The sequence below is a fragment of the Nesterenkonia natronophila genome, from assembly GCF_003595215.1.
In the GTDB taxonomy this organism is placed as follows: Bacteria; Actinomycetota; Actinomycetes; order Actinomycetales; family Micrococcaceae; genus Nesterenkonia; species Nesterenkonia natronophila.
In genome coordinates this window covers 458,620-516,290 of sequence record NZ_QYZP01000002.1, presented here as the reverse complement: position 1 = coordinate 516,290, position 57,671 = coordinate 458,620, and the positions used below count along the sequence as shown (strand labels likewise).

At 63.1% G+C, this 57,671-nt stretch carries 49 protein-coding genes and 1 riboswitch (2 of these 50 only partly in view); of the genes, 20 read left to right on the top strand and 29 right to left on the bottom strand.

Annotated features, from left to right (window positions below; genetic code table 11):
* From D3250_RS07510 to D3250_RS07475, 8 genes are all read left to right on the top strand, one after another.
* On the top strand, nucleotides 1-158 hold the final stretch of the coding sequence (locus D3250_RS07510) for an NADPH-dependent F420 reductase (protein ID WP_119902736.1). It extends 514 nt beyond the left edge of the window; the window shows 158 of its 672 coding nt (coding positions 515-672); its start codon lies beyond the left edge, outside the window; its stop codon occupies nucleotides 156-158.
* Between the two features lie 44 nt (nucleotides 159-202).
* A complete protein-coding gene (locus D3250_RS07505) occupies nucleotides 203-4,813 on the top strand; it encodes an ATP-dependent helicase (protein WP_119902735.1) in 4,611 nt (1,536 codons plus the stop codon).
* An 86-nt stretch (nucleotides 4,814-4,899) separates the two neighbouring features.
* Nucleotides 4,900-5,460: a VOC family protein gene (locus D3250_RS07500; protein WP_158583098.1), complete on the top strand. Its 561-nt coding sequence runs from the start codon at nucleotides 4,900-4,902 to the stop codon at nucleotides 5,458-5,460.
* On the top strand, nucleotides 5,426-6,517 hold the full coding sequence (locus D3250_RS07495; RefSeq protein ID WP_119902733.1) for a pseudouridine synthase: 1,092 nt from the start codon (nucleotides 5,426-5,428) through the stop codon (nucleotides 6,515-6,517). The genes D3250_RS07500 and D3250_RS07495 overlap by 35 nt, the downstream gene beginning before the upstream one ends.
* Before the next feature lie 18 nt (nucleotides 6,518-6,535).
* On the top strand, nucleotides 6,536-7,138 hold the full coding sequence (locus D3250_RS07490; RefSeq protein WP_119902732.1) for a DedA family protein: 603 nt from the start codon (nucleotides 6,536-6,538) through the stop codon (nucleotides 7,136-7,138).
* Nucleotides 7,139-7,211: 73 nt separating this feature from the next.
* Nucleotides 7,212-8,969, top strand: a complete 1,758-nt coding sequence (locus D3250_RS07485) for a TspO-related membrane protein (protein ID WP_119902731.1) — start codon at nucleotides 7,212-7,214, stop codon at nucleotides 8,967-8,969.
* A 32-nt stretch (nucleotides 8,970-9,001) separates the two neighbouring features.
* A complete protein-coding gene (locus D3250_RS07480) occupies nucleotides 9,002-9,541 on the top strand; it encodes an NUDIX hydrolase family protein (protein ID WP_119902730.1) in 540 nt (179 codons plus the stop codon).
* A 55-nt stretch (nucleotides 9,542-9,596) separates the two neighbouring features.
* Nucleotides 9,597-10,079, top strand: coding sequence for a hypothetical protein (locus tag D3250_RS07475; protein WP_119903040.1), 483 nt, complete (start codon nucleotides 9,597-9,599; stop codon nucleotides 10,077-10,079).
* Nucleotides 10,080-10,278: 199 nt separating this feature from the next.
* Here the strand turns inward: D3250_RS07475 and D3250_RS07470 are convergent, their stop codons facing one another.
* Nucleotides 10,279-11,499 carry a sensor histidine kinase gene (locus D3250_RS07470; protein WP_119902729.1) on the bottom strand — a complete coding sequence of 407 codons (1,221 nt, stop codon included), beginning with the start codon at nucleotides 11,497-11,499 and terminating at the stop codon, nucleotides 10,279-10,281.
* 92 nt (nucleotides 11,500-11,591) lie between these two features.
* Here D3250_RS07470 and D3250_RS07465 point away from each other — a divergent pair, with 92 nt between their 5' ends.
* A complete protein-coding gene (locus tag D3250_RS07465; RefSeq protein WP_119902728.1) occupies nucleotides 11,592-12,323 on the top strand; it encodes a response regulator transcription factor in 732 nt (243 codons plus the stop codon).
* Nucleotides 12,324-12,361: 38 nt separating this feature from the next.
* Nucleotides 12,362-13,600 (top strand): acyl-CoA dehydrogenase family protein, encoded by a 1,239-nt coding sequence (locus D3250_RS07460; RefSeq protein ID WP_119902727.1) that lies wholly within the window; start codon nucleotides 12,362-12,364, stop codon nucleotides 13,598-13,600.
* 8 nt (nucleotides 13,601-13,608) lie between these two features.
* On the opposite strand, the gene gcvT is transcribed toward D3250_RS07460, so the two are convergent.
* On the bottom strand, nucleotides 13,609-14,742 hold the full coding sequence (gene gcvT / locus D3250_RS07455) for a glycine cleavage system aminomethyltransferase GcvT (protein WP_119902726.1): 1,134 nt from the start codon (nucleotides 14,740-14,742) through the stop codon (nucleotides 13,609-13,611).
* Nucleotides 14,742-17,612, bottom strand: coding sequence for an aminomethyl-transferring glycine dehydrogenase (gcvP, locus tag D3250_RS07450; RefSeq protein ID WP_119902725.1), 2,871 nt, complete (start codon nucleotides 17,610-17,612; stop codon nucleotides 14,742-14,744). The genes gcvT and gcvP overlap by 1 nt, the downstream gene beginning before the upstream one ends.
* Before the next feature lie 137 nt (nucleotides 17,613-17,749).
* Nucleotides 17,750-17,855: riboswitch (glycine riboswitch) on the bottom strand.
* Nucleotides 17,856-18,130: 275 nt separating this feature from the next.
* On the opposite strand from gcvP, the gene D3250_RS07445 reads away from it, so the two are divergent.
* Entirely contained in the window at nucleotides 18,131-18,361 is a 231-nt protein-coding gene (locus D3250_RS07445) for a PLD nuclease N-terminal domain-containing protein (protein ID WP_225973208.1), read from the top strand.
* Between the two features lie 26 nt (nucleotides 18,362-18,387).
* Here D3250_RS07445 and D3250_RS07440 read toward each other — a convergent pair whose 3' ends face one another.
* The 11 genes from D3250_RS07440 to D3250_RS07390 form a co-directional block, all read right to left on the bottom strand.
* Nucleotides 18,388-20,268 carry a serine hydrolase gene (locus D3250_RS07440; RefSeq protein WP_119902724.1) on the bottom strand — a complete coding sequence of 627 codons (1,881 nt, stop codon included), beginning with the start codon at nucleotides 20,266-20,268 and terminating at the stop codon, nucleotides 18,388-18,390.
* The gene (locus D3250_RS07435; RefSeq protein WP_119902723.1) at nucleotides 20,265-20,666 is read right to left on the bottom strand and encodes a cupin domain-containing protein; all 402 of its coding nucleotides are present in this window, start codon (nucleotides 20,664-20,666) and stop codon (nucleotides 20,265-20,267) included. Before D3250_RS07435 ends, D3250_RS07440 begins: the two co-directional genes overlap by 4 nt.
* 22 nt (nucleotides 20,667-20,688) lie before the next feature.
* A complete protein-coding gene (locus D3250_RS07430; protein ID WP_119902722.1) occupies nucleotides 20,689-20,967 on the bottom strand; it encodes a metal-sensitive transcriptional regulator in 279 nt (92 codons plus the stop codon).
* Nucleotides 20,960-21,877, bottom strand: a complete 918-nt coding sequence (locus D3250_RS07425; RefSeq protein WP_119902721.1) for a sulfite exporter TauE/SafE family protein — start codon at nucleotides 21,875-21,877, stop codon at nucleotides 20,960-20,962. Before D3250_RS07425 ends, D3250_RS07430 begins: the two co-directional genes overlap by 8 nt.
* Nucleotides 21,874-22,506, bottom strand: a complete 633-nt coding sequence (locus D3250_RS07420; protein ID WP_119902720.1) for a rhodanese-like domain-containing protein — start codon at nucleotides 22,504-22,506, stop codon at nucleotides 21,874-21,876. Before D3250_RS07420 ends, D3250_RS07425 begins: the two co-directional genes overlap by 4 nt.
* A gap of 76 nt (nucleotides 22,507-22,582) precedes the next feature.
* On the bottom strand, nucleotides 22,583-23,974 hold the full coding sequence (locus tag D3250_RS07415) for an MBL fold metallo-hydrolase (protein ID WP_119902719.1): 1,392 nt from the start codon (nucleotides 23,972-23,974) through the stop codon (nucleotides 22,583-22,585).
* 186 nt (nucleotides 23,975-24,160) lie between these two features.
* Nucleotides 24,161-26,419: a polyribonucleotide nucleotidyltransferase gene (locus D3250_RS07410; protein ID WP_119902718.1), complete on the bottom strand. Its 2,259-nt coding sequence runs from the start codon at nucleotides 26,417-26,419 to the stop codon at nucleotides 24,161-24,163.
* Between the two features lie 322 nt (nucleotides 26,420-26,741).
* Nucleotides 26,742-27,008 (bottom strand): 30S ribosomal protein S15, encoded by a 267-nt coding sequence (gene rpsO / locus D3250_RS07405; RefSeq protein WP_119902717.1) that lies wholly within the window; start codon nucleotides 27,006-27,008, stop codon nucleotides 26,742-26,744.
* A gap of 172 nt (nucleotides 27,009-27,180) precedes the next feature.
* Nucleotides 27,181-30,714, bottom strand: coding sequence for a 2Fe-2S iron-sulfur cluster-binding protein (locus tag D3250_RS12105; RefSeq protein WP_119902716.1), 3,534 nt, complete (start codon nucleotides 30,712-30,714; stop codon nucleotides 27,181-27,183).
* Complete coding sequence (locus tag D3250_RS07395; protein ID WP_225973207.1) at nucleotides 30,711-30,962, bottom strand: sarcosine oxidase subunit delta; 252 nt, start codon at nucleotides 30,960-30,962, stop codon at nucleotides 30,711-30,713. The genes D3250_RS12105 and D3250_RS07395 overlap by 4 nt, the downstream gene beginning before the upstream one ends.
* A gap of 58 nt (nucleotides 30,963-31,020) precedes the next feature.
* The gene (locus D3250_RS07390; RefSeq protein ID WP_119902714.1) at nucleotides 31,021-32,355 is read right to left on the bottom strand and encodes an FAD-dependent oxidoreductase; all 1,335 of its coding nucleotides are present in this window, start codon (nucleotides 32,353-32,355) and stop codon (nucleotides 31,021-31,023) included.
* A 490-nt stretch (nucleotides 32,356-32,845) separates the two neighbouring features.
* On the opposite strand from D3250_RS07390, the gene glnT reads away from it, so the two are divergent.
* From glnT to D3250_RS07365, 5 genes are read left to right on the top strand one after another with little or no spacing between them, the layout of a single operon-like run.
* Entirely contained in the window at nucleotides 32,846-34,243 is a 1,398-nt protein-coding gene (gene glnT, locus D3250_RS07385; RefSeq protein WP_119902713.1) for a type III glutamate--ammonia ligase, read from the top strand.
* Between the two features lie 45 nt (nucleotides 34,244-34,288).
* On the top strand, nucleotides 34,289-35,434 hold the full coding sequence (locus D3250_RS07380) for an ammonium transporter family protein (protein WP_119902712.1): 1,146 nt from the start codon (nucleotides 34,289-34,291) through the stop codon (nucleotides 35,432-35,434).
* Between the two features lie 53 nt (nucleotides 35,435-35,487).
* A complete protein-coding gene (locus D3250_RS07375) occupies nucleotides 35,488-36,381 on the top strand; it encodes a class II glutamine amidotransferase domain-containing protein (RefSeq protein WP_119902711.1) in 894 nt (297 codons plus the stop codon).
* Nucleotides 36,369-37,079, top strand: a complete 711-nt coding sequence (locus tag D3250_RS07370) for a glutamate synthase (protein ID WP_119902710.1) — start codon at nucleotides 36,369-36,371, stop codon at nucleotides 37,077-37,079. Before D3250_RS07375 ends, D3250_RS07370 begins: the two co-directional genes overlap by 13 nt.
* Complete coding sequence (locus tag D3250_RS07365; protein ID WP_192892574.1) at nucleotides 37,079-38,413, top strand: FMN-binding glutamate synthase family protein; 1,335 nt, start codon at nucleotides 37,079-37,081, stop codon at nucleotides 38,411-38,413. The genes D3250_RS07370 and D3250_RS07365 overlap by 1 nt, the downstream gene beginning before the upstream one ends.
* A gap of 11 nt (nucleotides 38,414-38,424) precedes the next feature.
* Here D3250_RS07365 and D3250_RS07360 read toward each other — a convergent pair whose 3' ends face one another.
* From D3250_RS07360 to rimP, 10 genes are all read right to left on the bottom strand, one after another.
* The gene (locus D3250_RS07360; protein WP_119902708.1) at nucleotides 38,425-39,288 is read right to left on the bottom strand and encodes a class I SAM-dependent methyltransferase; all 864 of its coding nucleotides are present in this window, start codon (nucleotides 39,286-39,288) and stop codon (nucleotides 38,425-38,427) included.
* On the bottom strand, nucleotides 39,285-40,292 hold the full coding sequence (locus D3250_RS07355) for a bifunctional riboflavin kinase/FAD synthetase (RefSeq protein WP_225973206.1): 1,008 nt from the start codon (nucleotides 40,290-40,292) through the stop codon (nucleotides 39,285-39,287). Before D3250_RS07355 ends, D3250_RS07360 begins: the two co-directional genes overlap by 4 nt.
* Before the next feature lie 10 nt (nucleotides 40,293-40,302).
* Nucleotides 40,303-40,761: a hypothetical protein gene (locus D3250_RS07350; RefSeq protein ID WP_192892573.1), complete on the bottom strand. Its 459-nt coding sequence runs from the start codon at nucleotides 40,759-40,761 to the stop codon at nucleotides 40,303-40,305.
* Nucleotides 40,743-41,099, bottom strand: a complete 357-nt coding sequence (locus D3250_RS07345; RefSeq protein WP_119902706.1) for a hypothetical protein — start codon at nucleotides 41,097-41,099, stop codon at nucleotides 40,743-40,745. Before D3250_RS07345 ends, D3250_RS07350 begins: the two co-directional genes overlap by 19 nt.
* Nucleotides 41,100-41,104: 5 nt before the next feature.
* Nucleotides 41,105-42,073, bottom strand: a complete 969-nt coding sequence (truB, locus tag D3250_RS07340) for a tRNA pseudouridine(55) synthase TruB (protein WP_119902705.1) — start codon at nucleotides 42,071-42,073, stop codon at nucleotides 41,105-41,107.
* A 17-nt stretch (nucleotides 42,074-42,090) separates the two neighbouring features.
* Complete coding sequence (rbfA, locus tag D3250_RS07335) at nucleotides 42,091-42,561, bottom strand: 30S ribosome-binding factor RbfA (RefSeq protein WP_119902704.1); 471 nt, start codon at nucleotides 42,559-42,561, stop codon at nucleotides 42,091-42,093.
* A gap of 92 nt (nucleotides 42,562-42,653) precedes the next feature.
* The gene (gene infB / locus D3250_RS07330; protein ID WP_119902703.1) at nucleotides 42,654-45,428 is read right to left on the bottom strand and encodes a translation initiation factor IF-2; all 2,775 of its coding nucleotides are present in this window, start codon (nucleotides 45,426-45,428) and stop codon (nucleotides 42,654-42,656) included.
* Nucleotides 45,429-45,567: 139 nt separating this feature from the next.
* Entirely contained in the window at nucleotides 45,568-45,855 is a 288-nt protein-coding gene (locus D3250_RS07325) for a YlxR family protein (RefSeq protein WP_119902702.1), read from the bottom strand.
* A 40-nt stretch (nucleotides 45,856-45,895) separates the two neighbouring features.
* Nucleotides 45,896-46,864, bottom strand: coding sequence for a transcription termination factor NusA (gene nusA / locus D3250_RS07320; RefSeq protein WP_119902701.1), 969 nt, complete (start codon nucleotides 46,862-46,864; stop codon nucleotides 45,896-45,898).
* 22 nt (nucleotides 46,865-46,886) lie between these two features.
* Nucleotides 46,887-47,468, bottom strand: a complete 582-nt coding sequence (gene rimP, locus D3250_RS07315; RefSeq protein ID WP_119902700.1) for a ribosome maturation factor RimP — start codon at nucleotides 47,466-47,468, stop codon at nucleotides 46,887-46,889.
* Between the two features lie 51 nt (nucleotides 47,469-47,519).
* On the opposite strand from rimP, the gene D3250_RS07310 reads away from it, so the two are divergent.
* On the top strand, nucleotides 47,520-49,352 hold the full coding sequence (locus tag D3250_RS07310) for a proline--tRNA ligase (protein ID WP_119902699.1): 1,833 nt from the start codon (nucleotides 47,520-47,522) through the stop codon (nucleotides 49,350-49,352).
* Between the two features lie 259 nt (nucleotides 49,353-49,611).
* Nucleotides 49,612-50,754: a PDDEXK family nuclease gene (locus tag D3250_RS07305; protein ID WP_147383503.1), complete on the top strand. Its 1,143-nt coding sequence runs from the start codon at nucleotides 49,612-49,614 to the stop codon at nucleotides 50,752-50,754.
* A 135-nt stretch (nucleotides 50,755-50,889) separates the two neighbouring features.
* Here the strand turns inward: D3250_RS07305 and D3250_RS07300 are convergent, their stop codons facing one another.
* From D3250_RS07300 to ispG, 3 genes are all read right to left on the bottom strand, one after another.
* The gene (locus tag D3250_RS07300; RefSeq protein ID WP_119902697.1) at nucleotides 50,890-51,768 is read right to left on the bottom strand and encodes a hypothetical protein; all 879 of its coding nucleotides are present in this window, start codon (nucleotides 51,766-51,768) and stop codon (nucleotides 50,890-50,892) included.
* A gap of 66 nt (nucleotides 51,769-51,834) precedes the next feature.
* Nucleotides 51,835-52,746, bottom strand: a complete 912-nt coding sequence (locus D3250_RS07295) for a GNAT family N-acetyltransferase (protein WP_119902696.1) — start codon at nucleotides 52,744-52,746, stop codon at nucleotides 51,835-51,837.
* Nucleotides 52,721-53,875, bottom strand: a complete 1,155-nt coding sequence (ispG, locus tag D3250_RS07290) for a flavodoxin-dependent (E)-4-hydroxy-3-methylbut-2-enyl-diphosphate synthase (RefSeq protein WP_438830140.1) — start codon at nucleotides 53,873-53,875, stop codon at nucleotides 52,721-52,723. The genes D3250_RS07295 and ispG overlap by 26 nt, the downstream gene beginning before the upstream one ends.
* Nucleotides 53,876-54,001: 126 nt before the next feature.
* Here ispG and D3250_RS07285 point away from each other — a divergent pair, with 126 nt between their 5' ends.
* Nucleotides 54,002-54,541, top strand: coding sequence for a gluconokinase (locus D3250_RS07285; protein ID WP_225973205.1), 540 nt, complete (start codon nucleotides 54,002-54,004; stop codon nucleotides 54,539-54,541).
* On the opposite strand, the gene D3250_RS07280 is transcribed toward D3250_RS07285, so the two are convergent.
* The gene (locus tag D3250_RS07280) at nucleotides 54,516-55,997 is read right to left on the bottom strand and encodes a M50 family metallopeptidase (RefSeq protein WP_119902694.1); all 1,482 of its coding nucleotides are present in this window, start codon (nucleotides 55,995-55,997) and stop codon (nucleotides 54,516-54,518) included. The two genes, D3250_RS07285 and D3250_RS07280, sit on opposite strands and share 26 nt — an antisense overlap.
* A complete protein-coding gene (gene dxr, locus D3250_RS07275; protein ID WP_119902693.1) occupies nucleotides 55,994-57,241 on the bottom strand; it encodes a 1-deoxy-D-xylulose-5-phosphate reductoisomerase in 1,248 nt (415 codons plus the stop codon). The genes D3250_RS07280 and dxr overlap by 4 nt, the downstream gene beginning before the upstream one ends.
* A gap of 113 nt (nucleotides 57,242-57,354) precedes the next feature.
* Here dxr and D3250_RS07270 point away from each other — a divergent pair, with 113 nt between their 5' ends.
* On the top strand, nucleotides 57,355-57,671 hold the 5' portion of the coding sequence (locus D3250_RS07270; protein WP_119902692.1) for a GyrI-like domain-containing protein. Its footprint extends 151 nt past the window's final position; the window shows 317 of its 468 coding nt (coding positions 1-317); the start codon lies at nucleotides 57,355-57,357; its stop codon lies off the right edge, out of view.

The window sequence follows — 57,671 nt, the reverse complement described above, 5'->3', positions numbered from 1 at the left end:
ACGCCGACGCCCGTGGTCACGTGATGAGCCTATTGGCGCAAATGGGATTTGACCCAGTCTCATTAGGTGGTTTGGCCGCCGGGCAACCCATAGAACCGGGTGGCCCGCTCTTCGACCGGCCGCTGCGCCGCGAGGAGATCCTCCGCTTTGCCAGGTGAGGCAGCCGCTGGCCGTCTCGGTGGGTGGTTCTAGAGTGGAGCCCATGGCCCTTGACCAGTTCTCGGAGGCAACCCGGACGTGGTTCTCCGCCTCCTTCGGCGCGCCCACTGCGGCACAGGCCGGAGCGTGGGACGCCATCGCCCAAGGCAGGAACGCCTTGGTGGTGGCACCCACGGGTTCGGGGAAGACTCTCTCTGCATTTCTGTGGTCCATCGACCGCCTCATGGGGCAGCCCAGTAACGACGGCGCTGCAGCCTCAACTGCTGGCACCACGGTCCTCTACATCTCCCCGCTGAAGGCGCTGGGTGCCGATATCGAGCGGAATCTGCGCAGCCCACTGGTCGGTATCGGGCACACCGCAAGACGGCTCGGCGCCACCCCCCGTGAGGTCACGGTGGGGGTACGCACCGGAGACACCAGCTCCAAGGAGCGTCGAGATCTGGTGCGGTACCCCCCCGACATCCTGATCACCACCCCTGAATCGCTCTACCTGATGCTGACCTCGCAGGCCCGCCGGACACTGAGTTCGGTGGACACGGTGATTGTGGACGAGATTCACGCGCTGGCCGGCACCAAACGGGGGGCCCATCTTGCCGTGTCCCTCGAGCGGCTCGGTGACCTGCAGGCGGCCGAGAACACTGCCGGCCCAGCCCAACGCATCGGTCTCTCCGCCACCGTGGAGCCCCGGCAGGAGGTCGCCCGCTTCCTGGGCGGACGCCAACCGGTGGAGGTGATCGCTCCGCCCTCGGAGAAGAAGTGGGACATCACCGTCTCGGTCCCAGTGCCCGATATGGCCTCGCCCACTGTTGAGCCTTCCGAGGGCGGCGAAGGCGCCCCGCTGCAGCCCTCCATTTGGCCGCACGTGGAACACCGGGTGGTGGACCTCATCTCATCCAACCGTTCCACGATCGTCTTCGTAAATTCCCGACGCCTGGCGGAGAAGCTCACCGGCCGGGTCAACGAGATCAGTGCAGAGCGCGAACAAGCCGAAGTTCCCGAGGCACAGGCTGAGGAGCAGGCGGAGCCGTCAGCGTTGGCCAAGGCCCACCACGGGTCAGTGTCAAAGGAGCAGCGCAAGCAGATTGAAGACGACCTGAAGTCCGGTCGACTGCGCTGTGTGGTCGCTACCAGCTCCCTGGAACTGGGAATCGACATGGGCGCGGTGGACCTGGTCATTCAGGTGGAGGCCCCCCATGCGGTCTCCTCCGGCCTGCAGCGGCTGGGACGGGCAGGCCACCAGGTCGGTGAAGTCTCCGTGGGGTGGTTCTTTCCCAAGCACCGCGGTGACCTGCTCAGCTCAAGCGTCGTCGTAGAGCGGATGCTCTCTGGCCGGATCGAGGCGCTGAAGATTCCGCGCAGCCCACTCGACATTCTGGCTCAGCAGACAATCGCAGCTGCGGCCATGGACGCTCTGGATGTGGAGAAGTGGTTCGAGGCGGTGCGCAGGTCCGCGCCCTTTGCCTCCCTTCCGCGCTCAGCCTATGAGGCCACGCTAGACCTGTTGGCTGGAAAGTACCCCTCGGACCGGTTCGCTGACCTGCGGCCGCGCATCGTGTGGGATCGCGACGCTGGAACCCTCACCGGCCGTCCCGGCGCACAGCGTCTGGCGGTCACCTCCGGGGGCACCATCCCAGACCGGGGACTGTTTGGGGTGTACCTGGTGGGAGCGGAGAACACTCGCACCGGGGGCCGACGGGTGGGTGAACTCGATGAAGAGATGGTCTACGAATCCCGCATTGGAGACGTATTCGCCCTCGGAGCCACCAGCTGGCGGATCGAGGAGATCACCTTCGACCGGGTCCTGGTGTCCCCGGCATTCGGCCAGCCGGCCAGCCTGCCGTTTTGGCGCGGCGATGGGATAGGCCGGCCCGCCGAGCTCGGTGAGGCCTTGGGTGCGTTCACCCGTGAGATACACGCGGCCACCGCACAGGAAGCCACCGAGCGGCTGACCAGACTCGGCTTGGACCAGTGGGCGCAGGACAATCTGGTGCGCTATTTGGCCGATCAGCATGACGCTGTCGGAACGGTTCCCTCCGACCGCACCCTGGTGCTGGAGCAGACCAAGGATGAGCTCGGTGATTGGCGGATCATCCTGCACTCTCCCTACGGCATGCAGATCCACGCACCCTGGGCGCTGGCGGTCGGTGAGCGGCTGCACGAGCGTTACGGTCTGGACGGCGCGGCCTTCGCCTCGGACGATGGGATCGTGTTGCGGGTCCCCATGATGGACGATGAGCCGCCGGGTGCGGAACTGTTCACCTTTGAGCCCGATGAGCTGGAGGACCTGGTGATCCGCCGGGTCTCCAGCTCCGCACTGTTCGCCGGGCGGTTCCGCGAATCCGCGGCTCGGGCCCTGCTGCTGCCACGCACCCGCCCGGGGCAGCGCACGCCGCTGTGGCAGCAGCGTCAGCGGTCCTCGCAGCTGCTGGAAGTCGCGCACCAGTACTCGGACTTCCCCATGATCATGGAGACCATGCGGGAAGTACTGCAAGACGTCTACGACCTTCCCGCCCTGGATGCGCTCACCCGCAGACTCGCCCAGCGCACCGTGCGAATGGTGGAGGCCACCACTCACACTCCCTCACCGTTCGCCCAGTCCATTGTGTTCGGCTACATCGCCCAATACCTCTATGAGGGTGACTCGCCGCTCGCCGAACGTCGCGCCGCGGCCCTGAGTGTGGATCCCACACTGCTGAATGAGCTGCTGGGCCGGGTGGAGCTCCGGGAGTTCCTTGACGCTGACGTCATCATCCACGCCGAGGCTTACGCCCAGCGGATGACTCCCGAGCGACGTTTGCCGGTCACGAATTCGCGTGGCCCTGAGAGCGTCGCTGATCTGCTGCGGCTGCTCGGTCCCCTAACCGCAGAACACCTGGCGCTGCGGCTGCGGGCCACCGATGACGCCGACGCCGCCAGCGTCACTGCGGCAGAGGCCCGGGAGTATGCTGAGCAGTTGGTCACCTCCCAACGTGCCCTCCCCGTGACGTTTCAGGGCGAACCGCGATTTGCAGCCGTTGAAGACGCCGCCAGGCTGCGCGACGGACTTGGTGTCAATATCCCGCCAGGTGTTCCACAGACATTCCTCGAACCCGTGGGGAATCCACTCGGTGACCTGATCGGGCGGTTCGCGCGCACCCATGGGCCCTTCACGCCGGACCAAGTAAGCCGAGCATTGGGCCTTCCAATCGCGGTAGTGATTGATGTGCTGCGCCGCCTGGTACAGGAGTCCCGGGTAGTCGAGGGTCTGTTCACCCCAGAGGCTGCGGCGGAGGCCGAGTATGTGGACGCGGAGATGCTCCGCCGCATCCGCCGCCGGTCACTGGCGGCTCTGCGGGCCGCAGTGGAGCCCGTTCCTCCCCGGGCCTACGCGCAGCTGCTTGCTGAATGGCAGTTAACCACACCCTCAACCCAGGTCAGGGGCCAGACCGGGTTGGCCGAAGTGCTCGCCCAACTCGCCGGTTTGCCCGCCCCGGCGAGCGCCTGGGAATCCTTCATCCTCCCGGCGCGGGTGAGTGATTACTCCTCCACCATGCTGGACTCGCTTCTAGCCAGTGGGGAGTTCCTCACCAGCGGCCACGGTGCGCTCAGCGGACATGACGGCTGGTTGGCGTTCTATCCCGCCGAGGAGGCCGCCCTGATTGGAGCGGGACGGGAGGTACCTGCCCTCGAAGGGCTCGCAGCTGAGGTCTTCCAGGTGCTGGAGCGCGGAGGCGCGTGGTTTCCTGAAGCTATCGCGGCTCAACTTGAGAACGTCGCTGTGCTGGCTTGTCAGCAGGCGCTCTGGGAGCTGTTCTGGGCCGGGCGCGTCCACCCGGACAGCTACGCGCCGGTGCGCTCCTTCATGGGCGGCGGGTCCACCGCGCACAAGGCCAAACCCTCCACCAAGAGTCGCCGTGTCTCGCGGCGCACTGCGCTGCGCCAGGCTGTCGCCGCTGCACGGGGTCCTGCGCAGACGCCATCCGGGGGCCGTTGGCAGGTGGTCTCCACCACTGCGGTCCCAGCCACGGAGGTCGCCCACGCCCGGGCAGAGATCCTGCTCGACCGCTACGGCGTACTCACAAGGGGATCAGTAATGGCTGAACAGACCCCAGGCGGCTTTGCCGGAGTGTACAAAGTTTTGGCCGCCGCAGAGGAGGCCGGGCGTGTGCGGCGCGGCTACTTCATAGAACATCTGGGGGCAGCGCAGTTCACCGTCAGCTCCACCATCGACCGGCTCAGAGACATCTCCGAGCAGCTCGAACGTGCAGAAGACCCCTACGCGGAACGGACCAGCGCACCGATAGCCCTGGCCGCCACCGACCCAGCCAATCCATTCGGCGCAGCCTTAGACTGGCCTGCCGTCCCCGCAACCGAGGGCGAACCCGCCACCAAGGCTCGTCCGGGGCGGAAAGCCGGTGCCGTCGTCGTGATCACCGGTGGGGAGCTGGTGCTGTACATGGAGCGCGGGGGGCGGACTATGCTGCTCTACACACCGGACCCAGAAGTCAGCGACGCCGCCGCCGGAGCGCTGGTGAAGGCACTGACCCGAGCCAGGTCCTCGAAGCTCGCCGTGGAGCGGATCAACGGTGAACCCGTCCTGCACCACCCATTCGGCCAGTCACTGAGAACCGCCGGGTTCCACTCCACACCATCGGGCCTACGGCTCTCCCCCTGACTCTTCAGGCCCAGCTCCGGGGCCGTGCGGGAAACCTGCATTCAACGCCCATGCTCATGAGCTAACCTGACCCAATGATTCTGTGTATGCCATTCATGATGTTCCAGGGCCGAGCCCAGGAAGCCATCGACCTTTACCTCGCCACGTTTCCCGACGCTCAACTTCTGGAGATCATGCATCATCCGGAAGGCACAGAGATCTTCGATCCAGAAGCCGCCAACGGAGGCGGGACTGGGCCCGGCTCAGCCAACCAGTCACCGGCCGGCGCTCCGGATGACACGGCGGCTATGGAGGCCGTCGTGGACTGGGACAAGACCCTGGTTGCCACCGCACAGCTGCAGGTCGGCGGCCAGATCTTGATGATTCAGGACTCCCTGGTCAAGCACGCTTTCGATTTCACGCCTTCGATGTCTATGGCCGTGGTGGTCGACACCGAAGAGGAGTTTCACCGAATCACCGACTCTCTGGTGAATCAGGGCGAGTACTTGATGGAGCCCGGTGACTACGACTTCGCCCAGAACTTCGCCTGGGTGCAGGATCGTTTCGGGATGACTTGGCAGATCAACCATCCCCGCGGGGCGCCGAACCCTCTCGACTCGGACTCCGCAGCCAATGTGGCCCAGTCCAAAGCTCCTGAGTGGAGCTGACCACCTCCCCGTGCCGCAGAAGTCTCCACTTCCGGTCCGCAACGGCGTCAACGCCACTAGGCTGCGGGTCCCTCCTACGGGGCCATGGACAACAATTCACGCGTATGTGCAGGAGACATTCGGGCATATAGACCCGGCTGGCATCACCGCTCGCTTCCGCGACGGTGAGGTGGTCGACGCCGCGGGTGTGCCCCTGAGCACCGAAAGCCCGCTCGGCGCCGCGGAGTTCATCTGGTACTACCGTTCGCTGCCTGCGGAATCCCCGCTGCCAGTGCAGGAGGAGATCCTCTGCGAGGATGAACACCTGCTGGTGGTGGACAAACCGCACTTTCTGCCGACAACTCCCGCTGGCCGCTACGTTCAGGAATCTCTCCTGGTGAGACTGCGCCACCGGCTGAACATGCCAGATCTGGTGCCTATCCACCGGTTGGACCGTGGGACAGCAGGCGTAGTGATCTTCGCTAAGAATCCGAAGACCCGCGGCGCCTACCAGCTGCTTTTTGAGAACCGCAAGGTGAACAAGACCTACGAATGTGTCAGCGCGCTCAACGACGACCCCAGAGCGCTAGCCGCCCGCTTCCCGCTGACGGTCCGCAACCGGATAGAGAAGATCAAAGGTGTGGTGGTCAGCCAGCTCAACAGCTACGACGCCGCCGACTCCGGGCGACGCCCCCAGGACCACTGGCACCGAGCGAAGGGGCGGCGACGCACCGACCCCGTTCCAGGAGCCAACTCCTCCTCGCGCATCGAACTTCTCCAACACGGCCCCTCGCTGCGGCTCCCCGCGGCACCGCCGGTCGGGCTCTTCCGGCTGACACCCCATACGGGCAAGACCCATCAGCTGCGCATCCATATGGCGATGCTCGGACTCGGCATTCTGCACGACCGGTTCTACCCGGACCTGTGGGACGACGCGCCGGACGACTTCAGCACGCCCCTGCAGCTGCTGGCCCAGAGTCTGAGCTTCACCGACCCACTCTCTGGCGCGCCGCGCCTGTTCACCTCTACCCGTAGACTGGAGTACGCCCCGGTCACAAGGGACTCGGCGGTTTCGTAGGAGCACAAGAGGGGAACGATGGTCGAGTTATTCGACGACTGGGGCGTGTGGCTGTTGCCACTGCAAGCATTCTTTGTGGCATTGACCGCCTTGGTCCCTCTGTTCCCCTCTGAGGTGATGGTGATCGCCTCAGGCGCGATGGCATCAGCAGGGCTCCTACCATTGACTTGGGTCATGATCGCGACAACGCTGGGATGCCTGGCTGGCGACGTAATCCTCTATACGCTATGCCGTTACCAACTCGTTCGACTGCTTTACCGGTGGCGGTGGGGGCGGCGGCTGCATCGGGTCATGGTGCGGGCCTCGATTCGGGCGGGCAGTGCTACCACCTGGACCGGTTTGCTGCTTATTCGTTGGATACCCGGCGGACGCGCCGCATCGATGGCTTCCGCCGGGATGATGCGTCTGCCCTGGCGCCAGGCTGCTGGGCTCGCCCTGCTGGGCTCCGTGATCTGGAGCGGCTGGCTGGTCGGCTTAGGTTACATTACGGGAACAACTACCAACCTACCCACGTGGGCGAGCACCCTGACCGCCATTGGTATCGGTACGCTGGTGGCGCTGATTGTTGCGCTGCGGGTCTCGAGGCGTCATGCTCGCAGCCAGACTTCAGTGAGAGCATAATCAATTGACCAATATCTCCGATGCACGTGGTGTGTACAGAATTCCCCGAGGGAGGCAGCAGTTGTCCGAGCCGATGAGCGCAGACACCTCCGCCCGCCTTGCCGGTGACTCCAGGACTGGCCTGGCGGAGGAGGAGCGGTCAGAGAGACACACCCCTGACCTCGCTGAAAGAGCCGAGGATGAACTGGCACCTGAGGCACCGGCCGCAGAAGAATCTGTGACCCAACATCGGGGGGACCAAGAGCAGCAGAAGCCGACGGAGGAAACCGCCGAGGACACTGCCGAGGACACCGCTGCTGAAAGCTCATCACCAGACGATTCGTCCACAGAGGTTACGCGCGCAGAACCTCCGACGCGCCCTGGTACAGCATCTCAGGTCCCCGTGGCTTCCGGTCCGGATAAGAGCCTCGGCGGGTTCTTCGACACCTTGGACGAGCGCGCCAAGAATTGGTGGTCCACGCGGAAGGTGCGTCTGGCTCGGCGCAAAGCCGAAGCGGCCAAAGCCGCTGAAAACGCACCGGAGGACCAGCCCACAAGCTCAGCTCAGCGCAGCTCAGCTTCGGTAGCGCCCTCAGGGACTGTTGCGCGCAGGGCCCGGCGCAGCGGTGGCCAGCTGCCCACACACACTCCACAGGTGTCCCTGCCCAAACCACCGCCGGCGGAACAACGGCCGGAACCCCAGCTGTTCACCGATGCCATCCCAGTCGTCTCCGCACACCCGGCGGGGGAATCCCAAGAACCACCCCCGCCACCCGCGCGCCGAGAGCTCGACGAACAGCGCCAGCGAACGGTGATTGCTCAGAAAGCCGCGGCTATTGAAAAGGCCACCGGTCAGGAATCGTCAGGACCCTACGGCGGGTCGGGACACATTGGGAGCCAGTACCGCAAGAATTCGGCGCAGTTCGCCGATGATGAGGAAGACCTCTACACATACATACCCCCGTACAATCTGCCTTCCCGCAGCCCGGACCCGGAGCCCACGCATTGGGATCTGGCGCGGCGCATCTTCGTCAGTCTCGGGGCGCTGACGGCCGTGCTCTCCACGCTCTGGATGTTCGGCTGGCTCGGCTACAACGAGGAAGATCCCGCCATCCTGGGACAGGGCGGCCTGGAAGAGAGCCTCGCTGGAGGCTGGTTCTCCGGCGAGCACGCGCTGCTCTCACCGGACTACAACTGGTATTGGATCTGGCCGGTCATCACTGTGGGTCTCATCATCCACGCCTGTTATCAGTGGACTCCAGCCCAGCATTCCACCCCGCGGCAGCAACGTTCGGGATGGTTGGTAGGCATCGCCGCGTTTCTGATGTTGGGGGTCACTACCTCGCTCTACGCTGGCTTGTTCACCCTGACCCTCCTCAGCTCAGTGGTCATCGCTGGGGTGCTCACCGAGGCCGTGCGGCAGTTCAATCTCTACACCGCACGCACCGACTCCGAACGTCAGCTCACTGATGACATTGTGGGGCTGTTCTACGGATTCGCACTGATCCAAGTCATGAGTGCACTCTCGGTGTGGCTCACCCAACAGGGGTGGCACATCCCTGGCATCCCGGCGCTGCTGTGGGCCTGGATAGGCCTGCTGCTGTGCGTGTGGACCGCAGCGTTCTATTCCATGACTGAACGCGGTCGCATCACGATCGCGCTGGCCCTGGCCTGGGGGCTGTTCTGGCTGATATTCCCGCGCATCCTGGGCGAAGTGACCAGTGTGTGGGTAGCGCTGGGAGCTGCGATGGGCGCATTCATCGTGATCCTGGCAACTCAGTCCCGCCGTTACCGGATCAACCACGCGGAACGCCGGGCCGCAATGGGGCGTCCCCTCGAGGACATCATCTGATCACCCCGGCGAGCTCGTGAGAACATAGTCCCATGTCTGTCCGCACTCCCGACCCGCACCCTGGCTGGCTCAATGAAGAGGACCTCTACGAGGCTCGACGCCGCCTCCCTATGGTCTACGTTGAGGCCATCCCCGTCCGGCTCGACTCATTGGGCTACGTCACCGAGGTCGGCCTGCTCTACACCGCAGACGACGACGGCCGGGTCTACAGAACGGTTGTCTCCGGGAGGGTGCTCTACCGTGAGACCCTCCGGGCCGCACTAATCAGGCATATCGGGAAGGATCTCGGCCCCATGGCCAGACCCCAGCTGCCGGTGTCCCCCACACCGCTGACCGTCGCTGAGTACTTCCCCTATCCCTCCGAAACGGGCCTGGTGGATGACCGTCAGCACGCGGTATCGATGGCGTACATCGTTCCCGTCAACGGTGAGTGCTCAGCTCGCGAGGACGCCCTCGAGCTGTCCTGGCTCACCCCTGAACAGGCGATGAGCTCCGATGTACAGGCGGAATTCATCGGCGGGCGGGAGAAGCTCATCCGGCAAGCTCTGGCCCATGTGGGCCACACCCCGTGAACTGCGCCCAAGCAACCACCCCACCGCCACCGCCCGGGGAAAGCGAGGACACGCTATGACCACACCGGCTCCGGAAAAAGCCGCCGGAAGGCGCCGCAGGAGCGGCTACGCTGCAGGAGCATCCCGCCCCCGACTCCGGTTGGGCGCCGTGGGGTGGACCGTATCGTGGCTTATTCCCACCGCACTGATGGGCGCGATCCTGCTGGGCCTCTCTTTCCTACCCGGTCTGGATGGTGAGGGATACCTCACCCCGCTCATTCCGCTCCTCGCTGCTGCTGCGGTGGTTGTGGGCATCCCGGGTACCCTGCTGGTCAATTGGCTCCTTCGCCACCACCTGAACCCCGTAGCGCATGTGCTGGGCTATGTACTGGTGGGCCTGCTCTACGGTCCGGTGGTCCTCTTCGCCGGTGCGGGCGGACTGGTCCCTATGCTGATCCCAATTGTTGGCTTCCCGGCTGGCGTGCTGCTGGGGCTCGGTCGATGGATCGCCCAATCACTTGCCAGTGTGGAACCACCTGCGGAGCAGACTTCCGAGTGATTGAGGGCTCGGGCGGTGCCGTTCTCACCGCCCGAGCCACAGGTCGGATGAGCCGGTTCTGGAGCCGTTGCACCACCACTCCAGGTGCTCGAATCCCACCTGATGTGGGCGCACCTGGAGTGCACCGCACCCATAGATTGTGGTGTGCGGAAGCCCTTGGTGACTAGTCTACTTTCGTCTAGAGATGCGGACCGGGCATTCACGACTTCTTCATGCCCGTCACACTGACCTGCCAGCGCCCTGCGTCGTCGTACCCGGTCTCGGTGACACCGCCGAAGGCTGCAGCGCGGTCCTGGACGCCCACCAGCCCGGCTCTGGAGGCTTCCAAGCCGGGCCCGCTGGCCTCAGAGCTCCGAACAGTGTTCTTGACAGACATACTGACATTCTCATCGCCGACCTCAACCTCGATCCAACACTCGGCCCCGCGCCCGGCAAACTTCGCCACGTTCGTGGTGCACTCCTGCAGCATGCGGTACAGAGCCGAACTGACAGACCGCGAGAGCGAACCAAGATCCCCCTCGATCCGCCGGTGGACCGTCATCCCGAGACTCTCCAACTGTTCAGCGAACACCTCCAGACCCAGCCGGACATCGAGTGCACTGGCCGAGGCCAACCGCCCCCCTGCGTCTTCAGCATCAACGAGGTTCTCGTCCTGAAGGACCGCCAGAACCCTGCGCAGGTCATTGAGCGCCATACGAGAGGAATCGCTAATGACCTTGACCGCCTCCCGGTACGCACTCTCCGTGTCCTTCATCTGCGCCGCACGGGACTGCATCGCAATGATGGTGATGTCGTGTGCCACGATGTCGTGCAGATCACGGGCGATCGAACGTCTTTCCGCAGCCTTGGCCGATTCATGGCGTTCCTCCGCCGAAGTCAGATCACGTGCAGATTGCAGGCGCTCGTTCGTGGCGCGGCGGAATGAGGATCCTATGCCATAGGCCACAAGGAGCCCACCGGTTACCCCCACAAGAGTGAGACCGGCGAGTGCCAGATCCTCGAGTGTCGCGGAGTAGGCCACTCCCCAGACCAGCATGGCGGCAATGGTGCCGCGTCGGAATCGTTTTGTGGTCGTCAGCGCCGCCAGTCCCGTCAGCAGAAGCGCTAAGAGCACTGAATAACCACCGCCGTTGGTGAACAGCCCCAGAATCAGGATTATCACCCCTGCGGTGACCCCCACAGTGACGCTAGCCCACAGAAGAATCACGCAACCGACGGCGATGAGGCCGGCGATGGCCAACGATGCGGAGAACTCGTCACTGACGAACACCTCGTAGAGGACATCCACCCCAAAGGCGAGCCCAAATCCCAGTGTGACCACCACCAGCAGCCATCTGTCGAGGGATCTGCTGGACCAGTAACCGCCGGCTTCGAATTCTTCGGCAATGGTCTGGACCGAGCCCTTAATTGGTGGTGACATGCAGGCCAGTCTAGAGACTTTCCACCACAGGCTTCCCGGCGCTGGTCAGTGAACGCTCAGACCCATTAGGTTCGGTGGCATAACATGGCACCATGCCCAATCCCGATGAACACTCTGACACTGTTTCTTCGGGCGCGGCACCAGTCCAGCCGGGGACTGTGCGGGTCCTGATCTGTGACGATCACCCCATGATGGCCACAGCTCTGCGCACCTACGTGGATTCTGCCCCAGGTATGCAGTGCGTGGGACAAGCCCGTGACGGCGAGACGGCTGTGCAGATGGCGGGTGAACTTCACCCAGACATTGTGCTGATGGATCTGCACATGCCTGTGATGGGCGGCATTGAGGCAACTCGTCTCATCCGGCAGAGATACCCTGACGTCGCAGTGTTGGCCGTGACCACATTCTCCACGGAGCTGTATGTGATCCCGGCCCTGCGCGCCGGCGCTGGAGGGTACTTCCTCAAGGATTCGGAACCGGAGCAGATCATCGAGGCCATTCGTGAAGTGCATGAGGGCGTTGCGGCCTTCTCCCCCACAGTGGCGCGGCAGCTGATGCTTTCAGTGAAGAATGAGCCATCCCAGGTGGAGACCGCACTCCTCCGGTTCCCAGAAGCCCCACACATACCCGCCCGCGAACTCGAAGGCCTCCAGCTGCTCGCTACCGGGTGTTCCAACGCTGAGATCGCTGAGAAGATGTTGGTCTCAGAAGCCACAGTGAAGGTCTACATGGGCCGCATTATGCAACGCCTGGATGTGCGGGATCGGGTTCAGCTGCTCATTCGTGGTGTGGAGCTGGGTCTAGTGGAGCCTTCGCTGAGCTGATTCCCGCACGTTTGTGACTATCCGGTAACATGTGCCGTATGACACATGAGCCGGACCCGTTGGTTGACCCCCCGTACGACGTCGCCACCCCCCTTGACCTGGATTACTACGGTGTCTTTGCAGACATTCCCGAGACTGACAAGCAGTGGTGGGCCGCCGCCCGCAGGTTCGGTGAAGGACTCGAGCCACGCATGACGGAGCACTGGGAAAAAGCTGAGTACCCGGTAGATCTGGTGCGCAAGGCGGGCAGTATGGGTCTCTTCACCGACGGAGTCGACGTTTCTGAGCTCGGCATGGAGACTCTTTCCCCCATGTCGGCCGGATTGGTGAACATGGAAACGTCCCGCATCGACGGGTCTCTCAGCACTGCCCTGGCTGTCCAAGGGGGCCTGGCAGTGCGCACACTGGCACTGTTCGGCTCTGCCGCTCAGAAGGACGAGCACCTGGCCAATATGGTCTCCTGCGAAACCCTGGGGGCCTTTGCGCTGACTGAGCCAACTCACGGCTCCGACTCAGTGTCATTGGAAACTACTGCCGAGCTCCAAGGCGATGAGGACACCGGCCGGTACGTGCTCAACGGAGCGAAGAAGTGGATCGGCAACGGAGCCTCCGGTGGAATCACACTCACCTGGGCCCGTGTAGTTGGCGGCGAGCATGATGGCAATGTGCGTTGTTTCCTTGTGCCGCAGGAGACTCCCGGGTACCGGGCGGAGGTCGTTGAGCACAAGGCCTCACTGCGCGCCATTCACCAGGCGCTGATCCAGTATGAGGACGTCGAACTCCCCGCCGATGCGGTTCTACCGCTGTCCAAGACGTTCAAGGATGCCGCCACCGTCCTCTTCGCCACCCGGCTGGGTGTCGCTTGGTCTGCAGTTGGTCATGCTGCCGCCTGCGTGGAGGCTGCATTGAACTACGCTAAGCAGCGCCGGCAGTTCTCCAAACCCATTGGTGCCCACCAGCTGGTCCAGGAGCGACTGGCCTACATGGTTTCTGAGCTGACCAGCATGCAGCTGCACGCCAAGCAGGTGACAGAGCTCGACGCCGCCGGCAAGCTGTCCGGACCACAGGCTTCCATGGCTAAGCTGCACAACACCCGCAAGGCCCGGCAGATTGCCCAGGTAGCCCGGGACATGCTCGGCGGCAACGGCATTCTGCTCAGCAACAAGGTCGCTCGGCATATGGCGGACATTGAATCCGCCCATACTTACGAGGGGACCGAGTCAGTCCAGTCGCTGATCATTGGTCGCGACCTCACCGGGTTCTCCGCCTTCGCCTGACCAGCGCCTCAGGTGCCGCTGGTCTGCCTCCTGTAGAAGGGCGGCTTAGTGACTTCGAAGGAAATGGGCTTGCCCCGTACGTCGACGTGGAGTTCCGTCCCCGGCTCTGTGTACGCTACGTCCACATAGCCCATTGCGATGGCGTGGCCGAGGGTAGGGCTGGGCGCCCCTGAAGTGACTTCGCCAATCGGTGTGCCGTCCAGGTTCTGGATCACGTGCCCCTTGCGGGCTGCCCGCTTTCCGGCAGCCTTCAGACCCACCAGGCGTTGGCCGGTGCTGCGGCCCAGTCCTTTCGCCTTGGCCTGCTGCAGGGCCGCACGGCCAACGAAGTCTTCTTCCTTGGAGAAGGCCACCACCGGAAGGCCGGCTTCCTGGGGTTTTCGCGAGGTGGTCAGTTCGTTGCCGTAGAGCGGCATCCCCGCCTCCAAGCGCAGCGAGTCACGGCACGCCAGACCGCAGGGGGTGAGCCCAAAGTCGGATCCGCCCTCCAGCAGGGCACGCCACAGAGCGCCGGCCTTGTCATGAGGCAGGTACAGTTCGAAACCGTCCTCTCCGGTGTAGCCGGTACGCGCCAGCAGAATCTCCTGCCCGCCGATAGTGACCGTGGTGTGCGCATAGTAGGAAAGGTTCTCCACCAGTTCGACCTCGTCGGCGCGCACCATGGAGGACAAGATCTCCGCACTGGCGGGGCCCTGGACTGCGATCAGGCTGATCCCCTCTGACTCGTCCCAGACTTCCACATCGAAACCGGCAGCCCGGTCTGTCAGCGCTGCCGCGACGGTCTCCCGGTTGCTCGCATTGGGGATCACCAGGTATTCGTCTGCACCGATCCGGTAGGTGATCAGGTCATCGATGATGCCACCCTCCGCGGTGCAGAGGAGCGAATACTTGGCCTTTCCCGGTTCGATCTTGGCCAAATTGCCCACCAGCGCGGTGTTCAGGAAGGTGGCGGCGTCGACCCCGATCACCCGCACCTCCCCCATATGCGAGAGGTCGAACATGCCAGCTGTGCTGCGTACCGCCCGGTGCTCCTCCAGCTCAGAGGTGTACTTCAGCGGCATGTGCCAGCCTCCGAAGTTTGTGAAGGAGGCCCCCAACGCTTCATGTTCAGCTGTGAGCGCGGTCTTCTTCAGATCAGTCATCAGTTCACCTCAAAAGCTTCAGGCGGCGGGCAGGAGCAGACCAAGTTCCGGTCTCCGTGGGCGCCGTCAATGCGACTGACTGGCGGGAAGTACTTGTCCTGCCGCAGCGCCGGTACAGGGAAAGCACCCTGCTCCCGAGAGTAGGACCGGTTCCAACCATCGGTAGCCACCACCGCAGCGGGGTGGGGCGCGTGGCGCAGGGGTGAGTCAGCAATGTCGTACTCACCATCGATCACCTGTTGGATCTCAGCACGAACGGCGATCATAGCTTCGACAAACCGCTCGATCTCCTCCAGGTCCTCGGACTCAGTGGGTTCCACCATGAGAGTTCCGGCCACGGGAAAAGCCAGGGTGGGGGCGTGAAAACCAAAGTCGATGAGGCGTTTGCAGACGTCCTCTGCGGTGACGCCGCTGGCCTTGGTGAGCTCGCGCAGGTCCAGGATGCACTCATGGGCGATCAGGCCGTTTTCACCCGTGTAGAGCGTGGGGAAGTGCTCGGCGAGCCTCCGCGAGATGTAATTGGCGCTCAGCAGTGCGTGCGCGGTGGCACTGGTGAGACCTTCTGCGCCCATCATCGCCAGGTAGGCCCAGCTGATGGGCAACACTCCTGCAGAGCCGTAAGCTGTCGCGGTGACCGGCGCATGCCCCGAAGGCTCCTCCGGACGGCCCGGCAGGAATGGCAGCAAGTGCTCGGCCACCGCCACCGGGCCCACGCCTGGTCCGCCGCCGCCGTGCGGGATGCAGAAGGTCTTGTGCAGGTTCAGGTGAGAGACGTCACCGCCGAATTCGCCGGGCTGGGCCAGTCCCACCAATGCGTTCAGATTGGCTCCGTCCACATAGACCTGGCCGCCAGCCTGGTGAATCTTCTGGCAGACCTCACGCACGTCAGCCTCGTAGACCCCGTGGGTGGAGGGATAGGTGATCATGATCGCTGCGATCCGGTCCGGATACTGCTCGATCTTCGCATCCAGATCAGCCAGGTCGATCGTGCCGTCGTCAGCGGTGGCGACCACGGCAACCTGCAGTCCCGCGAGGACGGCGGATGAGGCGTTGGTGCCGTGTGCAGAGGCTGGGATCAGGCAGATGTCCCGTGCGGCGTCGTCATTGGACAGGTGATATTCACGGATCGCCAGCAGTCCGGCGTACTCACCCTGGGAACCAGCGTTGGGCTGGATCGAGACCCCAGCGTACCCGGTGATCTCGGTCAGTCGCTGCTCCAGATCGGTGATCAGCCCGCGCCAGCCCACCGTTTGACCCTCGGGAGCGTAGGGGTGGATACCGGCGAACTCCGGCCAGGAGATCGCTTCCATCTCTGTTGCAGCGTTGAGCTTCATGGTGCAGGACCCCAAGGGGATCATGGTCCGGTCCAGGGCGAGGTCACGGTCTCCCAGCCGCCGCAGATAGCGCATCATCTGCGTCTCGGAGCGGATGGAGTGGAAGACCGGGTGGGTCATGAAATCACTGGTCCGCACCACGGAATCGCTGAACGCGTACACGCCCTCAAACTCGACGTCATCGTATAGGTCGGCGGCCTGGCTGGGTTTCTCCACCAGTCCGAATGCGTACGCCAGCAGGTACATCTCACGGGTGGTGGTGGTTTCATCGGTGCTCACCCCAACTGTGGTGTCGTCAACGCGGCGCACGTTGATACCGGCGGCTTCTGCTTTGGTGACGAGGTCCTGGGCCTGCTGCGCGGATTCGCAGTGGACTTGAACTGTGTCGAAGAACGACTCAGTCACCAATTGCCATCCGGCGCCGCGCAGGACCTCTGCGAGCGCGCGAGCCTGGTTGTGGGCCCGCTCCGCGATGCTAATCAGGCCCTCGGGGCCGTGATAGACGCCGTACATAGAGGCGACCACAGCCAACAGGGCCTGCGCAGTGCAGATGTTTGAGGTGGCTTTCTCACGGCGGATGTGCTGTTCGCGCGTCTGGAGGGCAAGACGATACGCGGGTCGCTCCTCCGCGTCCTTCGAGACCCCCACAAGACGTCCGGGAAGCTGGCGCTGGAGCCCGGACTTCACGGCCATATAGGCCGCATGTGGGCCACCGAAGAACAGTGGCACGCCGAAGCGCTGGGAGCTGCCGACGGCAATGTCGGCACCCTGCTCTCCTGGGGCGGTGATGAGGGTCAGCGCGAGCAGGTCCGCAGCGACTGTGACCAGTGCTCCGCGGTCCTTGGCCTCGGCAATGACCGCCGTGTGGTCGACAATCGCACCGGAATTGCCGGGCTGCTGAAGCACTAGCCCGCAGATGTCGCCCTCTGGCAGGCCTTCGCTCAGGTCGGCAAACTGCAGTTCGATGCCGACGGCCTCGGCTCGCCCTGCAATGACCGCGCGGGTCTGCGGGAAGATGTCGGTGTCCACGACGATCTTGGCTGCGGAGCGCTTCTTGTTCGACCGCCGCATCAGCAGGATCGCCTCAGCCACTGCGGAGGCCTCGTCCAGCAGTGAAGCGTTGGCGATGTCCAGACCGGTGAGGTCGGCCACCATGGTCTGAAAGTTCAGCAGCGCCTCCAGCCTGCCTTGGCTGATCTCCGGCTGGTAGGGCGTGTATGCGGTGTACCAGGCGGGGTTCTCCAGCACATTGCGCAGGATGACGCTGGGCGTGTGCGTGCCGTAGAAGCCCTGGCCGATCATCTGCGTCTTCACCTGGTTCTGCCCGGCGTACCGGCGCAGGGCGGCGAGCGCCTGGGACTCAGAAAGCGCCGGCGGCAGGTTCAGGGGCTCTGCCTGTCGGATGCCGCCGGGGACCGCGGAGTCGACGAGGTCCTCCATAGAGTCGTAACCGAGGGCGTTCAGCATGGTCTCCGCTGACGCATCAGTGGGACCCATATGCCGGGAGGCGAATCCGGTGGGAATTGAGTAAGTCATAGGCTCAACCTTACGGGCAGGGGTGACGAAGCAGGTCAGTACCCCTTGCTCTGTGAAAAACCTGAGAGATTCGCCGGGCGGACCGGTTTGCACCTTCGGTGTGCGGAGACCGGGCCTCCGCCGCTTTCCAGAGTTGCCACCCCGGTGCGGTCCATCAGTGGACTGGCCTGAGAGATTCGGAGGGGATTCCTTGCTCCTTCGGCGCCGTACGTGTGGCCGCACGGACTCTCCCGCATCAGGGACGTGGCCTGTATTCAGTTGCCCCTATTTTGCCACACGCACCGTGGGCCCTCAGCCAGCTGCACCGGAGCCGGCGGGCAAGCGCGATTCTGCACCCTGGCAATGGACCCTGGAACTCGCAGGGCCTCGACTGCTACTTTGTGAGCACGCCATGATCAGGACTTGAGTATCTCGTTGTGACGGTGTGCGCGTAAGCCGTCCAACAGTCCTGCCGCCTCGTGCGGACCGGCGAGGCACAAGAAGCCGATCAGCATTGCACACTTCGAAAGGTGAATTGCGTGGCGAAGAAGAACTTGAAGCAGCAATGGGACAACCTAAGCCCCAGCAAGCAGGCAGGGACGATGGTGCTTGCCTCGATCCAGCTGTCGCTGGCAGTCTCGGCCTGGGCTGACCTCGCCGCGCGACCCGCGAGTCAAGTTAACGGCAGGAAAGGAATGTGGGCCGTGATTATCGCGGTCAATTTCATTGGCCCGATCGCCTATTTTCTCATTGGGCGTCGACGCAGCTGACTCTTTTTGCCGTTGGGAGGTGACCCTCACCCAGCTAAGTCCTCCCCGTCTCGCGCCAGACGGTCCGCGCCGGGCAGTGCTCGGTAGGCCGCCAGCCCCAGTTCTCCAAGTGTCTCCGCAGGCCGCTGGCTGAGACACTGTGCGGACCCAGTGTCGCCTGAAAAATGCGCCGCGGCCACTGTCACGCCGACTCCGGGGCCAACCCCCTGTTGGCGTGTGATAAGCACCGAACTCCAACCCTCTGCCGAGCCTGACGAACGCAGCTCCAAGCCTGAGACACTCCACTGCGGGACCCTGTTGGGACCATAACCGGGCAGGCCGTAGGCCAATCCGGTCGGTTCAAACACCCCAGCCATCCACCCGAGCACACGCTCTGCCGCGGTACGGCTGATCCCGGCAGCTGAACCTTGCTCTTCCTGGGCATCCGGCGAGGTCGGCAGCGTGAGTCCCCCTGCTTGGGCAAGCGCGGTCAGCAGCCGTACCAGATCCTGGGGCGAGCTCTGCCCTATGAGGAGGTCGCCGGTTGCCCCCTGGGCCTCCTCCTCCGCGGTGACCACCGTCTGCTCCAACATCGGGGCGGTCTGCGAAAGACTTTCGATCAGGCTGCGTACCGCCTCCACCAGGTCATACTGCCGGTGCTTCAACGCTCTGCGCAGCGCCACCGAGGCGGCGGCGTCTGAGGTGGCGATCACCAGAGCCATCGCGTCAGCCAGTCGCAGCGTGAGCTCACCGGTGTGGGTTCGGAGGGGCCCCACCGCTGCTGCGCTGCGGTCTTCTGCAGTGATCATCACTGGGGTCTCCAGCAGATGGGGGTCCTCCGTCTCGGTCCCCGCAATGGCGAGCGCGGCGAGAAGCTTTCCGACTCCGCTGAGCGGGTGGAGCGTGGTGGGCGCATTAGTCTGCTGCCGGGGCGTCGTCCCTGGCGTGAGCGTGGTCCAGCAGAATGCCGGCGACTCCTCCGGGGTGGGCTGAGTTGTGTGGTCCACTCGAGGTTCAAGGGAGGGATGGCTCTGTTCCAGGTGCCACTGCTCCACCGCCCGACCTATGCGGCCGAAGAGCTCGTAGGCCGCTAGCCGGCCGGGGCGTCCGGAGGGCAGTTCGGTGGGAATCTGTTCAGCGAAGACAGCCACTGCAGCAACTGCCGCTCCCTCGGGGGCCAGCGCCAGCCCGACTTGGGAGAGACTGCGCAGACCCCGTCCATTCTTCTCCGCGAACTTTAGGGTGGATGCGTTCGCACCAAGCAGTGGGGTGTGGATCTGTCTCATCAGTCCCACCGCGAACCGGCACAGGCTGGGGCTCAGGTAGAGGGAATCGGCGACGCCGTGATTCGCTGCGGCCTCCCCCAGCAGGCTCAGCAACCGAGCTTGGTCATCGGGGGTAGTCACAGTCATGTGGTCGATGCTGTGGTGCCATTTCAGATCGCCGCTCCGAGGAAAGATCTCTCGGTGCAGGGTGGCCAGCATCCCTGCCCAAGAGCAGTAGTCATTGACCCACTGGAGGGCATCACCGGTGACCTCAGCGATGGCCTCGAAGACCAGCTGGGTGCAGATGTTGTCGGAGCTGATCATCATCTGCCGCAGGTGATCCTCCAAACTCAGTTCCACGCCTGAGGAGACGTTCCTCATAATCCCGGCCTGGACGCCGTCCTTCATCTCCTCGGTGACGATCAGCCGTTGATCCAGGTCCAGGTCCCCGCGGTGCACCAGTGCCAGGCAGGCCAGGAGCACACTCACTTTGCGGGTACTGAAGGAAGCCAGCTGGTTGTGCTCGCCCTGTCCTATGCTTGCGCTGGTCCGCCTGCCGGACGCTGAGCTTCCCAAGGTTCGGATCTGCCAGTGCACCGCGAAGGGCTGCTGGGAGCCCAGATCGGAGATCTGCGAATGCAAGTGCTGCAGGTCGGCGCTCATGCCGAGGAGCTGCTACCGGCTTCACCGGTAAGCATAGTCAGCAGCAGCACGCTGGAACCTGCGGTCTCTGCCGGGCAGGCGACCTCGTGGCGCAGCCGCGCGGGGACGTGAATCACCACACCGGGTTGGAGATCGACGGTTTCCTCACCGGCGGTGAAACTCAGGTGCCCGCTGAGACACTGCACTGTGATCGGGTGAGCGGCCTGATGCTCCGGCATGGACTGCCCCGGAGCGAACGTGAAGGCGATGACGTTTCCGCCATCAGCCTGGATCAGCCGGCTGGCCACCGGAGCGGTCCGAGAAATGTTCGCTGGCGGCGCCTTCGCCAGAACATCGACGGATGTCAGGGCTGAGGGACGCTGCCGCGGTGTGCTGCTGCCGAGGGGAGTCTGAGCCATTCCCCTACGCTACAGGGACTGCTCAGGAGAGCGAGAGGAATAGTTTCTCGAGTTCCGCGACAGTAAGTCCGTCGTCCGTCTCCTGGGCGCCCTCGGGGTCGGTGAGGCAGTACTGCATCGCTGAGGAGACTACGGTGAATCCCGCCCGATCCAGTGCGGTGGAGACTGCAGCCAACTGAGTCACCACATCGCGGCAGCTGGCACCGGACTCGACGGCCCTGATGACCGAGTCGAGTTGGCCGCGAGCACGCTTGAGCCGGTTGAGGATCTTTCGCTGGCTCTCTAGGTCAGCTTCATTCACGATGCTCTCCTCTCATTGCAGTCTGCGGGGAAGCTTCAGCCTCCCGGGCGGGGGTTATGGAAGTCTGGGCTTCCACTTTGCTCAGACGACGCTGCAGCACCTTGACCACGATCAGGGTGATGATAATGACAATACCTGTGGTGAGGCCGTAAATGATCGGCAGTTCGTAGAGGAGGACCACCACGCCCATCGCGAGGACCATGTAGCCGAAAGCCTTCTTCAGCATCTTATCCGGCACTTTGGAGCTCACCGCGGCCCCGATGAGCGCGCCGGCGACGGTCACACCGGTGATCATCAGGACCGGGCCCCAGTCGATGCTCACCGAGGTCAGGTAACCGGCCATGCCGGTGAAGGACTTCATGGAGATGATCAGCAAGGAGGTTCCCACTGCAGCCGACATGGGGAGGCCCCCCAGAAGTACAAGTGCCGGAACCACGAGGAACCCTCCGCCGGCCCCGACCACCCCGGTGACCAGGCCGACGACCAGTCCTTCCATGATGATCTTGAACACGGGAAGCTTTGACTGAGCCTTCGACTCGGTGGGGGTGCGCCGATCAAGAACCATAGCCAGGGCCGTGGCGATCATCATGGCACCGAAGGCGACCATCAGCACAACACCGGGCAGCTGGCTGCCCAGAACCCCGCCGCCGAAGGCTCCGATCATACTGGCCACACCGAACAGCAGGCCCATGCGCCAGCGGACGTTTCCGCGCCGCGCGTGGGCCGCTACGCTGATGAGTGCTGTCACCCCAATGATGAACATGGAGGCAGCAATAGCCTCCTGAGCCGGCATTCCGGCCACATACGCCAGCAGCGGCACCGCCAAAATGGTACCCCCGCCGCCGAGCAGCCCCAGACTGAGGCCTATCCCGACGGCAAGGACCATCGTCACGATCAGCGCAGTGCTCACCGCCTTGGAGCCTTCACCTGAACTGCAGAGGGAATCTCCGCCAAGAACTTTTCCAGACTGGGATCGGCGTCAACTTGGTTCCACGGCATCTTCTGCAGGGCTGATGCCATGGCGCAGGAGTCGGTGAGAGCTGAAAACGTCAGACCCGCCCCCACCGCTCCAGCGAGGTAACCAATCTTCGGTGAGATGAGCTTGCTGCCCAAGAATCCGGTGAGCACCAGGCTGCCAGCCACCATGCGGACCTGCCGGTCCATGGCCCAGCGGTTCTGGCCTCGCCGTGTGTGATGCTTATGCTCAGACTCCAGAGCAGTGACGCCGCCTTCAAGGACTCTCGCGGAGTCCAGGCCGGCGGAACGCAGATGCTCCTTGGCCTGTTTGGCGCGATTCCCAGTCTGGCAGATGAGCACCACTTCTCCCTCGTACTGCCCAGCAATCCTTTCGCAGTTCTTCTGCAGCAGGTCCAGTGGAACGTTGTGGGAGCCAGGCACTCGCAGTGATTCGTACTCTGCGGGAGTGCGCACGTCCAGCAGCAGCGGAGCCTGACGAGTGTCTAGACGCTCGGCGAGCTCAGTCGGACTGATCGGCACAACTGTGTTCTTCGGGGCTGTCTCAGCGGTGGCGGTGGTCATATATTTTAGTTTCCTTTCACAGGTGTGTATGTCTCACAGTGAGCAGACCTGGGCCTGCCCACGAAGGCGAACCAGCTCAGCGGTTCTGTGCGTACTCCGACCAGCCTGCAAAGCTGCCCTCGAGTTCGCGGACGTCGTAACCTTCGCGACGCAGTGCACTGGCTGCCACAGAATTCCGTCGACCGGACTGGCAGTAGGTGACGATGGGACCGGTTTCGGGAAGCTCCTCGAGGTTCCACAGCACTCGCCCGGCACTGAGCTGTTTGGAACCGCGGATGTGATCCTCTGCGTGCTCTGACTTGTTGCGCACATCGAGCAGCAGGGCTGGATCGAAGTTCTCCAGTTCAGCGGGGCTGATAGTGGCTGGCTTGGTCTGCGGAAGACCCTTGATGCTGGTGACGAAACTGGACACCGCATCGATGCCGACGCGCATCAGGTGTGCTCGCTGCCATTCGGCGTCCTCAGCGTCCTCAGCCAGCACGATCATCGGGCGGTTCTCACGCTCTGGGTCGTAGGCCCAGGCGCCGAAGCTGGCGGGCTTGCCGTCAGCGGGAATATTCAGGGCACCGACCACGGTGCCCTGGTGGACCTCCGTGTGCGGCCTGGTGTCGACGAATATTGCACGGCCCTCTTCGATCGCCTGCCGAGCTTGGTCTGTGCTCAGCTCGGTGAGTGGCTGGAGATTTCCCAGCACGCGAGGACCGTCACGATTTTCCCGCTTAATTCGTCCGAAGTAGGCGTGTGCATCGGGCTGAGCATCCAACATCTCATCGGTGAAGCCCTGCTCGTCGTCGCGCTCCAGGTGCTGGGACCACCAGGCGTTGTAACGCTCGTAACCCACTGTGGTGGCAGGCAACGCGCCCAGGGCCTTGCCGCAGGCGCTGCCTGCGCCATGACCGGGCAGGACCAGCACGTGGTCGGGCAGCGTGAGGAACTCATTCTTCAGACTCTTGAAGATTTGCTTGGCACCTTCGAACCGGGTGTCCTGGCCGCCTGCGGCCTCGTCAAGCAGATCGGGCCGACCCAGGTCGCCGGCAAAGATGAAATCGCCGGAGATCATGTAACCGGGATCGTTGCTGAAGGCACCGTCGGTGACCAAGAAGATGAGGTGCTCGGGCGTGTGTCCGGGGGTGTGGCGTGCCTCAATGCGGATATTGCCCAGGGAGATCACGTCGCCATGGTGCAGGCGGTTGGCCTCGAAACCATACTGCCAGTCTGTCCCGCCTTCACCTGATACATAGAGAGGAGCGCCAGTGGCTGCTGCAATCTCGCGACTGCCAGACAGGTAGTCGGCATGGATATGCGTCTCAGCCACTGCGGTGATTCGCATACCGTGCCGGCTGGCCAAGTCGAAGTACTCCTGAACATCTCGGCGTCCGTCGATGACGATGGCCTCGCCGGTGGCTTGGCAACCAATGAAGTAACTGGCCTGGGCTAAGTCTTCGTCGTAGATCCGCTCCAAAAGCATGTGAAAATCCCTTCCATCTATAGAATGCTCGTGATACCCCTTGGGGTATGTCTAGCAGTCTCTCATATACCCCCTAGGGTATACAAGTGAAGGGTCAGACGCAGAAGGGCCGGCAGCCTCCCCCGTCTTGGGGGCGCTGCCGGCCCTTCTGCTTGAAGCCAGTCAGATCAGCTGACTGAAGTGCGCTTAGGCGTCTTCAGTAACCACCTGGTTGACGCTCTGCTTATCATCGCCGGAGTCTGTCTCATCGACCACCGGGATGAGGCTTAGCTTGCCGCGATCGTCGACCTTGGACAGCTCCACCTGGATCTTCTGACCCACACCGAGAACGTCCTCGACATCATTGACACGCTTGCCCTCGTTGAGCTTGCGCAACTCTGAGATGTGCAGCAGACCGTCCTTACCCGGGGTGAGGCTGATGAACGCACCGAAGGTGGTCAGCTTCACCACTGTGCCCAGGTAGCGCTCGCCGACCTCGGGAACCGTCGGGTTGGCGATGGCGTTGATGGCCGCGCGGGCGGCATCAGCGGCCTCACCAGTGGTGGCGCCAATGAGCACGGTGCCGTCATCCTCGATAGAGATGTCCGCGCCGGTGTCCTCCTGAATCTGGTTGATCATCTTGCCCTTCGGGCCGATGACCTCACCGATCTTGTCCACTGGCACGCTGACGCTGATGATGCGGGGCGCAAACTGGCTCATCTCATCAGGGGCGTCGATCGCTGCGTCGATCACTCCCAGGATGTGCAGACGAGCCTCGCGGGCCTGCTTCAAAGCGGCAGTGAGCACGCTGGCCGGAATGCCGTCGAGCTTAGTGTCCAACTGGATGGCGGTGATGAACTCGGAGGTGCCCGCGACTTTGAAGTCCATATCGCCGAATGCGTCTTCTGCACCGAGGATGTCCGTCAGGGCGGCGTAACGAGTTTCCCCGTCGACCTGATCCGAGACCAGGCCCATAGCGATGCCCGCCACTGGTGCGCGCAGCGGCACACCGGCGTTGAGCAGGCTCAGCGTAGAGGCACAAACCGAACCCATGGAGGTGGAGCCGTTGGAGCCCAGCGCTTCCGACACCTGCCGGATTGCATAGGGGAACTCCTCCCGTGAGGGCAGTACCGGGACCATAGCGCGCTCTGCGAGAGCACCGTGTCCGATCTCCCGGCGCTTGGGTGAGCCCACGCGGCCGGTCTCCCCCACGGAGTACGGAGGGAAGTTGTAATTGTGCATGTAGCGCTTCTTAGTCTCTGGGGAGAGACTGTCGATGCTCTGCTCCAACTTCAGCATGTTCAACGTGGTGACACCCATGATTTGGGTCTCACCGCGCTCGAAGATCGCCGAACCGTGAACACGTGGGAGCACCTCTACCTCGGCGGTGAGCTGGCGGATATCCGCCAAACCGCGGCCGTCGATGCGCACCTGGTCGCGCAGGATGCGCTGGCGGATGACCTGCTTAGTCACAGAGGACAGCGCCTTGCCGACCTCTCCGGCGCGTCCTTCGAACTCCTTGCCTTCACCGGCCAGCTGCTCAACCAGTTCCGTCTTGAGCTCGCCGTCGGCGATTTCGCGCTGCTGCTTATCGCCTATCTGATAGATACTGGCGAGCTTCTCCTCAGCCGCGGACTTGACCACCTGGAAGACATCGTCCTGGTAGTCCTCAAAGATCGGCACCTCGACCGGCTGCTTGCCGGCGCGGGAGGCCAAATCAGCCTGCGCCTCGCAGAGAACCTTGATGAACGGCTTTGCCGCCTCGAGACCCTCGGCCACGATCTCCTCCGTAGGAGCGGTGCGACCCTGATCCTTGATCAGCTTCCAGGAGTCATCGGTGGCCTCAGCCTCGACCATCATCACGGCGATGTCGTCGCCGACAACGCGGCCGGCCACCACCATGTCGAAGACCGCGGTCTCCAACTGGGAGTGCTTGGGGAAGGCCACCCACTGGGCGCCGGCGCCATCATCGATCAATGCCACGCGGACACCGCCGATGGGGCCGGAGAAAGGAAGTCCGGAGAGCTGCGTGGACATGGACGCGGCGTTGATGGCGACCACATCGTAGAGATCATCAGGATTAATCGACAGCACCGTCTCAACGACCTGCACCTCGTTGCGGATGCCCTTGGTGAAGGCCGGGCGCAACGGTCGGTCGATCAGCCGGCAGGCCAGGATCGCGTCAGTCGAGGGCCGTCCTTCCCGGCGGAAGAAGCTACCGGGGATCCGACCGGCAGCGTACATGCGCTCCTCGACGTCGACCGTCAGGGGGAAGAAGTCGAAGCCCTCACGAGGGGACTTTCCGACTGTGGTGGCGGAGAGGAGTGTGGTCTCTTCGTCGAGGGTGACCAACGCCGAGCCGGCGGCCTGCTTGGCCAACCGTCCGGTCTCGAATTGGATAGTAGATTTGCCGTACTTGCCGTTGTCGATCACGGCTTCGGCAGTATGAACCTCAGGTCCCTGCATAGGGTGGGGTTTCCTTTCATATTGCGGTGAGGGAATTGCTCCCTGCTGTTGGCGCGGGAGTAAGACTCCCGTGTGAGTGAGCCAACACAGCGCACTGAGATGCTCAGGGCAATACGAGCCGAACCTGAGCAAGGCGGTCATCGATCGAAGCCCACGGGTGCGGGTGCACTCACGCACTCCCGTAAGCCACTACCGAAGACCGGACCATGCGTCGTCGTCGGTTCGTCAGCTGTATCGGCTTCCCACAGTGTCTCATACAACGATGGACGGCCCCAGAAGGAGCCGCCCATCACTGTGCTTGGTGTCGGTGCTTGACCGAATATCAGCGGATCCTGAGACGCTTCTTCAGGTCACGGAAACGCGTGATGTCCTTGCGCTCGAGGTACTTCAGCAGACGACGACGACGCCCGACCAGAATCATCAGACCGCGGCGGGTGTGGTGATCCTGCTTGTGCTCCTTGAGGTGTTCGGTGAGGTCGGAGATCCGACGGGTCAGAACTGCAACCTGAACCTCTGGTGAACCGGTATCGCCCTCGTGAGTGGCGTACTCCTCGATGATCTGCTGTTTGACAGCGGGATCCAAAGCCATGGAAAAGCTCCTTGTTTGTTGTGCCGCGTTCAAGGATCCGGTCTTACCCGGCGCTGGCCACCGCGGACTGCAGCACAGCGACTTACTACCCTACCGCACTGGCGGGCCGTGTACAGCACTGTGACCTGTGGCAGCAGGACAGCACAAGTCACCAGGGCATCAACGGACTGCGTTAGGAATTCAGCACGGGACCGGAGACCGGGTATCCGCTCTCGGTGACCCCACTGCTGCGTCCGGCGTCCAGCAGCGTGGAGTGCAGATACCGACCGGACGAGCGCTCGCAGTGAAGGAGGTACCGACGGATGCCGCCGCGGTCGTACCGGATCAGGTCCGTAACCACCCCGGCCATACTGGTACGGAGGGCCGCCCCATCAGACACCATGTCGTCGGAGAGATCGATGGCGCACACAGCGGCCAGCAGGTCGGGCGCGGATTCTCCCATTAACTGGAACAGTGCCCGCCCGTGAGTCAGGTCCACCACAGAAGCGTGTTCCTCGGCCGTCTGCGTAACTTCCCTCAGTTCGTCCAACACTGCGGCCCGCTCCCCGGGTTCGGCCAGAACCATCCACTCCCCCGGGCCAGATCCCACCACCAGCCTCCCGTCACCTGAAGGAGACACCCGACCGAACCCCGTAGGCATACTCTCTGCGATGGGGCCGTCGGGGGCCGCCCGTACGCTGATCTTCGCCAAGGGGGAGACGTCTGCGAGGGTCAGCGGCGCCGAGCTTTGGCTCGCTGAGACCTGCCAGTCATCGATACTGGTCCGCTGCCCCTGCACCACAACAGGCCCTCGTGCCACTGGGGCGGCGTACTCCACCGTCTCCTCAGGAAGCGTGTCATTGTTCAACCGATTCCCTTCGGGGTCAACATGCGCCAGCTGAGGCATCACGGTGCCTTCGACGGTCCTACCGTCGGTCAGGCGAATTTTCAGCACAGTGCCGGGGTCGCTCAACGCGCGCTCCACCTGGCCCAGACAAATGGATCGGCCCAGGGTCGGCGAATGCCGACTAGAGGTGATGCGTCCACCAATCCTTCCGGTGGGAAGAATAATCTGAGCGGCTTCCTCCGGGACGGTTCTCGGATCCACCGGCTGGATCGCCACCAGCTGGGGCCCTGCCCCCTGCTCCCGCTGCCAGACCAGTTCAGGTTTTCCTGCGAAGTCGTCCTTGTCCAGCTTGACCGCCCAATCCAGTCCAGCGCTGTAAGCCTTGGTCAGCCCGTCGGTGTCCTGGCCGATGATGAGGTGTCCCTTCTCCAGACGCAGCACGCGCTGAGCCTCAACTCCGAACGGCCTGACCCCAAGATCCTCCCCTGCGTGCAGCAGCGCTTCCCAGACGTGCAAACCGTAGGAAGCTGGTACGTGGATCTCATAGGAGAGTTCGCCGGTGAACCCGATCCGCCAGAGAATGGAATCGTCCACCCCTGCCACACGACCGGTGCGCACCTGCATGTACCCGAATGCCTCGGCGGAGAGATCCACCCCTGCGGTGAGACGTGACAACAGCCTCCGCGAGTGGGGACCCGCCACATTAATGCTGGTATACGCAGTAGTGAGCGGGGTGACATGGACCTGCCAGTCCGGGTGCATGGTTTGCAGCCACTCCTCCACCCATTCCCATACTGCCCCGGCCCCCGATGAGGTTGTGCTCATCACATAGTGTTCCTCGTCCAGCCGGGCGGTGACGCCGTCGTCGAACACCACCCCGTCCTCGGCGCACATGACTCCGTAACGCACACGACCGACGGCCAACCGCGACCACTTGTTGACGTAGAGCTGGTTGAGCAGCTTGGGCACATCCGGGCCGCGCAGGTCTAGCTTGCCGATTGGGGTCACGTCGATGATGCCCACGCCCTGCCTCACCGAATTCACTTCAACCAGCGGATCCCCATAGCGCTCAGGCCGGATCCATTGTCCGGCGACAAGCGGCACAGCCCCATGGGACTCGTGCCACGGCTGCAGCTCCGAGTAGCGCACCGGATCATAGTTCCGTCCAGCAAGGGCTCCCAGAGTCACGGAAGTGTACATCGGCCGCCATGTGGTGGCACCAGTTTCCGCAATGGTCTTCCCGTTGGCCTCAGCGATGACGGCCAGCGCATTGACCAGCTCCAACTTCCCCTGGGAGGGCCCCATGGTCACGGTGGTGTAGCGCTTAGCCAGCTCGGCTGAGTCATACCCCTCGCGGACCGCCGACTGCAGGTCCCGGGATGAGACGTCCTCGGAGAAGTCCACGATGCCGTGTGTGGAGGAGCGGAACAGCTCCGGATGCTGCGGAATCGGCAAGGAACTCATTGGGGGTGCAGTCCCGGCATTTGGGTGGCCGCCTGCGGGGAGACTGGTTGGGACCGTCGCGGCGATGGCGTGGCGTTGCTGCAGTGCATACTGTGCTGCGTGGGACCCCACGGCAGCTCCATGATTTTGAAGCTGGTTGAGTTCACCGTCGCCAACCAGACCTCCGGTGCCATAGATTCCTGCACCTGGCTGCGCGCCGGGCAGAAAGCGGGCGGCCTGGGGCACATAATTAGGCACCACCCCGGACATGTTCAGCAACGACGTCGGCGCGGTCCAACCGGTTGCGGTGACCAGGAGGTCCGCCTCCACCGTCGTGCCGTCCGCCAGCTCGACCGCCTGCAGCCTCTTACGACCGCGCGCCCGCAACACGTCGCCTCCGGTGCGAGCATCGACGACTTGGGCTACCTCGATCCCGGCGCGCCTGAGATCTTCGACAGCCGCATCGCCCTCCGGATTGGCGGTGAGCACCACTGCGCGCTCTCCCGGAGCCACCGCGTGCAGACCGATGAGCCTCCGCGCTGCGCTGGAGAGCATGACTCCGGGAAGATCGTTTCCAGCGAAGACATAGGGGCGTTCGATCAGTCCCGGAGCCACAACCAGGCTTTGTGTGCGCGTCTTAAGGATCCGTTCGGGCATTCCCGGCTCAGGGTCGCGCTGCACCACCGCGCACCAATTCCCGTCATAGCGAGCCGCTACAGTGGCATTGGTCAGCACCTCGATCCCATCGGCCTCCAGGACCTGCCGTGCAAGGTCCGCCGCCGCGGCTGGGTCAGCCCAGCGCAGGTGTCCGCCCAGCTGATGCTCCTCCTCCACAAGCATCACTCGGGCCCCGGTTTGTACTGCCGACAGTGCGGCGGCCATACCCGCCGGGCCTCCCCCGACGACAAGCACATCGGTGTGGGCATTGCGCTTCTCGTAGACTTCGCCGCGGGTCTGTGGTTCAACTCTTCCGGCATGAACAAATTGGCGCAGCACACGCTCGTACACCGGCCACAGGACGCGTGGCCACATGAATGTCTTGTAGTAGAAGCCCGGTGCCAGAAAGCGGCCGCCTAACTGGGTAGCCGCTTTGAGATCAAGGTGAAGTGAGGGCCAGGTGTTCTGGGACGAGACGCGCATGCCTGCCCTGAGCAGTCGGTGAGCGGCTCGCACATTAGGCTCGTCATCGACCTGCAGCATGCAACCTGGATCATGCATTGTCGCGGTCAGCACCCCGCGCGGCCGATGGTATTTGAAACTCCGGGAGAACACATCCTCTCCCGCCGCGGCGAGTGCGGAGATGATGGTGTCTCCTTCATAACCTGAACGCCGCCGGCCGTTCCAGGAGAACTCCAGGACCCGATTCCGATCAATCACCTCGCCTTGCTGCGGAGGCAATCGTCGCGAATGTTGGGGGCGTCGCTCGGTCGAGGTCATCGTGGCCCTCCTTCAGACCATTGCGTCGCGTTAGTGAAGGTGTCACGGATGACGCTGACGAAGCGCCGGCACCCGGCCGCGTGGTACCACGTTTCCTCAACTGGGCCGTACGGATTCGGCCTGAGATAGAGATACCGGCGCCATTCTTCCGCCGACGCTGTTGCCGGGTCCGGTCGCGGCGCGTGGGGACCATGATGACGAAACTCGGTAGCGTTGCGCGGCCCGCACCACGGGCAAGGTATCTGCATCACGGGAAGGACCTCCTAAAAGTAGTTGTTGACGGGGACAGTTGCCGCCGCGAATGGGTCAGTGGCCCACCGCAGCAGCACCCTTCTCACCGACGAGACGACCGGAGCGAAATCGATCCAGTCCGAAATCCGCAATGATCTCAGGGGAACGATCACTCACGATGCACTCGGCCATGGCCTCCCCTGCCACCGGACCGGCTTTGAAACCGTAGGTACCCCAGCCGACGTCCACGAAGAAGCCCCCTACTGGGGTCGGTCCAATAATGGGTGAATAATCCGGGGTCATGTCACAGAGTCCGGACCATTGGCGCAGCAACCGCATCTTCGACAGTCCGGGCATCAGTTTGAGCACATTGGAGGCCAGCCCTTCGACGAACTCGAGCGAACCTCGTACGGAGTAAGAGGTGAACGGATCGACGCTGGCCCCGAACACCAGCTCCCCGCGATCGGTCTGGCTGACGTACACATGCAGGCTTCCGGATACCACGACAGTGTCCAAGAACGGCTTCACCGGTTCTGTCACGGCGGCCTGGAGGGGTGAGGTGGTCACCGGCATCTCAACTCCGGCCATCTCTGAGATCAAGGTCGACCAGCCAGCGGTGCAGTTCACGACCGTAGCGGTGGAGATATTACCGCGCGTGGTCCGAACACCGGTGACACGGCCGTGGTGGACATCGATGCCGGTAACTTCTGTGTCCTGATGCAAGTGCACCCCGAGACCGGCTGCGGCCCTGGCATATCCCCAGACGACGGCGTCGTGGCGGATGATCCCGCCCGGAGGATGGTAGAGCGCCCCCAGTATCGGATAGCGCGTCCGGTCGGAGGTGTCCATGCTGGGTACGAGCTTCTTGATCTCATCAGGGTCGATCACCTCGGAGTCGACACCTTGGGTCTTGTTCACCTCAGCCCGCCATCGCATGGTTCTCAGCCCGCCATCATTGTGGGCCAGGGTCAGGTGCCCGCGCTGGGAGAACATCACGTTGAAGTTCAGCTCACCAGCCAGGTTCTCGTACAGTTTCAGCGAGCGGTCATAGAACCTGACCCCCTCGGGAGTCAGGTAGTTAGACCTAACGATGGCTGTGTTACGACCTGAGCCGCCCCCGCCAAGGTAGCCCTTATCCAGGACCGCGATTTTTCGAACACCGTGGTAGGCCGCTAGGTAATAAGCCGTGGCGAGACCGTGCAGGCCCCCACCGATGATGACAACGTCATAGCGGGGTTCCACGTCATGTTGGCGCCAGACCTTCGCCCAGTCCCCCTGAGTGAAACCCTTGGAGACCAGGCGCAGTGCGGAATAGCGGGGTCGCGGGGTCCCACGAGACCGTCCCGGGGAAGCCCTCCATGCCCCAGAGTCACCAGTCTGACCTTTCTTCACCACGGGCCTCTTCTTCATGCCTTACACTCTCTGGTTTCATTGTTCGAATATGCATTCGATGCAAGAATTTCAGGGCACCTCAGAAATGCGAGTCTGGTTGTCCAGGATACTGATCGATTTAAATTGAGATAGTTGCATGTCCATAGAATACAAAAATTTACACGAATAAGTATCGTCGCAGACAGCTCATAAAGTCATAGTCCGCCTGGTCTACAGGAACTAAGTGTTAATGGTAACGAAATAGAATCACGCACCCACGCTGCTGTCAAGGGACTATGGTCCCATCGGAACTCGTTGAAGCGGATGCCACACATGGCCGATTTACGGTCCATCCAGGCGCAACTCAGCCGCGAGAGAGGCGGCAGACCGTGGAGTGCCGGGCTATTGACACATTACTGGCGGTGATGTCAAGCTGGCAGAACGGAGAAAGTCCACCGAGACGCAGAGAATTGGTCCTTTGCTCGGCTTCCGATCCTCCCGTCACTGCGATTAGAAGAAAGGCCGCATCGTGACAAATGCCCCGGAATCTAAAGACGCTGTTAAAAAAGTTCTCGATGAAAACGATGTTGATTTCATTTTTGCTTCATTTACTGAAGTTCGAGGAAAATCCAGTGCGAAGTTAGTTCCCTCTTCCCAACTGGACAACCTATTTTCAAACGGCGCAGGATTCGCCGGCTACGCCGCCGGTGAGATCGGCCAGGGTCCGCACAGCCCAGACATCGAGGTCATTCCTGATCCGCGAACGCTGCGTGTGGTCCCGTGGAAGAGGGGGCTCGCCCACGTGATCGGAGATGCGCGAGTCGATGGAGAGGAATGGCCATACTGCCCTCGCACGATCCTTCGCAAGCAGACCGAACGGGCCAGAGACCTGGGTTATGTCTTTAAGATTGGATTTGAGGCTGAGTTCACCCTCGTCGATTTCGATGAGAACGGCAGACTCATGGTGGCTGACCGCCTCGACAACTGGCCCAAGCCCTGTTACGACGTCAAGGGGCTGACCCGTCAGTACGATTTCGTCACCCGCCTCTCGCAGTACGTGACACAACTGGGCTGGGAGAACTACGCGGTCGATCACGAAGATGCCAACGGCCAATTCGAATGCAACGTCACCTTCTCCGACGCCATGGAGACCGCGGACCGTTCGGTGTTCTTTCGGTATATGACCGAGACGGTGGCACAGGAATACGGCGTCATCGCCACTTTTATGCCCAAACCCTTCACCGACAACACCGGCAACGGGTTCCATTACACGATGAGCCTGTGGGACGCCGAACGTGACATCAACCTCTTCGAGGACCCCGACGACCCGCGCGGACTCGGACTCTCGACCCTGGGCTACCAGTTCGCCGCCGGTATCCTGGAACATGCCCCTGGATACATGGCTATGGTCAACCCCACCGTGAACTCCTACAAGCGAATGAAGGCTGGCACCGAATCCGTGCGGACCTGGGTACCGGTCGCAGTCACCTACGGAGGCAACAACCGGACTCAGATGCTGCGCGTGGCCAGGGTCGGCGCGATCGAGGATCGCACCCCGGACTTCTCCGGCAGCCCGTATCTGGGGTTCACCGCAGCATTAGCTGCCGGTTTGGACGGAATTGAAAGAGAACTCGACCCCGGCGAGCCCAACACCAGCAACCTCTACGACGTTCCACCGCAGGTGCTCGAGGAGCGCGGAATCCAAATGCTCCCGCACAATCTCATGGAATCAGTGCACCACCTTCGGAAGGATGAAGTCCTGCGCCGAGCTTTCGGGAAGGTCCCGGTGGACGGCACCTATGGAGAGCCGACGGACAGGACGGAGGATTTCGTGGACTATTACGCACGCATGAAGATGGACGAATATCACGAGATCGCGGACATGGTCACCGACCAGGAGGTCCGGCGTTACCTGCAGTTCCCCTGAGCGACGGGCGCGAACACCAGCGCCCCTGGACCTAGGACGGCCGATATGTTCAAACGTTCCATTCTCACCACACTGCTAGTCTGCCTCGCGTTGGTGGTGCAGCCTGCGGCCGCTCACGCAGCAGAGGTCAACGAACAGACCACCCACCTGTTCCAGTACCACCGCGGACAGGACGTCCTGTTCATGCTCATGCTCGTCGCGTTCCTGATGCTGTTCATCAGGCGCTACGAATGGGGCGTAGCTCTGGCCACCCTCCTCGTTCTCTCGGTCAGCTGGCCGCTATATCTGATCGGCCACACTCAACTCCTCGGCCAAGAGCTGAACATCGAGGCCATCATCCTGGCACTCTTCGCCTCCATCACGCTTGTCATTGCCATCGGAGTCTTTCTGGGCCACATCTCCACGATCCACTACATCCTGGCCGGCGCGCTGTTCGTCCCTGCCTACATGGTCAACGAGTGGTTCCTCTTCGAGTTCCTCGAAGGCGTCTTTGACTCCGGAGGGTCCATTCTCGTTCACATGTTCGCGGCCTACTGGGGATGGGGAGTCATCCTGGCACTACGGAACAGGAGGGTCAACGATCAGCCCATGAAAACAAGTGTGCACAGCGTGTCGTTCGTCTGGCTCGCCAGCATGCTGTTGTTTGTGCTTTGGCCCTCATTCGTGACCGCCCTGCTCCCGCCAGAAGAGATCATCCCCGGGATGATCAACACTTATCTGGCGCTCATGGCCGCCACTCTGGTCACTTACGTTCTGCTCTATGTCCTGAAACGCACAATCGATCCGCTGATCTTCACCTACGCCATCCTCGCCGGAGGGGTAGCTATTGGAGCCACAGTGGACATCGCCAATCCTTGGCAGGCGTGGCTGATAGGGCTGGTGGGAGGCATCGCCTCGACTCTCTCCTTCATCTACATCAACGACTGGCTGTGTCGGAAGACCGGGGTTTTGGACACCATGGGGGTCCAGAACCTGCATGGCATCCCTGGCATCGTCGGTGGTCTGGCCCCGATCATCATCATCGGTGCCGGGTGGAGCCAGCTGGGCGCGGTGGTCGGCACCTTCATCATCGCTCTGGCTACCGGACTGGTCACCGGTTTCATCCTTCGGTTGTTCAAACCTCCGGCAGTGATGCTCGACGATTCGGAATCTTTTCCCACCGACACAATGCGAGCCACCGATCCCGCATGAACACCCACATGGTCCTGTGACCACCCACTACAGCAGAAAAGGAGGCTCGTTTCATGTGCGGGATCATCGGTCTTCACCTCAGGGATCCGGAGCTTTACCCACGCCTCGGCCCGCTCATGGTCCAGATGCTGCAGGGCATCGTCGTCCGTGGGCCGGACTCAGCCGGCGTCGCCATCTACGGCGACAGGTCTCGGTGTCCGGAAGGACAGGCAGCCGTCTCTCTGCTCAACGCGCCCGAAGACCTGGCAGTCGCCGTCGCCAGCGAACTTCCCGGCGTGGAGAAGGTGCGAGTCGAGTTGGTCGGTGAGACCACGGTTCTGACCGCAGAAACGTCTCCTGAAATGCTTGCTTCCGCTGTCATCACCGTGGCACCTGAGAGCCGGGTGGTGGGGATAGGTGAAGACATGGTGGTCTATAAGGGCATCGGCAATCCCAATGATTTGGCGGGGACGTACCGACTTCAGGATGCCCAAGGATGGCAAGGCATCGCCCACACCCGGATGGCCACCGAGTCTGCGATCAACGCCGAAGGGTGCCACCCGTTCTCTGTGGGTGTCGGAGTGAGTCTGGTCCACAATGGATCATTCTCCAACTATGCGACGATCCGGCGTGAGCTTCAGCGTGGCGGAATCTCCTTCGACTCCCTGAACGACACCGAGGTCGGAGCTCGATTTGTCGCCTCGCGCCTTGCGGAGGGAGACGACCTTGCCACCGCTCTGACTGCCCTGGGGGACAAGTTCGACGGTTTCTACACATTGCTTGTGACCACGGAGCATGGGTTCGCCGTCGTGCGGGACGAATTCGCCTGCAAGCCCGCGATTATCGCTGAGCATCCCCGGTGGGTGGCCATGGCCTCGGAATTCCAGGCACTGGCAATGCTGCCGGGCATCGATGAAGCTCACGTGTTCGAGCCACTACCAGGACGGGTATACGCATGGAAACGCTGAAACAGGGGACCGCTGAGATTGACCTCGCAGTGCAGAGCGTGCGGGAACTCAACGCCGAGCTCCACGCTCCGAACGCTCAGCGGTACGTGGTCAGACACCCGAGAGGAGCCCATGCCGTGGCGGCTGGGGTCAACGCTCCCCTTGAGGTGCAGATCGATGGTGACGTCGGCTATTACTGCGCCGGAATGAACCAGGAAGGACTGATCACCGTGGAAGGTTCCGCCGGGCCGGGCGTGGCGGAGAACATGATGTCTGGGGTGGTGCGTATCAGAGGCAATGCCTCACAGTCCGCCGGAGCGAGCTCGCACGGTGGCCTGCTGATCATCGAAGGCAACGTCTCCACTCGGTGTGGTATTTCGCTGAAGGGTGGAGACATCGTCGTCGGCGGAAATATGGGCGCCATGGGCGCCTTCATGGCGCAGGCCGGGCGAATAGTGGTCTGCGGAGACGCTGGTGACGGCCTTGGAGACTCGATATACGAAGCCGATATCTACGTCCGTGGCACGGTCGGGACCCTCGGGGCGGACTGTATTAAAAAGGACATGGGTCCCGCTCACCGTAAGGCCCTCCGAGACCTGCTGGCCCAAGCTGACATGGCACCACAGGCGGAGAAGCAGGACTACCTAGACGGCTTCTCCCGATACGGCTCAGCCCGCAAGTTGTACCACTTCACCCACGAGCATGCCAGGAGTTACTGATGCGCAGCCCTGAAGACCGTGGCCTTCGTGAGTCCGCGACTTTTGATCGCGCTGCCATCGCAGCCATACAGGCCGCCGCGACGACCGGTGTCTATGACATCAGAGGTTGGGGGGCCAAGCGGCGCGTCCCGCACTTCGATGACCTCCTTTTCCTCGGATCCTCGATGTCTCGGTACCCCTTGGAGGGGTACCGAGAACGGTGCGACTCCGATGTGGTGCTGGGGGACTTCCACGGCGCAGAGCCCATCCACGTGCAGGTCCCTGTCACCATCGCGGGCATGAGCTTCGGGGCACTCTCCGCCCAGGCCAAGGAGGCGTTGGGCCGGGGTGCTTCCGAGGTGGGCACCGCGACCACGACAGGTGACGGGGGCATGACAGAGGAAGAGCGCGGACACTCGGATAAGCTCGTTTACCAACTGCTGCCCAGCCGCTACGGGATGAACCCGGACCATCTTCGCGCCGCAGACGCGTTGGAGATCGTTCTGGGCCAGGGGGCCAAACCCGGAGGTGGCGGGATGCTGTTGGGGCAGAAGCTCTCCGACCGCGTTGCGGACATGCGCACCCTGCCGGCCGGTATCGACCAGCGAAGCGCCTGCCGTCATCCTGACTGGACGGGGCCGGACGACCTGACCATCAAGATCCACGAACTGCGCGAGATTACTGACTGGAAGAAGCCCATCTTTGTGAAGATCGGAGCGTCCCGGCCCTACTACGACGTCAAGCTGGCGGTGGCCGCCGGTGCCGACGTGGTGGTGCTGGACGGAATGCAGGGCGGCACGGCCGCCACCCAGGAGGTTTTCATCGAACACGTCGGGATCCCCATCCTTGCCGCGCTGCCGGAGGCGGTTCAGGCTCTGCAGGAGCTGGGCTTACACCGCAAGGTGCAGCTGATCGCTTCCGGGGGGATTCGTCACGGAGCCGATGTCGCCAAAGCCCTCGCGATGGGCGCCGATGCCGTCTCCATTGGCACAGCCGCACTTATCGCCTTGGGCGACAATGACCCCAAATACGCCAAGGAGTATGACGAACTCGGCTCTGCGGCTGGCTACTACGACGACTTCCAGGACGGCCGCGACCCTGCGGGCATCACCACACAGGACCCACGCCTGGCGGCTCGACTGGACCCAGTAGAAGCCGGCCAACGGCTGGCCAACTACTTGAGGGTGCTGACGCTGGAGGCGCAGACTCTGGCCAGAGCCTGCGGCAAGTCTCATCTTCTGAGTCTTGAGCCTGAAGACCTGGTCTCGCTGACTGTGGAGGCGGCTGCGATGTCTCGCATTCCACTTGCGGGGACAACCTGGGTGCCTGGTGCCGGCACCCGTGACTCCGACTGAGCCCCGAAATCTCACCTACGACGGGCCGTATGCAGGACGGTGATCTGCGGCAGCACAACCGGGTCCTCTGGCCCGAGACCGCTCTCATGCAGCAAAAAGTCTTCAAGATTGGACCGTCGCTTATCACGTTCGGCTGACCCGGCAGAGAGCCATGAGCTCAAGGTTGTTGCGTAGCGGAAGATTTCCGTGACAGTCAGAGTGCGCGACCACCGATATTCGACGCGGCACGCTTGGTCGAAGAGTGCGGAGTCCAGTCTGGGCTTCCAACCGGGGCGGTAGACATCACCGGCGCGCATGATCCGGGTCAACCGGTGGACGGTGGGATCAGCGGTGTCCAAGTAGTTCCAGATCAGCGCCAACACCCCGCGGGGCTTCAGCAGCCGGACCGCCTCCGCCTGAGCCGCGGCAGGATCGAACCAGTGCCAGGCCTGGGCTGCAACCACCATGTCCGCGCAGCCGTCCCGAAGGCCGGTGCTCTCATATGATGCGCAGTGTCCCTGTAACGTTGAGCCGCGCTCGAGCACGCCGCGGGATCTTGCCAGGAGGAGCTCGAGCATAGGGGCGCTGGGCTCCACTGCGTGCACGTGGGCACCCGCTGCCAGCAGCTGCCGGGTGAAGATGCCTGTGCCTGCGCCGAACTCCACCACACTGGGCGGCTGCTCGTGGGAGTCACCGCCCACCTGTCGGGAGCGAGCCAGAGCGAGCGTCTCCCCAACGGCCTGGTCCGGGTACTGGGGGCGGACTGCGTCGTACACAGCCGCTTCCGCTGCGGACTGCTGATCAGCGAAGGACCCCGCTAACTGCTGTCGTCGCTGCTCAGAGACTATCTGCGGCTGCTCGTCGGAGCGCCGTTTGGGCCGGTTCGGCGGCCTCATTTCCCACGGAGAGCGGACACAGGACCAGCTCCGCGGGAGGCCGTGAGGACCTGGTGAGCCGCCTCCACATCCTTGTACATCTGCTCAACTAACTTGTCGACGCCCTCATAGGCCACCATGCCGCGCAACCGGTCCACGAACTCCACCCGGAGATGCTGGCCATAAAGATCAAACTCCTCAACCTGCTCCTCCGGACGGTCCATCACATGCGCCTCGACCACCCGAATGAGGCCGTCGAACGTGGGGTTAGAGCCTACAGAGATCGCCGCTGGCCACCGGTGGTGGTGCGCGTCGGTCACCCACCCTGCATAGACGCCGTCGGCTGGGACCATGCCCTCGGCCTCCTGAGAGAGGTTGGCAGTGGGAAAACCGAGCTCACGGCCGCGGGCCTCGCCATGCACGACTTCTCCCACCACGGCGTGGGCACGTCCCAGCATCCCGGCAGCAGATGCGACATCACCCTCTTGGAGTGCCTCCCGTATTGCCGTAGAGGAGCATCGCGCCGCAGACTCACCTTCAGTGGGGCTGTCTACCGGGAAGTCGTCGACGCCGATGACGTCGAATCCGAAGACCTCGCCCAGTTCCACCATCGTGGAGAAGTCACCCTGGTTATTGCGCCCGAAACGCACATCACGGCCAATGACTACAGCAACTGGGCTCAGCGCCTCCACAAAGTAGCGCCGTACAAAGTCCTCTGCAGTGTGTCCGGCCAACTCTGTGGTGTAATTCAGCACAAGTGTCGCGTCGACTCCGCTGGACTGCAGTCGCGCCAGCTTCTCTCCCAGACCGGTCAGCAGCTCGGGGGCCGACTCCGGGCGGTGGACCAGGGCGGGGTGAGGGTCGAAGGTCAGTGCCACCGCTGCCGCACCACGGCGGCGGGCAGTCTCAGTCAGCTGCGCCATTACGTGCTGGTGCCCGCGGTGCACGCCGTCGAAGTTTCCGATGGTGAGCACGGTCGGGCCCAGATCAGAAGGGACGTCATCGAGCCCATAGTAGATACGCACGGCGTCCATCCTACGGCCGGTGGCGGAAGAGCCAGAAAAGGCCCACGAACGGCAGGATCAGTGGAATAAACCCATAGTCACGGCCGAAGCCTCCCCACACTGTTGCTACATCGAACAGTTCAGGCTGCACCAGGGTCCACGCGCCCACCCCGATCACACCGACCATCTCGATCAGCACCGCCACCAGCGCTACTCTCCAGGCCGAAGTCGAGGTTCGGGCCAGAGCCAAGGTGGCCACCATGTACACCACGGCGGCGAATGCTGAGAGGGTCAGCGCCAAGGGCGCATCGACGAACTGCACTTTGCCTTCCTGCGGGAAGGGGGTGATCTGGTAAAACGCCCGCGCGAAGGCGCTGACGGCGAAGATGCCGTAGGCAGTGATGATCAGGGTGCCCACACCCCGGTTGCGGGGGGTCTTCGACGGCGTCGTTCCAGCGCCGTCACCCGAATCTACAGTGCGGTTCCCCACCAGATCTCCTCCATGCGGTACACCATGACAAACACCACAAGTCCTACAAAGCTCATCACCAGATTAGACCAACGCGTCTTGTCCACCATCGCCCAAATGAAGACTCCCACCGGCAGCATCAGAGCAGTGATGATGTACCCCCAGAACTCCCAGGCCTCGCCGACGGTTGAAGCGCCCATCACCTGTCGCACACCGGCGTAGATGCCGTAGACGATCAGATACAGTTCGATCGCAGCCAAACTGATGATGGAGGAATCCGCAGGGTGCGCACGAACGGCCGTCATGGTCCAGCAGACCAGTGTGGAGAGGGCGCAGATCACCGTGCCCAGGATGAACATCGCCGTCACAGCGCAAAGACCAGCTCTGGCTTGGCCTGAAGGGCTTGTGTGTTGGCTGCAGCGGCTTGGGCAGCATCCGGCGACGACGAAGCGCCCGACTTGGCGGGGATATCCTGCAGCAGCGCCACCAGCTCCCCGTCGGGGGCGAATGCGGCGGTGAGCTCGGGTGAGGCACTGGCGGTGATACGTCGGCCGTGGCGCAGGTGCTCAGCTTCCTCGGCGCTCACCCGGCGGGCGGGGAAAAGCTGTGCGGCCGCCTCAGCCAGGCCAATGTACCCGAAGTCTTCGGACAGCTGGTCCATGGTCAGACACTGGTCAACTCGATACGGCCCGACCGCTGTGCGGCGCAGAGCAGTGAGGTGTCCGCCGGTGTCCAGGAGTTCACCCAGGTCCCGGGCGAGGGCACGCACATAGGTGCCCGAGGACACGGAGACATCGATGTCTGCATCCACCAGCCTGCCGCCCTCCACACGTCTGATCTCTCCGAGGGTGAAATGATGAACGCTCACTTGGCGCGACTCAAGCTCGAAGTCCTCCCCGGCCCTGGCCTTGTCGTAGGCCCGCCGCCCCTCGACCTTGATAGCGCTGACCGTGCTGGGGACCTGCATGATGTCGCCGGTGAGTTTGGCCACCGCCTGTTCGATCTGCTCATGGGTGATCGCATTGGCGAAGCGCGTGGCGACAATCTCCCCCTCAGCGTCGTCAGTCGTGGTGCTCTGCCCCAGCCGAACGGTGGCAGTGTAAGTCTTGCTCACACCAACAATATGGGTCAGCAGGCGGGTGGCACGGTTGATGCCGACCACCAGCACTCCGGTGGCCATCGGATCCAACGTTCCGGCATGACCGACCTTGCGCGTGCCGGCAAGTTTCCTGATACGCCCGACGACGTCGTGACTGGTCCAGCCGGCCGGCTTGTCAACAAGGACAAGGCCGGAGCCGACCTCCAGCTCTTCAGGGCGTTGCTTCTTGGCCACAGTCCCGCTGACGCTCCTCAGCGATCTTCCGGTGTGGGCCGGTCGCCCGGGGCGTTGGCCTCACCTGCATCGGCGTCGGAACGGTACGGGGACTCGTTGACAGGTTCGGCCCCCTCACGAAGAGCCCGAACCTGTTCATCCTGCTCCCGCGCCTTGCGCAGCAGTTCCTCCAAGTGTGCCGCAGACTCGGGGATCTCATCGGCGGTGAACTCCAGGGTGGGTGTAAGGCGGATGCTCAGCTGCCGACCCACTTCGTGGCGCAGCACGCCGCGGCTGGCCCAGAGCAGCTCCACGGCCCCCTGCTTGGTCTCTTCGTCTTCAGCCATAACGGTGTAGTAGAGGGTGGCGTGCTGCAGGTCGTTGGTGACCCGTGCGTCGGTGATGGTGATCATCTCCGCCCGGTCATCCTTAACCCGGGTACGCAGGGCTTCAGCCACAATCACTTTGATGCGGGACGCTAGACGCGACGCGCGTGCTGGATCTGCCATAGATGCCTCCTTGGCTCTGCTGCCGTGAGTCTTTCGGCCGGCCACGAGGGTTGTCACCCTGCGACCGGCCGAAAGTCAGACGACGGTTGGTGTTAGGTGCGCGGGATCTCGCGCATCTCCCAGGTTTCGATGATGTCGCCCTCTTTGAGATCGTTGAAGCTGCCGAGTCCGATACCACATTCGAACCCGTCGCGAACCTCCGTGGCGTCGTCCTTGAAGCGACGCAGTGACTCGATGGCGAGGTTGTCACCGACCACGTTGCCGTCGCGAACCAGGCGCGCCTTGGCGTTCCTACGGATGATTCCGGAGCGCACGATCGAGCCTGCGATGCTGCCGAACTTGGAGGAGCGGAAGACTTCACGGATTTCCGCGCTGCCGAGCTGGACCTCCTCGTACTCCGGCTTGAGCATGCCCTTCAGTGCCGCTTCGATGTCATCGATTGCCGCGTAGATAACCGAGTAGAAGCGCATATCTACACCTTCACGGTCGGCGAGGCTCGTGACACGCTCCGCCGGGCGGACATTGAAGCCGATGATGACTGCATTGTCCACTGTGGCGAGGTTGACATCATTCTGCGTAATGGCGCCTACACCGCGGTGGATCACTCGAAGCTGCACGTCGGCTCCGACGTCGATCTTCAGCAGCGCATCTTCCAGGGCCTCGACGGCACCCGAGACATCACCCTTGAGAATCAGGTTCAGGGTGTCGATCTTGCCTTCAGCCACAGCCTGATCGAAGTCTTCCAGAGTGATGCGTTTGCGGCGCTTGGCCAGCAGAGCGTTGCGCTCGGCCGCTTCGCGCTTCTCAGCGATCTGCCGAGCGGTACGGTCGTCGTTGGTGACCAGGAAGCTGTCGCCGGCCCGCGGGACGGTGGACAGTCCGAGCACCTGAACCGGACGGGACGGCGTGGCCTCCTCGACAGCTTCGCCAGTGTCGTCGAACATCGCACGTACGCGGCCGAAGCCGGTCCCTGCGACCATATTGTCCCCTACTCGCAGAGTGCCGGACTGCACCAGAACCGTCGCCACGGCACCGCGACCCTTGTCCAGGTTGGCCTCGATGGCGACGCCGCGCGCAGCCTTCTTGGGATTCGCGGTGAGTTCCAAGGCCGCATCTGCAGTCAGCAGGACAGCTTCCAGAAGCTCGTCGATGTTGATGTTCTGGATCGCCGATACGTCGACGAACATGACATCGCCGCCGTACTCCTCTGGGATCAGCTCGTACTCAGTGAGCTGACCGCGAATCTTGTCAGGCGCTGCACCTTCTTTGTCGATCTTGTTAACGGCCACGACCACCGGGACATTGGCTGCCTTGGCGTGGTTGAGAGCCTCCACCGTCTGCGGCATGACGCCATCGTCGGCAGCGACCACCAGCACAGCAATGTCGGTGACCTTCGCACCACGGGCACGCATCGCGGTGAACGCCTCATGTCCGGGGGTGTCGATGAAGGTCAGGGCACGCTGTTGGCCCTCGTGCGGTACGTCGACCTGGTAGGCGCCGATGTGCTGGGTGATGCCTCCGGCCTCACCTTCGGTGACCTTGGACGACCGGATGGCATCCAGCAGCCGAGTCTTACCGTGATCGACGTGACCCATCACGGTCACGACGGGGGCACGGGCTTCGAGGTCCTCTGCGGACTCACCGGCTGCTTCGTCGTCCAAATTGATGTCGAAGGACTCCAGAAGTTCGCGATCCTCATCCTCCGGGGAGACGATCTCTACCTTGTAGCCGAGCTCCTCGCCCAGCAGGTGGAAGGTCTCCTCATCCAGGGACTGGTTCGCGGTGGCCATTTCGCCGAGCTTCATCATGACCGTAATCAGAGCTGCGGGCTCTGCGTTGATCTTCTCCGCGAAGTCCCCCAGGGAAGAGCCACGGCGCAGCCTCACCACGGTGTTGCCGTCACCCTTGGGAACACGCACTCCACCAATTTCACGGGTGTGCTTCTGCTCCAGCTCCTGACGCTTTGCGCGCTTGGACTTGCGGGCTTTGGACTTGGATCCGCCGCGGCCGAACGCGCCGGCTGCGCCGCCTCGTCCACGACCGCCACCTCGTCCACGCGGAGGTCCTCCTCCTGGAGGGCCTCCTGGAGCGTTGCCGCGGCTCGGAGCGGGCGATTGGCCCGGCATCATTGACGGCTTAGGAGCTCCCGGCCGAGGTGGCGCCCCGGCAGAGCGGCTTCCTTCTGCGCCAGCGGGGCGTGGGGCTCCTGGACGCGCGCCGGGACGTGGTCCGCCTCGTTCGCCGCCGCGCATACCCTGGCGGGGAGCGAACGGGTTGTTCCCTGGGCGTGGACCGCCGGGACGAGGGCCGCCGCCCGGACGGGGTCCGCTGGGCCGGGTGCTCTCGCGCTCTGAGGCTAAGCCAAAGGGATTATTTCCACCGCTGCGTGGCTTAGGGCCACCCGGCTTGGCGCTTGGCGGCTTGGGTCCGCTGGGCTTGGGACCGGGGGCGGGAGGCTTGGGTCCACCAGGCTTGGGTGCAGAAGACGACTGTGCAGGAGCCTGAGGCTTCTCAGCAGCAGGCTTCTCAGGTGCTGGCGCGGCTTCAGGCTGTTCCGGCTTGGACTCAGCCGGCTCAGCCTTGGCTGGTTCCGGCTTGGCAGGCTCGGGCTTCACCGCAGGGCCGGGTTTAGCACCAGGTTTGGCGCCACTGGGCGCGCCGGGCTTCTTCGGTGTCGGCTTGGCAGCAGGCTTCTCCGCAGGCTCTTCGGTCTTTGGGAATGCTGCTCGCAACTTCTTAGCAACAGGGGGCTCAACAGTCGAGGATGGGGACTTGACGAACTCGCCCATCTCCTGGAGCTTTGCTAATGCTTCTTTAGATGAGACGCCAATGTCTTTGGCGATCTCATGTACGCGGGCCTTGGCCACTGTTCTCCTTGTCTGGCCCGCGCGATGCCCCGCCAGTCAAGCGGGGCTTGACGTCAGCGGCTCATCGAATCAGGCCGTTTAGCGTGATTGATTTCCGAACGTGAATGGCGCTCATGATAGGGAGCTCATCCGTCGGTGCTCATCGGGTGTTCATCTCTTTCCAACCCGCCTTCTTCGCTGTGGTCAACCGTTCGAAGTCTTCGAACGCTAGCTGTGCCGTATCGACCGGCTTTCGGAAGGCCCGATTGAAGGACCTCCGCTTAAGCGCGGTCTCGAAACATTGTCGACTGCGGTGCAGCCAGGCCCCTCGGCCCGGCCGCTTCCGCTCGGCATCCAGGACAACCTGATCGCCGTCGAGCACGAAACGTACTGCACTGTCCTGCTCAGTTTGCGATCGGCAGCCGACGCACGTCCTGATTGGGACCATAAGAGTCTATCAGTGCGGTCAAGAACCTGCGGCCTGAGCCTCAGGCCGCCGCATCCGAGACGATGTCTATCCGCCACCCGGTGAGTTTGGCCGCGAGCCGGGCGTTCTGCCCCTCTTTTCCAATGGCGAGGGACAGCTGATACTCCGGTACCACGACACGGGCGGAGCGAGCCGCCTCGTCCAGTATGGTGACTGAACTCACCTTTGCCGGCGACAGTGCGTTGGCGATCAGGCGTGCAGGATCGTCGCTGTGATCAATGATGTCGATCTTCTCGTCATTGAGCTCGCTCATCACAGCGCGGACGCGGGAACCCATGGCCCCGATGCATGCACCTTTGGCGTTGATGCCTGACTGGGTGGCGCGCACCGCGATCTTGGTGCGGTGGCCTGCCTCCCGCGCAATCGAGGTGATGTCGACTGACCCGTCGGCAATTTCGGGCACCTCGTGGGAAAACAGCTTCTTGACCAATCCGGGGTGGGACCGCGAGAGCGTAATCTGGGGACCCCTGAAACCCCGATGAACGTCGACCACAAACGCACGCAGGCGCGACCCGTGCACGTAAGACTCGCCGGGGACGTGTTCTTGGGCTGGCAGGTCAGCTTCAACTCCGCCGATGTCCACCTTCACCGTGTGCGGGTTGCGGTCCTGCTGGACGATGCCGGAGACCAGCTCACCCTCCTTGGACTTGAACTCGCCAATGACGCCCTCGTCCTCTGCGTCGCGTATACGCTGCATGATGACTTGGCGCGCAGTCGAAGCCGCAACTCGTCCGAAGTTCTTGGGGGTGTCGTCGAACTCGCCGATCACCTGGCCGTTCTCATCGGTTTCCTTGGCCAGGATCGTCACATGCCCCGTCTTCTGGTCAATCTCAGCGCGGGCCTGCTGCAGCGCTCCGGGACTCTTGTGGTAAGCGAGCACCAGGGCCTGCTCAATTGCCGGCATCAGCCGTTCGAGAGGTATGTCACGCTCTTGCACCAGCATGCGCAGAGCGCTCATATCGATATCCACTTGTGCCTCCGGTCAACCTTCTTCAGTCTTTGTGTGAAAACTCTACCTGGACACGAGCCCGGGCGATGGACCCGAAGCTGAGATGAGTGTCTGGGCCGATCTTCGGCTTCATGCCTTTCTTGGGTGCGGGAATCACCTCCGCCACGACAACGCCCTCCTCATCCACCTCTTTCAGCCGCGCAGTCATCGCCGCATCGCCCCCAGAGCGTTCGTCGGCGGTTCTGTCGATCTCCAACAGCCTGCCTATGTTTCTGCGGAAGTGGCGGGGCTCGGTCAAAGGCCGCGTGGCGCCGGGGGTGGTGACCTCGAGATCGTAGTTGTCCAGAGCGGCCAGGGGTGCGGCGGCGTCGTTCTTCTCAGCCTGATCAAGCACCACCGAGAGCGCTTCGGAGACTCCGGCAACAGTGTCCAGATCTACCGTGTCGGTGCCCTCTTCGAAGTCGACGGACACCTGGAGCACGGTGCGCGGGCCGCTGCTGGCCACTGCGACCTGCTCCACGTACAAGCCGTGCGCATTGACTGTGGGTTCGATCAGGGCTGCCAGCTGCTGAGCCCGGGCGTCGGGGAATCGTTGGTCTGCGGAGGGGCGTGGTGGGACTGCCATGTGTCCCATTCTGCCAAACAACGGCGGGTGTGCCCGACTAGACTCGTTCACATGACCACACGCCTGTCCCACCTTTTCCTGCGCACACTGCGCGACAATCCTGTTGATGCCGAAGTGGCCAGCCACCGTCTTCTGGTGCGTGCCGGGTACATCCGCCGTGCCGCCCCAGGCATCTACTCATGGCTGCCGCTGGGACTGACGGTGCTGCGCCGGCTGGAGCAGATTGTGCGCGAGGAGATGAATGCCATCGGTGCCCAGGAGGTGCACTTCCCCGCACTTCTGCCAAAAGAGCCCTATGAGATCTCCGGTCGGTGGAAGACCTACGGAGACGGGATCTTTGTGCTCGGGGACCGGAAATCCGAAGAGGTGGAGCCACGAGTGCGCCGACCCAACTACCTGCTGGCGCCCACCCATGAAGAGATGTTCACCCTGCTGGTTAAGGACCTGTACAGCTCGTACAAAGACCTGCCGGTGAACCTCTATCAGATTCAGACCAAGTACCGGGATGAGGCGCGTCCCCGCGCGGGACTGCTGCGTGGTCGGGAGTTCGTCATGAAGGACTCCTACTCCTTCTGCGTGACCGATGAGGATCAGCACGCAGCATATGAGGCCCACCGTGCAGCCTATGTGCGAATCTTTGACCGGCTCGGCCTGCCCGCCGTGCCGGTCGCGGCGGACAACGGGACTATGGGCGGTTCGGCCTCGGAGGAGTTCCTCTTCCCCTGTGATATCGGTGAAGACACGTTCGTAGAATCCCCGGGCGGATACCGGGCCAATGTGGAGGCAGTCACCAGCGTGCCCCCGGAGCCCGAGGCGTACGACGACGCCCCTGCTGCCGTGGTTCACCACACCCCCGGCACGGATACCATCCAGACTTTGGTGGACGCTGCCAATGCTCACCACCCGCGGCAGGATCGGCCATGGACAGCTGCCGACACTCTGAAGAATGTGGTGGTTGTAGTGGTCACACCCGACGGCGAGCGTCACGTGGCGATCATCGCGGTGCCGGGTGACCGGGATGTTGACTTCAAACGGGCCGAGGCGACGATCGGCAGCACCCTCGGGATCGAGGGGGAGATTTCAGTCGAGGCGGCCGAGTCTGAGGATTTCGCCCGCCATCCAGGCCTAGTGGCCGGTTACATCGGGCCCGGGATGAGTCTGGACGCTGCACATCTGGGGAAAGACTCCGCCACCGGAATCCCTTATCTCGCGGATCCGCGAATCGTCAGTGGCTCCCGGTGGATCACCGGCGCGAATCAGTCGGATTACCACGTGTTCGGCCTAGTTGCCGGGCGGGACTTCACCTGGGATGCCCCCATCGAATCGGTAGTGGTGCAGGACGGCGACCCTGCACCTGACGGGTCGGGTCCGTTGAGCACGCGCCGCGGCATCGAGCTGGGGCATATCTTTATGCTGGGCCGGTACTTCTCCGAGGTGCTGGGCCTGAAGGTACTGGATGAAAACGGCAAGCAGTCCACCGTTGCCATGGGCTCCTACGGTTTTGGGGTGACGCGCGCGCTGGCTGCACTGGTGGAGGCCAACCATGACGATCGGGGCATCATCTGGCCGGCAGCTGTTGCTCCAGCCGACATCCACCTGGTGGCAACCGGCAAGGGCTCAGAGGTCTTCGAGGCTGCGGAGGAGTTGGCTCAGCAGTTGGAGGCCGCAGGACTGTCAGTGATCTACGACGACCGGCCGAAGGCCTCCCCCGGCGTGAAATTCGGCGACGCCGAGCTGGTGGGCGTACCGACGATCGTGGTGGTCGGCCGTGGGCTCGCCGATGGGAACGTGGAGGTCAAGGACCGTCGGAGCGGCCAGGCTGAGAACGTCACCCTCACGGGAGCTGTCGCTCACCTGGTGGAACGGGCTGCCACCTTGAGGTGAGGCGCAGGGCGCTTCCCGGTGCGTTGCCCGCGCAGCTACGCGCGTCCCTGCGGCTGCCTTTCCGCGCGCACCTCGGCACGCGCCTCCACGCCCACCTCCGAGCGCACGTTCGCGTTTTACCCTGCCTTGCCGGGCACACACCGCCGCATAGCGCGGGGGCGTCCCGTCGAGGCGGGGTAGGAGTGGACCATGCGGCGCTCTTGTCCACAGTTATTAATAATCTGCACCAAAATTGATCAAAATGCGCCATTCTTGATTTATGGCGACAATGAATGATGTGCCCCAGCGCAGCAGAATCGCGCAGGCGCGGGTCACTGGTTTGGACAATGCAGCTGATCGGCTGCGGAACCGAGTCAACAGCGCCGAGCTGGTCAGGGTGCGGCGCGGTTGCTACATCGATGCCTCCGCCTGGTTGCGCAGTCCCCCATGGGAGCGGCACCTCATCGCCGCAGTCGCCGCGGGCCTGAGTAGGGAGACAGAGATCTTCTGCCGGGAGACCGCCCTGGCCCTGTACGGCGTCCCGCTTCTGCAAACACCGGACGCTGTTCATCTGCGCACAGGGAACAACGGCCGGACGGGACGACGCCCAGCTGCGGCGATCACCGGCGCCGCGTCGCGGTCAGCGTTGGCAAGAGCCTGGCACGGCACATTTGGCGAGAGGCCCAGCGGGGAGGCTTGGTTGCGCCGGTTTAACGGTGTCGACACCAAGCGCATCCAGTACCCGCTCCCCCTACGAGCAGAAGTGCGAAAGGGGCTGAACCCCCTCGCTGAGGCTGAGTATCAGCGAGCACTGCAGCGCCTGGCGCCACCGCTGCTGGAACACTTCAACCCCGGCGAGGTTCGGCTCCACGCCGAGCCGTTGGAGTTGTGCGTGGTGGACACTGCGTGTCAGGCGGACCCGGCTGCTGCAGTCGTAATCCTCGATGCGGTGCTCGCTGGCCGGTTCACGGGCCGGAGAGTGCAACGCAGCGCCTTTGATCCCTGGTTAGCATGTCTGCCGAGTGCACGTGCAAGGGCCCGGTGGGACAGCGCTCTTGCATTTGCAGATCCGCTCGCTGAATCACCTGGGGAATCGCTGTCCCGGGTGCGCATCGCCCAATTGGGATTCCGCAAACCGATCCTACAGCACAGCATCACCGCCTCCGGGGGGCGGCACTACCGGACGGACTTCTGCTGGCCGGAGGCGAGGATTGTCGGAGAGTTCGACGGCCACATGAAGTACACCCGCGCGAAGGCGCTGCAGGACGCGGAGCCGGCTGAGGTTGTTGTATGGGAGAAGACGCGGGAACGTCGCATCGAACAGCAGGGGTACCGCGTGGTGCGTTGGGATTGGGCTGATCTGCGCTCACCGGAGACGCTACGGCGTCTCCTCGATGACTACGGGGTTCCGCGCGCCGCTTGAGAAACGTACATACGGATGCCCGGCGAACGTACGCTGCTGGCTCCCTGCTCGCCGTTCCCACCCCGCCTTATCGGCACGTCACCGCGCGATAATGCGATGTCAGACGGATGTGAGGGGGTAGAGCCTCAGGCATCCTCAATCCGAGTCGTCATCGGCAGAATCGTCGGCGTTCTCGCTGTCCGCCTCCTCAGAATCGTCAGCGTCGTCGGTGTCTTGTTCCTCATCGGAGTCAGCGTCGTCCTCAGGTTCGGGTTCCGGAGCCACAATCTCTTCACCCGCAAGCGCGGAAAGCACCTCAGCGGCGCGGGCCTCCAAATCGGTCAGGGCATCCTCCTGCTCGGCCTCGGGATCCTCCGGATCGGAAGCGAGCACGGTGTGCGCTCCCTGGCGCAACAACACCGTGAGGTCACGCTGCGCAGTCTCCGGGGCCTCCATCTCCCTGCCGACGGCGAGCCCGTCCTCAGCCCCGGTGCGCACTCGCAACTCGGTCACGGCAGTCTCCGCCTTCAGCTCCTCCTCCCCAAGATCTCGAACGACGGTGTGCTCCGCGCAGCGCTCCACACCCAGGCGCTCGGAGTCCACGTACTCCTGGGCGGAGTCGGCATCAGTGAAGGTGTAGATCACTGTCCGGGAGTCGTCGGTCTCGGCCAGTGCGCCGAGCGCGCCCGGGGGTACGGGCAGCGCTGATGCCGTGACATAGGGTTTGCAGTCCGTGGGGTGGACCTCCAGCCGCTGCAGCTCTCGGTTGAGATCGCGCAGATTGGGCCACCAGTCGTCGGTGTCGGTGAGGGTGGCCGGGGCCAGGGTTTCCTCCAGCACCTCCCGCATCTCTTGGTGCGTCAGCTGCTGTCCTATTGGTTCGGGTGCCTCGGCCTGGGCTTCGGCAACGGAACTGTCCAGAGACCCTCCCCCCAGCGGGGAGTCATCAGTCTCCAGGTCCGCCTCACAGCCAACGAGCGTAGGAAGTGCCAGCAGCAGCATGGCAAGACCCGGCGCGGCAAAGAATGGTTTCATCACCCCTCAGTATGTCGGGCCTCCGTGCTGGCCGGCCGAAGCACTCGCCGGATCGTGCACAGCTGCTCAGAAGAGGACGGTCGCGTAGGTGCCGGCGTGCTGGAACCCGACCCGCTCGTAGGCGCGGATGGCGGGAATGTTGTACGCGTTGACGTAAAGGCTGACGCGGGGAGCCAGGCTGAGCCCGTAGTTGACGACTGCAGCCATGCCCGGGGCGGCAAGCCCGCGCCCCCGCCACTTGGGATTGACCCACACCCCCTGGACCTGAACAGCCTGGTCAGTGACGGATCCGAACTCTGCCTTGAAGGTGATCTGCCGGGTTTCTGGGTCCACAGCAATCAACGAATGGCCCGCTTGAATGAGCCCACGAATCCGTTCGCGGTACTGGCTGGCGCCATGATCATAGGGGGAGAAACCAAGCTCTTCGGTGAACATGGCCGCACAAGCTTGTTCGACGGCGTCGAACTCCTCTGGGCGGGACCGCCGCACCCCAGGCAACGGTCTCATTTCCGGTTCCTGGTACATCACCATCAATGGCTGCTCGGCGCGCACTTCTCTGTGATTGGACCACCCGGTGGCTTCGAAGAGCGACAGGACAGCCTCGGATCGCCCATAAATGGAAGAGACTCTGCGACGAAGCGCTCTGGCTGCACGCCCAAAATGTTGCGCAGTGGTGGCATTGGCACCGACAGGAATAATGTTCGAACCCAACCAGCAGGCGGAGACCAGTTCCGGGGCGGGGCCATCACCGGGTTCTGCGGCGTCTATCCCCAACAGCAGTGCGCTCTGACGGCCTTTGCTGAGTCCGGCGGTTCCACGCTGCTGCAGGGCTGCCGCGACGGAAGTGTTCCCCACCGGGTCAGCCTCCAGCAGCTTGTGCAGAGCACACGTGTCTTCGCCGGTGAGGACGCGGACTCTCCCACCGGTAGCGCGAGTAACTTTGCCGTCGGGACTAGCTGACGGAGACCACAGGGGCACCGGAAGAGGCGTCCTCTCCCTCAGAGCTGAGCTCCATCTGTTCAGCGAGCCGGTTAGCCTCCTCGATCAGGGTCTCCACGATCTGATCCTCGGGGACGGTCTTGATGACCTCTCCCTTGACGAAGATCTGGCCCTTGCCGTTGCCTGATGCCACGCCGAGGTCAGCGTCGCGGGCTTCCCCGGGTCCGTTGACCACGCAACCCATCACGGCCACTCGCAACGGGTGCTCCATGCCTTCCAAACCGGCGGTGACGTCGTCGGCGAGCTTGTAGACGTCCACCTGAGCTCGCCCGCAGGAGGGACAGGAGACAATTTCCAGCTTGCGCGGCCTCAGGTTCAGCGACTCCAGCAGCTGGTTGCCGACCTTCACCTCTTCGGCCGGTGGCGCGGAGAGGGAGACCCGAATGGTGTCGCCGATGCCCTGCGACAGCAGCGCGCCGAATGCGGTGGCGGACTTGATGGTCCCCTGGAAGGCCGGGCCGGCTTCGGTGACGCCCAGGTGCAGGGGCCAATCGCCGCGCTCAGCGAGCATCTGGTAGGCCTGCACCATGATCACCGGGTCACTGTGCTTGACCGAAATCTTGAAGTCGTGGAAATCGTGCTCCTCAAAGAGACCGGCCTCCCAGACCGCGGACTCCACGAGCGCCTCCGGGGTGGCCTTGCCGTACTTGTCCATCAGTCGCTTGTCCAGCGACCCGGCATTGACTCCAATACGCAGACTCACACCGTGGTCTTTGGCCATCTTCGCGATCTCGCCGACCTGATCGTCAAACTTCCGGATATTTCCAGGGTTGACGCGGACCGCACCACAACCAGCCTCAATCGCCGCGTAGACGTACTTTGGTTGAAAGTGAATATCGGCGATCACTGGGATCTGCGACTTCATCGCAATGATTGGCAGCGCCTGAGCGTCTTTGTCGGTGGGGCACGCCACGCGCACAATGTCACACCCTGAGGCAGTCAGTTCCGCGATCTGCTGAAGGGTGGCGTTGATGTCGTGGGTCTTCGTGGTGGTCATCGACTGCACCGATATCTGGTGGTCGCTTCCGACCCCCACATCGCCGACCATGAAATTGCGGGTCTTTCGCCGCGGGGCCAGGACGGGAGGCTCTTCCTTCACCGTGGGCATGCCGAGATTTATCGCGTTCACTCCTCCATGGTACCGATGACGACGACGCCTGCTCACCTCTGCCTGCTCACTTCTCCCCTGGCTTATCCTGGTCCGCAGCGCCATTGGTTGCTGGGGTGGAATACTGTGACTTCACCAACCCTCTGGGAGGTAAGCGTGGCCGCGATTGTGGTGATGGGCGTCTCCGGCTGTGGAAAGTCAACGGTGGGAAGCCTGCTCGCTGCGCGGCTCGGCCGGGAGTTCGCCGATGCCGACGATCTCCACGCACCCGAGGCCAGAGCGTCGATGGCCGCAGGCACTGCCCTGACAGATGAGGACCGTGCCCCGTGGCTGAGACGAGTCGGCCAGCGGATTGCCGCTGCTGAGTCCAACTCGGAGATCGTCGTGGCGTGTTCGGCGCTGAAGCGGAGCTATCGAGACCTGATTCGGCAGGAAGCCGGAGCTGTTTTCCTGGTGCATCTGCACGGCAGCTACGAGCTCCTTCAGTCTCGGGTCGCCGCCCGGACCGGCCATTTCATGCCGTCTGAACTCCTGACCTCGCAGTTGGCGACACTGGAGCCGCTGCAGGCAGATGAGCTTGGCGTCACTCTCAGTGTCGATCAGGGGTGCGACACCCTGCTCGACGCCGCCGTCGAGTGGGTCAATCGAACAGGCGAATCGGGTTAACAATGTCTGCCAATATCAGCATCACGCCCATCCCGATCAGCAGTATGGCCACCACGTAGGTCAGCGGCAGCAGCTTCGAGATGTCGAACGGTCCCGGATCAGGGCGTCCCAGCAGCTTCGCCAATCTTCTGCGCAGCCCCTCATAGAGCGCCCCTGCCACATGTCCGCCGTCCAGCGGCAGCAGCGGGATGAGGTTGAACACCATCAGCGCCACGTTGACACCAGCCACCAGGGACATCAGCGTCGCGAAGCGCGACTCCAACGGGATCTGGTCCTGAGCCGAGATTTCACCCGCCACCCGGCCGACTCCCACTACGGACATCGGCCCATCTGGGTCGCGCTCCACCTCGGTAAACGTGGAGACCCCTACGTCGTACATGCGCTGCGGCAGGGTGAGCACCACTTCACCCACGGCCCTGGTCTGTTCGTAAACGATCGGCCCGGCCTCCCAGGGGGGCTGACGCTGCACTTCAGTTAAGGAGAGCACGCCGATGAAACCTACCGGCTCGGTCACCAACGAACCGTCAGCATCCCGCTCTGGGGCGCCCATCCGGCCCTCGATCGGCCGTTCGGTGAGGATGGGCGTGACCTCCGTAGTGAGTTCCTCCCCGTCGCGCAGATAAAGGACCTGGCTCGGAGTTCCGGCTGCATCCCGAATGAGTGGTGTGAGGTCCTCCCATTCGTCGATCTCCGTCCCTCCGAAAGCCACAATCTCATCCCCGGGCTCCAGGCCGGCCTCATAGGCGGGGCCAGCCGGATCATTCTCGGTGCACTCCCGCTCTTCCAATGACTCTGCTGCATCCTCGGCCTCTACGGTGGTGATGCACTCGAAGACATCGGCTACTTCAGTGGTGGCGGTGTTCATCCCGTGCAGTGAAACCGTGCCTGCGGTCAGCAGCAGAGCCAAAATGCCGTTCATGGCCGGGCCACCCAGCATTATGATGACTTTCTTCCACGTGGCCAGTCGAAAGAACATCCGCTGCTCATCGCCGGGGCGCAGCTCCTCGGAGGCTACCTCGCGTGCCTCCTGGGACATCTGCTGGAAGATGCCGGTGGAGTGGGACATCACCGTCTTCTGCTCATCCGGCAGGCGCTCGGCAGCAGAACTGCGCTCCACCGGCGGAGCCACATACTGCGCGCCCACCTGCTGGAGGTATGGGTCAGTGGGCCCGGAGTCTTCGTGATCCTCTGCCGCGGCGTCGTCGTGCTTCTGCTCCGGCGGTGGGTACATGCCGATCATGGCGACGTAGCCGCCCAGCGGCACAGCCTTAATGCCGTATTCGGTCTCACCCCTGACCTTGGACCACAGGGTGGGGCCGAACCCGACCATGTACTGGGTTACTCGGACTTTGAAGAGTTTGGCTGGCAGCAGGTGGCCCACCTCGTGCAGAGCGATGGAGACGATGATGCCGATCGCCATGATCAGCACTCCGGCTAACATCAGCATTGCCGTCATCGCACTACACCCGACGACGCCGCCCATGACTGCGCGATCAGCGCTTCTGCGCTCTGCCTGGCCCACTCCTCTGCACCCAGCACGGCCTCCAGATCTGCCTCAGACTCTGGCACTCCGGTGTGCTGGGCAAGTACCTGCTCCACGGTGGCGAGGATCCCGGTGAACCCGAGACGGCCGGTGTGGAATGCTCCTACGGCCTGCTCATTGGCGGCGTTGTACACCGCCATATGGGTCGCAGAGCTGGCGGCGGCCTGTTTCGCGAGCTGGACCGCGGGGAACGCACTGTGGTCCAGCGGTTCGAAGTCCCAGCTCATCGGGTGGGACCAGTCCATGGGATAGTCCACCTGCGGCAGACGATCCGGCCAGCTGAGCCCCAACGCAATCGGCACCAGCATGCGCGGAGGACCCGCCTGGGCAATCGTCGAGCCGTCGTGAAACTCCACCAGAGAGTGAATGTACTGCTGGGGATGAATCACGGTCTCCACCCGATCCAGCGGGACGTCGAAGAGCAGATGAGCCTCCACCACCTCCAGTGCCTTATTGACCATGGTGGCCGAGTTGGTAGTGACCATGAGCCCCATAGCGAAGTTCGGGTGTTTCAGTGCCTGCTCCGGCGTCACAGCAGCGAGGTCTTGGGCATCCCACCCGCGGAACGGCCCACCGGAGGCGGTGAGGATCAGCTTCGCCACCTCCGTTTCACCGGAGAGCTCCTCCTGGTCAGCGACGGGCACTGCGCAAATACCCCTCTGGTGACGACCGGAAGCCAGGGCCTGAGCCAATGCGGAGTGTTCTGAGTCCACTGGAACAATCTGGCCCGGCCGCTGGACAGCCTGTTGGACCAGTGAACCGCCGACCACCAGAGATTCCTTGTTGGCCAGGGCGAGGGTGGCGCCGGACCTGAGCGCGGAGAGGGTCGGCTTCAGACCGATAGAGCCAGTGATGGCGTTGAGCACCACGTCAGCATCAGAGTGTGCGGCAATGTGCTCCGCTGACTCACTTCCGGTGATGAGCTCGGAGTCCAGACCGCTCAGCTGCTCTGCCAGGATGGCGGCGGCGGAGTCGTCCCGGATGCCCACCAGCTCAGGCTGGAAAGTGCGCGCCTGCTCTGCGAGGAGCGCGGCGTTGGTGCCGGCGCAGAGCGCGACGACACGAAAAGACTCTGGATGCGCGGCAATGACCTCCAGCGCCTGGATTCCGATGGAGCCGGTAGAGCCCAGAATGGCAACGCGGCGAGGAAGCGACATGCGCTCCATTATCCCGCCTCGGCCACGGGCGCCAAACTCTTCACCCTTGACTCCGCGCCCCAGGGGGATCATCGTGGTCAGTGAACTCCCTTTCGACGCGATGGAGCACCGCAATGGGAACTGCTGAGATAGTGACCAAGTCCTTGCCTGAGGTGCGGTTGGCGGCCGACCGAAGCATTGTCCGTGATCAGCGGACAATGGCCAGTGTGGTGGGGCCGGCGTTCGATCGGATCGCTTCCATACTCGGAGGAACCATCGGAGCGCTTGACGCTCCTATTGCGGCTTACTCCCTGACCGCTGAGGGCACAGAAGTCACCGTCGGCTACGAATACGCCGGAGAGCCGCACCCAGGTTTCGAAATAATCACCCTTCCCGCCGTGGAGGAAGCGTTAACCACTGTCCATCACGGGAGCATGAGTCGCATACACCT

What these genes read in the sequence shown, in the direction of transcription:
- D3250_RS07505 (WP_119902735.1), top strand. Translation starts at nt 203, where the DNA reads ATGGCCCTTGACCAGTTCTCGGAGGCAACCCGGACGTGGTTCTCCGCC.
- D3250_RS07500 (WP_158583098.1), top strand. Translation starts at nt 4,900, where the DNA reads ATGCCATTCATGATGTTCCAGGGCCGAGCCCAGGAAGCCATCGACCTT.
- D3250_RS07495 (WP_119902733.1), top strand. Translation starts at nt 5,426, where the DNA reads ATGTGGCCCAGTCCAAAGCTCCTGAGTGGAGCTGACCACCTCCCCGTG.
- D3250_RS07490 (WP_119902732.1), top strand. Translation starts at nt 6,536, where the DNA reads ATGGTCGAGTTATTCGACGACTGGGGCGTGTGGCTGTTGCCACTGCAA.
- D3250_RS07485 (WP_119902731.1), top strand. Translation starts at nt 7,212, where the DNA reads ATGAGCGCAGACACCTCCGCCCGCCTTGCCGGTGACTCCAGGACTGGC.
- D3250_RS07480 (WP_119902730.1), top strand. Translation starts at nt 9,002, where the DNA reads ATGTCTGTCCGCACTCCCGACCCGCACCCTGGCTGGCTCAATGAAGAG.
- D3250_RS07475 (WP_119903040.1), top strand. Translation starts at nt 9,597, where the DNA reads ATGACCACACCGGCTCCGGAAAAAGCCGCCGGAAGGCGCCGCAGGAGC.
- D3250_RS07470 (WP_119902729.1), bottom strand. Translation starts at nt 11,499, where the DNA reads ATGTCACCACCAATTAAGGGCTCGGTCCAGACCATTGCCGAAGAATTC.
- D3250_RS07465 (WP_119902728.1), top strand. Translation starts at nt 11,592, where the DNA reads ATGCCCAATCCCGATGAACACTCTGACACTGTTTCTTCGGGCGCGGCA.
- D3250_RS07460 (WP_119902727.1), top strand. Translation starts at nt 12,362, where the DNA reads ATGACACATGAGCCGGACCCGTTGGTTGACCCCCCGTACGACGTCGCC.
- gcvT (WP_119902726.1), bottom strand. Translation starts at nt 14,742, where the DNA reads ATGACTGATCTGAAGAAGACCGCGCTCACAGCTGAACATGAAGCGTTG.
- gcvP (WP_119902725.1), bottom strand. Translation starts at nt 17,612, where the DNA reads ATGACTTACTCAATTCCCACCGGATTCGCCTCCCGGCATATGGGTCCC.
- D3250_RS07440 (WP_119902724.1), bottom strand. Translation starts at nt 20,268, where the DNA reads ATGAGCGCCGACCTGCAGCACTTGCATTCGCAGATCTCCGATCTGGGC.
- D3250_RS07435 (WP_119902723.1), bottom strand. Translation starts at nt 20,666, where the DNA reads ATGGCTCAGACTCCCCTCGGCAGCAGCACACCGCGGCAGCGTCCCTCA.
- D3250_RS07420 (WP_119902720.1), bottom strand. Translation starts at nt 22,506, where the DNA reads ATGACCACCGCCACCGCTGAGACAGCCCCGAAGAACACAGTTGTGCCG.
- D3250_RS07415 (WP_119902719.1), bottom strand. Translation starts at nt 23,974, where the DNA reads ATGCTTTTGGAGCGGATCTACGACGAAGACTTAGCCCAGGCCAGTTAC.
- D3250_RS07410 (WP_119902718.1), bottom strand. Translation starts at nt 26,419, where the DNA reads ATGCAGGGACCTGAGGTTCATACTGCCGAAGCCGTGATCGACAACGGC.
- rpsO (WP_119902717.1), bottom strand. Translation starts at nt 27,008, where the DNA reads ATGGCTTTGGATCCCGCTGTCAAACAGCAGATCATCGAGGAGTACGCC.
- D3250_RS12105 (WP_119902716.1), bottom strand. Translation starts at nt 30,714, where the DNA reads ATGACCTCGACCGAGCGACGCCCCCAACATTCGCGACGATTGCCTCCG.
- D3250_RS07395 (WP_225973207.1), bottom strand. Translation starts at nt 30,962, where the DNA reads ATGCAGATACCTTGCCCGTGGTGCGGGCCGCGCAACGCTACCGAGTTT.
- D3250_RS07390 (WP_119902714.1), bottom strand. Translation starts at nt 32,355, where the DNA reads ATGAAGAAGAGGCCCGTGGTGAAGAAAGGTCAGACTGGTGACTCTGGG.
- D3250_RS07380 (WP_119902712.1), top strand. Translation starts at nt 34,289, where the DNA reads ATGTTCAAACGTTCCATTCTCACCACACTGCTAGTCTGCCTCGCGTTG.
- D3250_RS07375 (WP_119902711.1), top strand. Translation starts at nt 35,488, where the DNA reads ATGTGCGGGATCATCGGTCTTCACCTCAGGGATCCGGAGCTTTACCCA.
- D3250_RS07370 (WP_119902710.1), top strand. Translation starts at nt 36,369, where the DNA reads ATGGAAACGCTGAAACAGGGGACCGCTGAGATTGACCTCGCAGTGCAG.
- D3250_RS07365 (WP_192892574.1), top strand. Translation starts at nt 37,079, where the DNA reads ATGCGCAGCCCTGAAGACCGTGGCCTTCGTGAGTCCGCGACTTTTGAT.
- D3250_RS07360 (WP_119902708.1), bottom strand. Translation starts at nt 39,288, where the DNA reads ATGAGGCCGCCGAACCGGCCCAAACGGCGCTCCGACGAGCAGCCGCAG.
- D3250_RS07345 (WP_119902706.1), bottom strand. Translation starts at nt 41,099, where the DNA reads ATGTTCATCCTGGGCACGGTGATCTGCGCCCTCTCCACACTGGTCTGC.
- rbfA (WP_119902704.1), bottom strand. Translation starts at nt 42,561, where the DNA reads ATGGCAGATCCAGCACGCGCGTCGCGTCTAGCGTCCCGCATCAAAGTG.
- D3250_RS07325 (WP_119902702.1), bottom strand. Translation starts at nt 45,855, where the DNA reads ATGGTCCCAATCAGGACGTGCGTCGGCTGCCGATCGCAAACTGAGCAG.
- rimP (WP_119902700.1), bottom strand. Translation starts at nt 47,468, where the DNA reads ATGGCAGTCCCACCACGCCCCTCCGCAGACCAACGATTCCCCGACGCC.
- D3250_RS07310 (WP_119902699.1), top strand. Translation starts at nt 47,520, where the DNA reads ATGACCACACGCCTGTCCCACCTTTTCCTGCGCACACTGCGCGACAAT.
- D3250_RS07305 (WP_147383503.1), top strand. Translation starts at nt 49,612, where the DNA reads ATGGCGACAATGAATGATGTGCCCCAGCGCAGCAGAATCGCGCAGGCG.
- D3250_RS07300 (WP_119902697.1), bottom strand. Translation starts at nt 51,768, where the DNA reads ATGAAACCATTCTTTGCCGCGCCGGGTCTTGCCATGCTGCTGCTGGCA.
- ispG (WP_438830140.1), bottom strand. Translation starts at nt 53,875, where the DNA reads ATGCCCACGGTGAAGGAAGAGCCTCCCGTCCTGGCCCCGCGGCGAAAG.
- D3250_RS07280 (WP_119902694.1), bottom strand. Translation starts at nt 55,997, where the DNA reads ATGACGGCAATGCTGATGTTAGCCGGAGTGCTGATCATGGCGATCGGC.
- dxr (WP_119902693.1), bottom strand. Translation starts at nt 57,241, where the DNA reads ATGTCGCTTCCTCGCCGCGTTGCCATTCTGGGCTCTACCGGCTCCATC.